General features: G+C 68.7%; 51 protein-coding genes and 2 tRNA genes (2 of these 53 running past the window's edge). 32 read left to right on the top strand and 21 right to left on the bottom strand.

Annotation, left to right across the window (positions count from 1 at the left end; all coding sequences use genetic code 11):
- Positions 1–1168 carry the 5' portion of a lysophospholipid transporter LplT gene (gene lplT / locus BM393_RS13905; protein WP_091727022.1) on the bottom strand. 71 nt of this gene lie to the left of the window's left edge, so 1168 of the gene's 1239 nt are visible here — the first part of the coding sequence; its start codon is at positions 1166–1168; its stop codon lies beyond the left edge, outside the window.
- A gap of 197 nt (positions 1169–1365) precedes the next feature.
- Here lplT and BM393_RS13910 point away from each other — a divergent pair, with 197 nt between their 5' ends.
- The 11 genes from BM393_RS13910 (at position 1366) to BM393_RS26295 (ending at position 12544) form a co-directional block, all read left to right on the top strand.
- Positions 1366–3429, top strand: a complete 2064-nt coding sequence (locus BM393_RS13910) for a ribonuclease catalytic domain-containing protein (RefSeq protein ID WP_091727025.1) — start codon at positions 1366–1368, stop codon at positions 3427–3429.
- Between the two features lie 20 nt (positions 3430–3449).
- On the top strand, positions 3450–4307 hold the full coding sequence (locus tag BM393_RS13915; protein WP_091731498.1) for a TonB family protein: 858 nt from the start codon (positions 3450–3452) through the stop codon (positions 4305–4307).
- Between the two features lie 53 nt (positions 4308–4360).
- Positions 4361–5278: a shikimate dehydrogenase gene (aroE, locus tag BM393_RS13920; protein WP_091727029.1), complete on the top strand. Its 918-nt coding sequence runs from the start codon at positions 4361–4363 to the stop codon at positions 5276–5278.
- Between the two features lie 32 nt (positions 5279–5310).
- Complete coding sequence (locus tag BM393_RS13925; RefSeq protein WP_091727034.1) at positions 5311–6057, top strand: transglycosylase domain-containing protein; 747 nt, start codon at positions 5311–5313, stop codon at positions 6055–6057.
- A gap of 50 nt (positions 6058–6107) precedes the next feature.
- On the top strand, positions 6108–6704 hold the full coding sequence (locus BM393_RS13930; RefSeq protein ID WP_091727039.1) for a hypothetical protein: 597 nt from the start codon (positions 6108–6110) through the stop codon (positions 6702–6704).
- Positions 6705–7265 (top strand): TlpA disulfide reductase family protein, encoded by a 561-nt coding sequence (locus tag BM393_RS13935; protein ID WP_091727043.1) that lies wholly within the window; start codon positions 6705–6707, stop codon positions 7263–7265.
- Positions 7266–7432: 167 nt separating this feature from the next.
- On the top strand, positions 7433–7885 hold the full coding sequence (gene aroQ / locus BM393_RS13940) for a type II 3-dehydroquinate dehydratase (RefSeq protein ID WP_091727046.1): 453 nt from the start codon (positions 7433–7435) through the stop codon (positions 7883–7885).
- A 73-nt stretch (positions 7886–7958) separates the two neighbouring features.
- A complete protein-coding gene (gene accB, locus BM393_RS13945) occupies positions 7959–8426 on the top strand; it encodes an acetyl-CoA carboxylase biotin carboxyl carrier protein (protein ID WP_091727050.1) in 468 nt (155 codons plus the stop codon).
- 11 nt (positions 8427–8437) lie between these two features.
- Complete coding sequence (accC, locus tag BM393_RS13950; RefSeq protein ID WP_091727054.1) at positions 8438–9787, top strand: acetyl-CoA carboxylase biotin carboxylase subunit; 1350 nt, start codon at positions 8438–8440, stop codon at positions 9785–9787.
- Between the two features lie 168 nt (positions 9788–9955).
- Positions 9956–10852 (top strand): 50S ribosomal protein L11 methyltransferase, encoded by an 897-nt coding sequence (gene prmA, locus BM393_RS13955; protein WP_091731503.1) that lies wholly within the window; start codon positions 9956–9958, stop codon positions 10850–10852.
- 189 nt (positions 10853–11041) lie between these two features.
- Complete coding sequence (locus tag BM393_RS26295; protein WP_175538341.1) at positions 11042–12544, top strand: zinc-ribbon and DUF3426 domain-containing protein; 1503 nt, start codon at positions 11042–11044, stop codon at positions 12542–12544.
- A gap of 169 nt (positions 12545–12713) precedes the next feature.
- Here the strand turns inward: BM393_RS26295 and BM393_RS13965 are convergent, their stop codons facing one another.
- The 7 genes from BM393_RS13965 to BM393_RS13995 all read right to left on the bottom strand — a co-directional run bounded on the left by BM393_RS13965 (position 12714) and on the right by BM393_RS13995 (position 23115).
- Positions 12714–13337, bottom strand: a complete 624-nt coding sequence (locus BM393_RS13965; RefSeq protein ID WP_091727062.1) for a histone — start codon at positions 13335–13337, stop codon at positions 12714–12716.
- 223 nt (positions 13338–13560) lie between these two features.
- Entirely contained in the window at positions 13561–14733 is a 1173-nt protein-coding gene (locus BM393_RS13970; protein WP_091727066.1) for a ribonucleotide-diphosphate reductase subunit beta, read from the bottom strand.
- A 315-nt stretch (positions 14734–15048) separates the two neighbouring features.
- Positions 15049–17976: a ribonucleoside-diphosphate reductase subunit alpha gene (locus BM393_RS13975; RefSeq protein ID WP_091727069.1), complete on the bottom strand. Its 2928-nt coding sequence runs from the start codon at positions 17974–17976 to the stop codon at positions 15049–15051.
- 559 nt (positions 17977–18535) lie between these two features.
- Positions 18536–20206, bottom strand: coding sequence for a sigma-54 dependent transcriptional regulator (locus tag BM393_RS13980; RefSeq protein ID WP_091727072.1), 1671 nt, complete (start codon positions 20204–20206; stop codon positions 18536–18538).
- Positions 20196–21932 carry a PAS domain-containing sensor histidine kinase gene (locus BM393_RS13985; RefSeq protein WP_091727076.1) on the bottom strand — a complete coding sequence of 579 codons (1737 nt, stop codon included), beginning with the start codon at positions 21930–21932 and terminating at the stop codon, positions 20196–20198. Before BM393_RS13985 ends, BM393_RS13980 begins: the two co-directional genes overlap by 11 nt.
- Before the next feature lie 12 nt (positions 21933–21944).
- The gene (locus BM393_RS13990; protein WP_091727080.1) at positions 21945–22235 is read right to left on the bottom strand and encodes a PP0621 family protein; all 291 of its coding nucleotides are present in this window, start codon (positions 22233–22235) and stop codon (positions 21945–21947) included.
- A gap of 46 nt (positions 22236–22281) precedes the next feature.
- The gene (locus BM393_RS13995) at positions 22282–23115 is read right to left on the bottom strand and encodes an inner membrane protein YpjD (protein WP_091727084.1); all 834 of its coding nucleotides are present in this window, start codon (positions 23113–23115) and stop codon (positions 22282–22284) included.
- Between the two features lie 46 nt (positions 23116–23161).
- On the opposite strand from BM393_RS13995, the gene ffh reads away from it, so the two are divergent.
- Complete coding sequence (gene ffh, locus BM393_RS14000; protein WP_091727087.1) at positions 23162–24556, top strand: signal recognition particle protein; 1395 nt, start codon at positions 23162–23164, stop codon at positions 24554–24556.
- Positions 24557–24643: 87 nt separating this feature from the next.
- On the opposite strand, the gene ftsY is transcribed toward ffh, so the two are convergent.
- Positions 24644–25936: a signal recognition particle-docking protein FtsY gene (gene ftsY / locus BM393_RS14005; RefSeq protein WP_091727092.1), complete on the bottom strand. Its 1293-nt coding sequence runs from the start codon at positions 25934–25936 to the stop codon at positions 24644–24646.
- A gap of 99 nt (positions 25937–26035) precedes the next feature.
- Between ftsY and BM393_RS14010 the strand changes: the two genes are divergently transcribed.
- Positions 26036–26112 (top strand) — tRNA-Met (locus BM393_RS14010).
- A 167-nt stretch (positions 26113–26279) separates the two neighbouring features.
- Here the strand turns inward: BM393_RS14010 and BM393_RS26165 are convergent.
- Both BM393_RS26165 and BM393_RS26170 read right to left on the bottom strand, forming a co-directional pair.
- Positions 26280–27734, bottom strand: coding sequence for a polysaccharide lyase family 1 protein (locus BM393_RS26165; protein WP_254783446.1), 1455 nt, complete (start codon positions 27732–27734; stop codon positions 26280–26282).
- 508 nt (positions 27735–28242) lie between these two features.
- A complete protein-coding gene (locus BM393_RS26170) occupies positions 28243–28527 on the bottom strand; it encodes a hypothetical protein (protein ID WP_254783447.1) in 285 nt (94 codons plus the stop codon).
- Between BM393_RS26170 and BM393_RS14020 the strand changes: the two genes are divergently transcribed.
- The 3 genes from BM393_RS14020 to miaB all read left to right on the top strand — a co-directional run bounded on the left by BM393_RS14020 (position 28526) and on the right by miaB (position 31023).
- Positions 28526–29044, top strand: a complete 519-nt coding sequence (locus tag BM393_RS14020; RefSeq protein WP_254783448.1) for a L,D-transpeptidase — start codon at positions 28526–28528, stop codon at positions 29042–29044. The genes BM393_RS26170 and BM393_RS14020 overlap by 2 nt on opposite strands.
- A gap of 67 nt (positions 29045–29111) precedes the next feature.
- Entirely contained in the window at positions 29112–29627 is a 516-nt protein-coding gene (locus BM393_RS14025; protein WP_217648445.1) for a hypothetical protein, read from the top strand.
- A gap of 55 nt (positions 29628–29682) precedes the next feature.
- Complete coding sequence (gene miaB, locus BM393_RS14030) at positions 29683–31023, top strand: tRNA (N6-isopentenyl adenosine(37)-C2)-methylthiotransferase MiaB (protein WP_091727099.1); 1341 nt, start codon at positions 29683–29685, stop codon at positions 31021–31023.
- 15 nt (positions 31024–31038) lie between these two features.
- Here the strand turns inward: miaB and BM393_RS14035 are convergent, their stop codons facing one another.
- Positions 31039–31311, bottom strand: a complete 273-nt coding sequence (locus BM393_RS14035) for a hypothetical protein (protein WP_091727104.1) — start codon at positions 31309–31311, stop codon at positions 31039–31041.
- Positions 31312–31441: 130 nt separating this feature from the next.
- Between BM393_RS14035 and hemA the strand changes: the two genes are divergently transcribed.
- The 6 genes from hemA (at position 31442) to BM393_RS14065 (ending at position 36757) form a co-directional block, all read left to right on the top strand.
- Complete coding sequence (gene hemA, locus BM393_RS14040) at positions 31442–32770, top strand: glutamyl-tRNA reductase (protein ID WP_091727109.1); 1329 nt, start codon at positions 31442–31444, stop codon at positions 32768–32770.
- A gap of 130 nt (positions 32771–32900) precedes the next feature.
- A complete protein-coding gene (gene prfA, locus BM393_RS14045; protein WP_091727112.1) occupies positions 32901–33992 on the top strand; it encodes a peptide chain release factor 1 in 1092 nt (363 codons plus the stop codon).
- Between the two features lie 59 nt (positions 33993–34051).
- Complete coding sequence (prmC, locus tag BM393_RS14050; protein WP_404932664.1) at positions 34052–34870, top strand: peptide chain release factor N(5)-glutamine methyltransferase; 819 nt, start codon at positions 34052–34054, stop codon at positions 34868–34870.
- A gap of 212 nt (positions 34871–35082) precedes the next feature.
- On the top strand, positions 35083–35700 hold the full coding sequence (locus tag BM393_RS14055) for a hypothetical protein (protein WP_091727117.1): 618 nt from the start codon (positions 35083–35085) through the stop codon (positions 35698–35700).
- Between the two features lie 149 nt (positions 35701–35849).
- Positions 35850–36164 (top strand): Grx4 family monothiol glutaredoxin, encoded by a 315-nt coding sequence (gene grxD / locus BM393_RS14060; protein ID WP_091727119.1) that lies wholly within the window; start codon positions 35850–35852, stop codon positions 36162–36164.
- The gene (locus tag BM393_RS14065; protein ID WP_175538343.1) at positions 36164–36757 is read left to right on the top strand and encodes a UbiX family flavin prenyltransferase; all 594 of its coding nucleotides are present in this window, start codon (positions 36164–36166) and stop codon (positions 36755–36757) included. Before grxD ends, BM393_RS14065 begins: the two co-directional genes overlap by 1 nt.
- Before the next feature lie 89 nt (positions 36758–36846).
- Here BM393_RS14065 and BM393_RS14070 read toward each other — a convergent pair whose 3' ends face one another.
- The 3 genes from BM393_RS14070 to BM393_RS14080 form a co-directional block, all read right to left on the bottom strand.
- Complete coding sequence (locus tag BM393_RS14070; RefSeq protein ID WP_254783449.1) at positions 36847–37488, bottom strand: lytic transglycosylase domain-containing protein; 642 nt, start codon at positions 37486–37488, stop codon at positions 36847–36849.
- A gap of 78 nt (positions 37489–37566) precedes the next feature.
- Complete coding sequence (locus BM393_RS14075) at positions 37567–38667, bottom strand: DUF418 domain-containing protein (protein WP_091727124.1); 1101 nt, start codon at positions 38665–38667, stop codon at positions 37567–37569.
- Positions 38664–40406, bottom strand: coding sequence for a proline--tRNA ligase (locus BM393_RS14080; protein WP_091727128.1), 1743 nt, complete (start codon positions 40404–40406; stop codon positions 38664–38666). Before BM393_RS14080 ends, BM393_RS14075 begins: the two co-directional genes overlap by 4 nt.
- A gap of 134 nt (positions 40407–40540) precedes the next feature.
- Between BM393_RS14080 and BM393_RS14085 the strand changes: the two genes are divergently transcribed.
- On the top strand, positions 40541–41251 hold the full coding sequence (locus BM393_RS14085) for an RNA pyrophosphohydrolase (protein ID WP_175538344.1): 711 nt from the start codon (positions 40541–40543) through the stop codon (positions 41249–41251).
- A 98-nt stretch (positions 41252–41349) separates the two neighbouring features.
- On the opposite strand, the gene proB is transcribed toward BM393_RS14085, so the two are convergent.
- The 4 genes from proB to rplU all read right to left on the bottom strand — a co-directional run bounded on the left by proB (position 41350) and on the right by rplU (position 44640).
- Positions 41350–42495 (bottom strand): glutamate 5-kinase, encoded by a 1146-nt coding sequence (gene proB / locus BM393_RS14090; protein WP_091727132.1) that lies wholly within the window; start codon positions 42493–42495, stop codon positions 41350–41352.
- Between the two features lie 63 nt (positions 42496–42558).
- Entirely contained in the window at positions 42559–43803 is a 1245-nt protein-coding gene (cgtA, locus tag BM393_RS14095; protein ID WP_175538345.1) for an Obg family GTPase CgtA, read from the bottom strand.
- Positions 43804–44033: 230 nt separating this feature from the next.
- Positions 44034–44291: a 50S ribosomal protein L27 gene (gene rpmA / locus BM393_RS14100; RefSeq protein WP_091727137.1), complete on the bottom strand. Its 258-nt coding sequence runs from the start codon at positions 44289–44291 to the stop codon at positions 44034–44036.
- A 37-nt stretch (positions 44292–44328) separates the two neighbouring features.
- Positions 44329–44640: a 50S ribosomal protein L21 gene (rplU, locus tag BM393_RS14105; protein ID WP_067065598.1), complete on the bottom strand. Its 312-nt coding sequence runs from the start codon at positions 44638–44640 to the stop codon at positions 44329–44331.
- 366 nt (positions 44641–45006) lie between these two features.
- Here rplU and BM393_RS14110 point away from each other — a divergent pair, with 366 nt between their 5' ends.
- The 9 genes from BM393_RS14110 to BM393_RS14150 all read left to right on the top strand — a co-directional run bounded on the left by BM393_RS14110 (position 45007) and on the right by BM393_RS14150 (position 55027).
- A complete protein-coding gene (locus tag BM393_RS14110; protein WP_091727143.1) occupies positions 45007–45936 on the top strand; it encodes a polyprenyl synthetase family protein in 930 nt (309 codons plus the stop codon).
- A gap of 26 nt (positions 45937–45962) precedes the next feature.
- A tRNA-Pro gene (locus BM393_RS14115) sits at positions 45963–46039 on the top strand.
- Between the two features lie 276 nt (positions 46040–46315).
- Positions 46316–49141 carry an autotransporter outer membrane beta-barrel domain-containing protein gene (locus BM393_RS14120; protein ID WP_141225335.1) on the top strand — a complete coding sequence of 942 codons (2826 nt, stop codon included), beginning with the start codon at positions 46316–46318 and terminating at the stop codon, positions 49139–49141.
- 174 nt (positions 49142–49315) lie between these two features.
- Entirely contained in the window at positions 49316–51049 is a 1734-nt protein-coding gene (gene pilB, locus BM393_RS14125; RefSeq protein WP_091727150.1) for a type IV-A pilus assembly ATPase PilB, read from the top strand.
- Positions 51050–51174: 125 nt separating this feature from the next.
- On the top strand, positions 51175–52413 hold the full coding sequence (locus BM393_RS14130; protein WP_091727152.1) for a type II secretion system F family protein: 1239 nt from the start codon (positions 51175–51177) through the stop codon (positions 52411–52413).
- A gap of 3 nt (positions 52414–52416) precedes the next feature.
- Positions 52417–53358 (top strand): A24 family peptidase, encoded by a 942-nt coding sequence (locus BM393_RS14135; protein ID WP_254783515.1) that lies wholly within the window; start codon positions 52417–52419, stop codon positions 53356–53358.
- A gap of 20 nt (positions 53359–53378) precedes the next feature.
- Positions 53379–53972, top strand: a complete 594-nt coding sequence (coaE, locus tag BM393_RS14140; RefSeq protein WP_091727154.1) for a dephospho-CoA kinase — start codon at positions 53379–53381, stop codon at positions 53970–53972.
- Positions 53973–54048: 76 nt separating this feature from the next.
- A complete protein-coding gene (gene zapD / locus BM393_RS14145) occupies positions 54049–54804 on the top strand; it encodes a cell division protein ZapD (RefSeq protein ID WP_091731524.1) in 756 nt (251 codons plus the stop codon).
- A 13-nt stretch (positions 54805–54817) separates the two neighbouring features.
- Positions 54818–55027 (top strand): DNA gyrase inhibitor YacG, encoded by a 210-nt coding sequence (locus BM393_RS14150; RefSeq protein WP_091727156.1) that lies wholly within the window; start codon positions 54818–54820, stop codon positions 55025–55027.
- A gap of 37 nt (positions 55028–55064) precedes the next feature.
- Here BM393_RS14150 and BM393_RS14155 read toward each other — a convergent pair whose 3' ends face one another.
- Positions 55065–55685, bottom strand: a complete 621-nt coding sequence (locus BM393_RS14155) for an HAD family hydrolase (protein ID WP_091727158.1) — start codon at positions 55683–55685, stop codon at positions 55065–55067.
- A 34-nt stretch (positions 55686–55719) separates the two neighbouring features.
- Positions 55720–56934 carry the 3' portion of a glucose-6-phosphate isomerase gene (gene pgi / locus BM393_RS14160; protein WP_091727160.1) on the bottom strand. It continues 414 nt past the right edge of the window, so the window shows 1215 of its 1629 coding nt (coding positions 415–1629); the start codon falls outside the window, past its right edge; the stop codon is at positions 55720–55722.

Genomic DNA, 56934 nt, shown 5'->3' on the forward strand with positions numbered 1-56934 from the left:
GCACGCAGGCGAAGACGAAAGCGCCCAGCGCGCTCATCAACCAGACCAGCGGAACTCCCATCGCCTGCAGCGCGGTGTAGCAACCCAGCATCAGCAAGATGCTCAGGTTCTCGTTGAAGCCCTGCACCGCAATCGAACGGCCAGCGCTCAGGATCTGCACGCCACGGTGCTGCAGCAAGGCATTCATCGGGACCACCATCGCACCACCCACCGCACCCACCAGCACCATCGCCGGCAGCGCCCAGCCCAGCGACGTCACCCACGGCGTGCCCAGCATCAAACCACCCAGCATCAGACCCAGCGGCATCACCCGCAACGAGTGCTGCAGCGCAATCCATCGGCCCGCCAGGCCCGCGCCCACCACAACCCCAATCGCCACCGTGGCCTGCAGGTACGCGCCCTGGTTCAAACGCAGACCCAGCACGTCCTGCGCCCATTGCAGGACCGCCAGCTGCAAGGTCGCACCCGCACCCCAGAACAGCGTCGTCATCGATAGCGACAAGCGACCACCCAGCCGGTCGCGCCACAGGGCGCGGTTGGAGATCCGGAAATCACGCACGATGTCCAGCGCGCGGCGCGGCGGCCGGGGATAGACGATGCCGCTCTCGGGCACGCGCAGCTGCAGCAGCGCCGCCAGCGCATAGACGCCCAGCAGCGCGTACAACGACGCGATCAGCGGACGCGCCACGCCCCATCCCCCCATCGCCGCCATCCACCACGGGCTGACCAGCAGGCCGCCGACCAGCGTGCCCAGCAGCACCGAGCACACCACCGACACCTCGATCCACCCGTTGGCCGCCACCAGGCGCGTCGGCGGAACGATCTCCGTGATGAGGCCGTACTTGGCCGGCGCATAGCAAGCCGCGGCCGTGCCGACGATGCCGAATGCCAGCAGCGGATCCAGGCCCAGCGCCATCGCGCCGACCCCCAGCGCCTTCAGCCCATTCATCCAGCTCATCAGCGCCACCTTGGGCCAGGCATCGGCGATCAATCCCACCACCGGCGCCAGCCCGACGTAGGAGAGCGTGAAGCACAGCTTCAGCAGCGGCGCCCACCAGGCCGGCTGTCCCATCTCGCGCAGCAGCGCGATGCCGACGATGAGGAGCGCGTTGTCGGCGAGCGCGGAAAGGAACTGCGCGGTGATGAGGGTGTGGAATCGCGGGGGCATGTGGGGCGGCCAGTGCGCGGCGAGTATGCGAAGGCGCCGTGACCGACCGTTGACACGCGATTGACATCGCCGCGACAGCCCGCGGACAGCCCCCGCGGCGCGTCCACATCACCAGGTCGCCACCGGGAACGAATTGACACGCCCGCCGCGCGGACCCGTCCGGCACCCCCTCCACGATCAGCGACAATCCCGCCGCTATGTTTGCCCTGTTCGAAGACGCCGGAAAATTCCTCGCCGGCCGCATCCTGTCCGAAGCCGAATCCTCGATGCAGATCGAGCTCGATTCGGGCAAGCGCGTCAAAGTGAAGACCGCCCATGTGCTGCTCAAGTTCGACAAGCCCGCGCCGGCCGAGCTGATCGCGGAGGGCCAGCGCCTGGCCGCCGAGATCGACCTCGACCTGGCCTGGGAGTTCGCGCCCGAGGGCGAATTCGGCTTCGCCGACCTGGCCCGCGACTACTTCGACGAGAAAGCGACGCTCGGCCAGCAGACCGGCGCGCTGTTCCGCCTGTTCGAGGCGCCGCACTATTTCCGCCGGATGGGCAAGGGCCTGTTCAAGAAGGCGCCGGCCGAGATCGTCAAGGCCGCGTTGCTGGGCATCGAACGCAAGAAGCAGGTCGCGGCGCAGATCGAGCAGTGGGCCGACGAGCTCGCCGCGGGCCAATGCCCGGCGCCGATCGGCGACCAGATCTACAAGATCCTCTTCCGCCCGGACAAGAACGGCCCGGAGTACAAGGCCGTCGTCGAGGCCGCCAAGCGCAGCCACAAGGCGCCGCTGGACCTGCTCAAGGACGCCGGCGCGATCGCCAGCCCCTACCAGTTCCACTGGAAGCGCTTCCTCTTCGAGCACTTCCCCAAAGGCACCAGCTTCCCCGCGCTGTCCGCGCCGCAGATCAAGGACGAGCTGCCGCTGGCCGGCGTGCGCGCGTTCTCGATCGACGACTCCGCCACCACCGAGATCGACGACGCGCTGTCCGTCCAGGGCCTGGGCACCGGCACGGTGGTCTTCGGCGTGCACATCGCCGCGCCGGGCCTGGCGATCCAGCCGGACTCGCCGGTGGACAAGGTCGCCCGCGAGCGCTTCTCCACCGTCTACATGCCGGGCTGGAAGCTGACCATGCTGCCCGACGACGTGGTCCAGGCCTACACGCTGATCGAAGGCCGCGACTGCCCCGCCGTCAGCATCTACCTGACGATGGACGAGGCGACGCTGGAGATCACCGCCCGCGAGACCCGGCTCGAGCGCGTGCCCATCGCCGCCAACCTGCGCCACGACAAGCTGGACCACGTCATCACCGACGCCACGCTGACCGGCGCGGCGCCGGCCGACTACGACTTCGCGCCGGAACTGGCCTTCGCCTACCGCCTGGCCAAGGACCTCAAGGCCAAGCGCGAGGTGGTGCGCGGCAAGCCCGAGACCTTCAACCGGCCCGACTACAACTTCCGCCTGGAGGGCAACGGCGAGCACGAACCGGTGGGCGCCGAGCAGGTCAGCATCTCGGTGCGCCAGCGCGGCACTGCGCTGGACCTGATCGTGGCCGAGGCCATGATCCTGGCCAACTCCAGCTGGGGCGGCATCCTCGCCGACTGCGGCGTGCCCGGCATCTACCGCAGCCAGGCCAGCCTGGCGCCGGGCATGAAGGTCCGCATGGGCACCAAGCCCGCGCCGCACGCCGGCATGGGCGTGGCGCAGTACACCTGGGCGACGTCGCCGCTGCGCCGTTATGTCGACCTCGTGAACCAGTGGCAGATCATCGCCTGCGCCCGCCACGGCAAGACCGCCGCGCTGGCGGCGCCGTTCAAGCCCAAGGACGCGGCGCTGTTCTCGATCATCTCGGGCTTCGACGCCGCCTACAGCGCCTACAACGGCTTCCAGTCCGGCATCGAGCGCTACTGGACGCTGCGCTATCTGCAGCAGCAGGGCATCACCGAGCTGACCGCCGCGGTCCTCAAGGACGGCCTGGTCCGCGCCGACGAGCTGCCGCTGGTGTTCCGCGCGCTGGGCTGCGAATCGCTGCCGCGCAACAGCCACGTCAAGGTCCGCATCACCGGCCTGGATGAGCTGACGCTGGAGGTGCACGCCAACCTGGTCGAGCGCCTGGATGCCGAGGCCGCCCCGTCCGGCGACGCGGAAGCCGAGGAGGACGAAGAGCCCAGCGGCGTGCTGACGCTGGCGATCGACGTCAACGACGAAGGCGCGGATAGCGCCGACACGACCAAGGGCACGGACGGCGCGGCGACGCCCGCCCCCGCCGCCTCCTGATCCGCTTCCGCATGTTCACGATGCCCAAGCTCAGCCTCCTGCAGTACGCGCTGATCGTCTCGGCCGGGGTGCACCTGGGCCTGGGAACGCTCAAGTTCGTCGCGCCCGACCAGTTCGACCGCCTGTTCCAGGACACGCCGCTGGAGGTGGTGCTGGTCAACGCCCGCGGCCAGGAGGCGCCGGTCAAGGCGCAGGCGCTGGCGCAGGCCAACCTGGCCGGCGGCGGCGAGATGGCGGCGGACCTGCGCGCCACGTCGCCGCTGCCGCCCTCGCCCAAGGCCGAGACCGGCGACAGCACCGAGGTCCAGCACAGCCAGATCCAGCAGCTGCAGGTGGCCCAGGAACAGCTGCTCACCCGGGTGCGACGGGAGCTTGCGCTGCTGCCGCCGCCCGACCCCCAGCGCGACAAGGGCACGCCCGAGGCGCGCGAGCAGGCCGAGCGCCGCCGCCAGCTGGTGCACCTGCTTGCCGAGATCGAGAAGCGCGTCAACGAGGAGAACGCGCGGCCGAAGAAGCGCTACGTCAGCCCGGCCACGCGCGAGGTCGTCTACGCCCAGTACTACGACCAGCTGCGCCGCCGCATCGAGAGCCGCGGCACCCGCGACTTCCCGACCTACCAGGGCCGCAAGCTCTACGGCGAGCTGACGATGAACATCCATGTGGACGCCCGTGGCCGCGTGGTGGAGACCGACATCGTGCAGAGCTCCGGCAACGCGGTGCTGGACCGGCGGGCGGTGGCCATCGTCCGGGCCAGCGCGCCGTTCGGCAACTTCACGACGCAGATGCGCCAAGGCGCGGAACTGCTGGTGATCACCTCGCGCTTCCGCTTCACCCGCGACGAGAACCTGGAAACGACCCTCAGCGGGCAGCCGTCCTGACGGCGCCCGCCGCGGCCGGATCGCGTGGCCGCGCCCCTTCTTATATAGACGTCATGAGCGCAGATCCGACTTCCGCCGCCGCGACCACCACGACTGCCACCACCGCCGGGCCGGACCGGTACGCCGTCGCCGGCAATCCGGTGGCGCACAGCCGTTCGCCGGAGATCCACGCCACCTTCGCCGCGCAGACCGGCCAATCGCTGGTCTACGAGCGCCTGCTCTGCCCGCTCGATGGGTTCGAGGCCGCGATCCGCGACTTCGTCGCCAGCGGCGCGCGCGGCTGCAACGTGACGGTGCCCTTCAAGTTCGACGCCTTCCGGCTCGCGGCCCGCCGCACGCCGCGCGCCGCGCTTGCCGGCGCGGTCAACACGCTGCGCTTCGACACGGACGGCGGCTGGCTCGGCGACAACACGGACGGCGCCGGCCTGGTGGCCGACATCGAGCGCAACGCCGCGCGCCCGCTGCGCGGCCTGCGCGTGCTGCTGATCGGCGCCGGCGGGGCTTCCGCCGGCGTGCTCGGCAGCCTGATCGGCGGCCGACCCGCGGAGATCCGCATCGTCAACCGCAGCGCCGACAAGGCGCTGGCCCTCGCGGCCAGCCACCGCGCCTGGGCCGACGACCACGGCGTGCGCCTGAACGCGGGCGGACTCGACACCCCCGCACCGGACGGTCGGCACGACGTGCTGATCAACGGCACCAGCGCCTCGCTCAGCGGCGCCGGCCTGCCCTTGCCGGATCCGGACGCGCTGGTGCTGGCCGCCGGCGGCCTGGCCGTCGACATGATGTATGGCGCGTCCGCCGCCCCCTTCCTGAACTGGGCTGCGGGCCAGGCGGGCGCCGGCGGCGCGACCCGCGACGGCCTGGGCATGCTGGTCGAGCAGGCGGCCGAGGCCTTCCTCCTCTGGCGCGGCGTGCGCCCGGACAGCGCGGCGGTGCTGGCCGACCTGCGCCGTCGACTCGCCGCCCATTGAGACCCGATCGAGGACCCATTGAGGACCGCTCCATGAAACAGTTCTGGCGATTCGCCGGCATGCTGCTCGTCAGCGTCCTGTGCCTGCAGCTGTTCTTCGCCGCCCGCATCGCGCTGATGACGGTGGTGTCGCCGCAGTCGACGACCTTCCAGCGCTCCGAAGCGCTGCGCCTGCTGCGCGAGAAGCACCAGATCCTCTGGGCCCAGCAATGGGTCGACGGCTCCTTGATCAGCAAGCACCTCAAGCGCGCCGTGATCGCCAGCGAGGACGCCGGTTTCAACGAACACGGCGGCGTGGATTGGGACGCGCTCGAAAAGGCCTGGGACAAGAACCAGCGCGCGCAGGAGCTGGCCGACCAGCGCGCCGCCCGCTTGGCCAAGACGAATCCAAACAAGCCTGCGCCGGTCCCCAAGGTCATCGGCGGCTCGACGATCTCGCAGCAGCTGGCCAAGAACCTGTTCCTGAACTCGGAGCGCAACTTGCTGCGCAAGGGCCAGGAACTGGTGCTGACGCTGATGCTGGAAGCGCTGCTGGACAAGCAGCGCATTCTGGAGATCTACCTGAACAACGTCGAGTGGGGCGAGGGCGTGTTCGGCGCCCAGGCCGCCGCCCGTCACTACTACCGCGTCGACGCCGCCCGGCTGGGCCCCAACCAGGCGGCGCGCCTGGCGGTGATGCTGCCGGCGCCGAAGCGGTTCGAGAAACGCCCAGGTTCGCCGTATGTGATCGGGCGGGCTGGCACCATCGAGGCCCGGATGGGCGCGGTCGACATCCCCTGACGCTTGGGCCAGGGATCGCCCGCCCAGGGCCGAGCCGCCGAAAGGGCGCCATGACACCCGAATTGACGACCGAGATCGCCGCCGCCGCCGCCCGCCTGGTGGTGGAGGAAGGCCTGGAATACGGCCCCGCCAAGTCGCGCGCGCTGAAGGTGCTCGGCCTGCCGCCGCGCACCGCGCTGCCCAGCAACGATGAACTGGAAGACCAGGTACGCGAGTATCTGGACATCTTCTGCGCCGACACGCAGCCGGCCGAGCTGCTGGCCCTGCGCGAACTGGCCGCCACCTGGATGGAGCGGCTGGCCGAGTTCCGCCCCCACCTGAGCGGCGCCGTCTGGCGCGGCACCGCCACCCGGCTGTCCCACATCCATCTGCAGTTGTATTGCGATGACAGCAAATCGGCGGAGATCGCGCTGCTGAACCAGGGCGTGGACTATGACGTCGGCCAATCCCGCAATGCCAAGGGCGAAACCGTCGACCAGCTCGTCCTGGATGTGCCTTGCCGCGCGCTGAACGAGCGGGTGGCGATCGCGCTGACCATCCTGGATCACGACGACCTGCGCGGCGCGCTCAAGCCCGACGCGCGCGGCCGGACCGAACGCGGCGACCTCGCCGCGCTGCGCCAACTGCTGAACGGGAAGGAAGATTGAATGCAACGACGCGCTGTTCTGGGACTGGGCGCCGCTGGCGTGGTGGCCGCCGGCGCGGGGGCCTACCTCGCGCTTCATCATGAAAGGCAGGCCGGCGGTGGGGGCGGCGCAGCGCCGTCGGGACCGCTCTCGGCGGAAGCCGCGGCGTTCTGGAACGCCAGCTTCGACACGCTCGACCAGCAGACCTACGAGCCCGGCGCCCACCTGCGCGGCAAGCCGCTGCTGCTGAACTTCTGGGCCACCTGGTGCGCGCCTTGCGTCAAGGAATTGCCGGAAATCAATCAGTTTCACGACGAGTTCTCCTCCAAGGGGTGGCACGTGCTCGGTCTGGCCGTCGACGCGCCGACGCCCGTGCGGGGCTTCCTCGAGAAACTTCCGTTGAAGTTCCAGGTCGCCCTCGCCGGGCTCACCGGCACCGATCTGTCCAAGACCCTGGGCAATGCCAAGGGAGGCCTGCCGTTTACCGTCGCCTTCAGCGCGCAAGGCGAGCCGATCTGGCGCAAGTTGGGAGCCACCCACCTGGAAGAACTGCGCGAGATGGCCCGCGCGATGAAGTCCTGAAGCCTCGACCGAAGGCTCGTCAAGGCCTGCTCGGCCATAGCGGGCGGCCTGAAGCTGGTCAAGCCTTTTATTTTTGGCTTGCTGCCGGGATCTGAACCCAAAAGGCGTAAAGTCCACCCTTTTACGCTTCTAGTGTCTTCGCTCTAATTGGCGGGACCGGTCGCTGAATGCAAGTCCTGGTACTACACGGCCCCAACCTCAACCTGCTCGGCACCCGAGAGCCTGGGGTCTACGGCGCGACCACTTTGGCGGAGATCGACGCAGATCTTCGCCGGATCGCGCAGGAAGCCGGCGTAGCTCTGGAGAGCTATCAAAGCAACCACGAAGGTGGCTTGGTAGACCGCATTCAAGCAGCCGGACGCGACGGCACGCGCTTCATCATCATCAATCCGGCGGCCTACACCCACACCAGCGTCGCGATCCGCGATGCGCTTGCGGCGGTGGCGCTGCCGGTGATTGAAGTGCATCTGTCCAACATCCACAAGCGCGAACCGTTCCGTCACCACAGCTACGTGTCGCCGGTCGCGGAAGGCGTGATCTGCGGACTGGGTCCGGCCGGCTACCGGTTGGCGCTGCAGTTCGCGATCCAGCAATTGAGCCGGCCGGCCTCGTCCCCCTGAGCGCCGCGGTCCGCCTGCCGCCGGACCGGAAGACAACCCGAAGATCACAACCGATCCCCGTTGGAGAGTTCATATGGATTTGCGCAAGCTCAAGACCCTGATCGACCTCGTCTCCGAGTCGAACATCTCTGAACTTGAAATCACCGAGGCCGATGGCAAGGTGCGCATCGTCAAGTCCGATGGCCAGCCCGTCGTGGCGGCCATGCCCATGATGCAGGCGCCGCAGATGGTCGCCGCGCCGGCAGCGCAGGCCGCCGCCCCGGTCGCCGCCGCACCTGTGGCCGCGCCGGCCCCGGCCGCGGAAACCGGCCACATCGTCAAGTCGCCGATGGTCGGCACCTTCTACCGCGCCTCCAGCCCGAACGCCAAGCCGTTCGCCGAGGTCGGCCAGCAGGTCAAGGAAGGCGACCCGATCTGCATCATCGAGGCCATGAAGATCATGAACGAGATCGAAGCCGACAAGACCGGCACGATCACGAAGATCCTGATCGAGAACGGCCAGCCGGTGGAATTCGGCCAATCGCTGATCGTCATCGAGTAAGGCGGTCCGAGATGTTCAAGAAGATCCTCATCGCGAATCGCGGCGAGATCGCCTTGCGTATCCAGCGCGCTTGCCGCGAACTGGGCGTGAAGTCGGTCGTCGTGTATTCGGAAGCGGACCGCGACGCGAAGTACGTGAAGCTGGCCGACGAGGCCGTCTGCATCGGCCCCGCCCCGTCCGCGCAGAGCTACCTGTCGATGCCGGCCATCATCGCGACGGCCGAGGTCACCGACGCCGAGGCGATCCACCCCGGCTACGGCTTCCTGTCCGAGAACGCGGACTTCGCCGAGCGCGTCGAGCGCAGCGGCTTCACCTTCATCGGCCCGACCCCGGACAACATCCGGACCATGGGCGACAAGGTCTCGGCCAAGCAGGCCATGATCAAGGCCGGCGTGCCCTGCGTGCCCGGCTCCGAGGGCGCCCTGCCCGACGATCCCAAGGAGATCGTCCGCATCGCCCGCGCGATCGGCTATCCGGTGATCATCAAGGCCGCCGGCGGCGGTGGCGGCCGCGGCATGCGGGTCGTCCACACCGAGGCCGCGCTGGTCAACGCGGTGCAGATGACCAAGGCCGAGGCGGCCGCGGCCTTCGGCAATCCGCAGGTCTACATGGAGAAGTTCCTGGAGCATCCGCGCCACGTGGAAATCCAGGTGCTGGCCGACGGCCACAAGAACGCCGTCTGGCTGGGCGAGCGCGACTGCTCCATGCAGCGCCGCCACCAGAAGATCATCGAGGAAGCGCCGGCGCCGGGCATTCCGCGCCGCCTGATCGAGCGCGTCGGCGACCGCTGCGCCGCCGCCTGCAAGAAGATGGGCTACCGCGGCGCGGGCACCTTCGAGTTTCTGTACGAGAACGGCGAGTTCTACTTCATCGAGATGAACACCCGCGTGCAGGTCGAGCACCCGGTGACCGAACTGGTGACCGGCGTCGACATCGTGCAGATGCAGATCCGCATCGCCGCCGGCGAGAAGCTGCCCTTCACCCAGCGCAACATCACGATGCGCGGTCATTCGATCGAGTGCCGCATCAACGCCGAGGATCCGGTGAAGTTCATCCCGTCCCCCGGCCGCATCACGATGTGGCACCCGCCCGGCGGTCCCGGCGTGCGCGTGGACTCGCATGCGTACACCAACTACTTCGTGCCGCCGAACTACGACTCGATGATCGGCAAGATCATCGTCCACGGCGACACCCGCGAGCAGGCCCTGGCCCGCATGCGCATCGCACTGTCGGAGACCGTCGTCGAAGGCATCCAGACCAACATCCCGCTGCACCGCGAGTTGATGGCCGATGCCAAGTTCATCGAAGGCGGTACCGACATCCACTACCTCGAGCAGTGGATGGCCGCCCACAAGCGCTGAACCGCAGGCGCTGCCCGATCAGCGCCGACCGCCGCTGAGCGACAATGCGCAGGCCCTCAAGCGTGGACGCTGGTCCGCCTTGAGGGCTTCTCCATTTCAGAAGTCCCCCGAAGTCCCGGAGCCGCCATGAGCGAAAACCACGGCGAAGACCACGCCAACGATCCCCTGCTGCACGAGCTCGTGCTGATCTGCCGCGAGGAGGATGTCGAGACCGTCAGCGACGCGCTGATGGAGATCGATTCGCTGGCCGTCTCCGTCGAGGATGCCGATGCCGACACGCCCGCGGAGCGCGCGCTGTTCGGCGAGCCCGGCATGCCGGCGCCGCGCGCGGGCTGGGAGCGCTCGGTGGTGAAGGCGCTGTTCGCCGAGGAAGCCGAGGCCACCGAAGCCGCGACGCTGATCCTGGCGCAGGACTGGGCCACCGACGTCCACGTGCAGGCGATCCAGACCGTCGCGCAGCAGGACTGGGTGCGGCTGACGCAATCGCAATTCGCGCCGGTGGAGATCACGCCGGAGTTCTGGATCGTCCCGTCCTGGCACGAGGCGCCGGCGCAGGCGCGGCAGGTCATGCGGCTCGACCCGGGCTTGGCATTCGGCACCGGCACCCATCCGACGACACGCATGTGCCTGCGCTGGATCGCGCGCCACGGCGCCGAGGCCGCCCACTGGGATCGCGTGCTCGACTACGGCTGCGGCTCCGGCATCCTGGCCATCGCGGCCGGCTTGTTCGGCGCGAAGTCCATCGACGCCGTCGACATCGACCCGGCCGCGCTGATCGCCTCGACGCACAACGCCAAGGACAACGGCGTGACGCTGAACGCCGCGATGCCCGATGCCGCGAACGGCGAGTACCCGGTGGTGCTGGCCAACATCCTGGCCACGCCGCTGAAGCTGCTGGCGCCGCTGCTGTGCAACCACCTGCGCCCGGGCGCGCACCTGGTGCTGGCCGGCATCCTCGAGCGCCAGGCCGATGAGTTAAAGGCCGCTTACGCGCCGCACGTGGCCCTCGAGGTCGCCGACAGCGAGGACGGCTGGATCCTGATGACGGCGCGTCGCCCTGCCTGATCCATCGCTCGAAGGACCACTCGCCGCACGCACGCTGACCCGCCTGACCGATCACCTGCGGGCATCCCCATTGCCTCGCCCGGGCCGATGAACAGCCACATCGCGTGGTCGCGCGCCCGTGGTGACGGTGTGTCAACCGGGGGGTGTTCGCGTCAAGGACTGACCCTGCTTCGTGGCATCATCGCGCCCATGAATCTCGCGACCCGCTGCACGACCTGCGGCACCATCTTCCGGGTGGTGCAGGACCAGCTGCGCGTCTCCGAAGGCTGGGTCCGCTGCGGCCGCTGCGCCGAGGTCTTCGATGCCCGCGAGCAGCTATTCGATCTCGAGCGCGACAGCCCGCCGCCCTGGCCGCCGCTGAGCCCCTCGGCGGAGCCCGCGCCGGTCGACCGCCGCCCGCCGCCGCCCGCGCCGACGCCGCCCCCGCCGGCCTATCGCGACGACTTCCCGCCGAGCCAGCCCGCGCCCTTGCCGCCATCGAGGCCGGTTGCGCCGCCCCCGCCGGTCTTCGCGCCGGAGCCCGTCTTCGCACCGGAGCCGCCGGCTCACCACCAACCACCGCGCGACAGCGGCTGGATCGCCGCCGACGACGAGTCGCTCAATCCCTTCGCGCCGCCGCGCCGCATGGCCGACGACGAGCCGATGGACGACATCGTCGATGCGCGCTTCAACGCGACCGGCGTCGACGAACGTCCGCACGAAGCGCGCCGGGAACCCTTCCTCGAGGCACCCGCCGCGCCCGATCCGCGATCGCACCTGCCCGAACCCAAGGGCATGCGCTTCGAGGAGGATGAGCTGCCGCCGCCGATGATCGACGACGACGAGCGCCCTGACGTGACGCTGGCGCTGAGCCCGGCCACCGCGGCGCAGCTGCGCGCGAATGAACCGGCGCCGGAGCCGGACCTGGGGCCGTCGCTCGAACCTTCGTCGTCGATGATGGCGCCCGACGAGGACGCCATCGCCGAGGCCAAGCGCGCGGCCAAGGCCGCGAGGAAGCGCCGGTTCTGGAATCCGTTCAAGCGCCGCCGTGCCGCCGCGCCCCGACCGACGGAGAGCCCCGAAACCACGATGACGGTGCTGGCGGCGGAGTCCGAACTCCTGGCCGCCCGCGCGGCCGCGTCGACCGCCAGTGCGGACGCGATGTCCGCGCAGGGCTCACCGAGCGTGATGCCCGACCAGTTGCCGAGCTTCATGCGCCAGGCCGAGTCGGCACGACGCTGGAATCGCCCCGGCGTGCGCCTGGCGCTGGGCAGCGCCGCGACGGTCCTGGCGCTCGGGCTGATGGGCCAGTTGCTCTGGCATGCCCGCGAGGCGATCGCGGCGCAGTACCCGACGGCCAAGCCGGCGCTGGTTTCGGTGGCGCAGGCGCTGGGCCAGGAGATCAAGCCCTGGCAGCACATCGAAGCCTTGAGCGTCGAAAGCAGCAGCCTCAATCCGGCCGGCGCCGCCAACCACTACCGCTTCAGCATCAGCCTGCGCAATCGCAGCAATTGGGAAGTGGCGCAGCCGTGGGTGGACCTGAGCCTGACCGACGCGAGTGGCGTGCTGGTCGTGCGCCGCATGCTCTCGCCGGCCGAGATGCAGGCCGGCCGCGTCGCGCTGCCGGCCGGCGCCGACCAGCAGCTGCAACTGGTCTTCGACAGCGGTACGCAGAAGATCAGCGGCTACTCGGTCGAGCTCTTCTACCCCTGACCGGGGACACGGGCCACCGCCCGAACGATCCTTCTCCCTCTGATGGGCGCCGCGCAGGCGCCCTTCTTCTTTGGCGACCCCAATGGGAGGCCGCAAAGAAAAAACCCGGCTTGCGCCGGGTTCGGAGGGCTCGACGAACCGGACCCGAAGGTCCGGTCATCGTTCAAGCTCAGGGCTTGTTGCCGGTCGGGAAGGGCCAGGCGGCTTGCGGGCTCAGCGCGGTCTTCGCAGCCGGGGCCGGCGCAGCGGCAGGCTTGGCAGCGGGGGCAGCGGCAGGCTTGGCAGCAGCCTTCTTCGGTGCAGCGGCCTTCTTCGGAGCAGCAGCCTTCTTGGCGGCCGGCTTCGCAGCAGGCTTGGCGGCGGCCTTGGGGGCAGCCTTCTTCGCAGCAGCGGCCTTCTTGGCAGGCGCAGCCTTCTTCGCGGCGGGCTTCGCAGCCTTGGCAGTGGCCTTGATCGGCGGCTTCTTGGCGGCAGAGGCCTTCTTGGCCGGCGCAGCCTTCTTGGCAGCGACCTTCTTGGCCGGTGCGGCCTTCTTGGCCGCAACCTTCTTCGCCGGTGCCGCCTTCTTCGCAGCAGCCGCCTTCTTGGCCGGAGCGGCCTTCTTCGCCGGCGCCGCCTTCTTCGCAGCAGCGGCCTTCTTCGCCGGCGCAGCCTTCTTGGCCGGAGCGGCCTTCTTCGCCGGCGCGGCCTTCTTGGCCGGAGCCGCCTTCTTCGCGGCCGGAGCCTTCTTCGCAGCGGCCTTCTTGGCCGGAGCCGCCTTCTTGGCCGGAGCGGCCTTCTTCGCAGTTGCCATTTCAGTTCTCCTTGATCAAGTGGAAATAGCCCTGCCCGTCATCAACCGGTTGATGCCGGTGCAGGTATTCACCGCCCACGACGCGCGGGAGTTGCGCTCCGCGGTGCGGTGAATCGGGTTGCGGTGCGCCTCCGCCGCTTCTATGTCGGTCGGTCGGCGCATCGCCAAGCTTGATCTCTTCTTCAACAAACAATGCTCGAGGGTCACTCCGCCTCGGACCTCATCAGTCCCAGGACAGCGCGCCGCCCGATTGGTATTCGATCACTCGCGTTTCGAAGAAGTTGCGTTCCTTCTTCAGGTCAATCATTTCGCTCATCCAGGGGAACGGGTTTTCCTCGTTCGGGAAGAGCGCTTCCAGGCCGATCTGCGTCGCGCGACGATTCGCGATGTAGCGCAGGTAGCCCTTGAACATGGCCGCGTTCAGGCCCAGCACGCCGCGCGGCATCGTGTCCTCGGCGTAGCGGTACTCGAGCTCCACGGCCTTCTGGAACAGCGCCTTGATCTCCGCGCGGAATTCAGGCGTCCACAGGTGCGGGTTCTCGAGCTTGATCTGGTTGATCAGGTCGATGCCGAAGTTGCAGTGCATCGACTCGTCGCGCAGGATGTACTGGTACTGCTCGGCAGCACCGGTCATCTTGTTCTGGCGGCCCAGCGCCAGGATCTGCGTGAAGCCGACGTAGAAGAACAGGCCTTCCATCAGGCAGGCGAAGACGATCAGCGACTTGAGCAGCGTCTGATCGTTCTCCGGGGTGCCGGTGACGAAGTTGGGATCCATGATCGCGTCGATGAACGGGATCAGGAATTCGTCCTTGTCGCGGATCGACTGCACCTCGTGATAGGCGTTGAAGATCTCGCTCTCGTCCAGGCCCAGCGACTCGACGATGTATTGGTAGGCGTGGGTGTGGATCGCTTCCTCGAAGGCCTGGCGCAGCAGGAACTGGCGGGCTTCGGGGGCCGTGATGTGGCGGTAGGTGCCCAGCACGATGTTGTTGGCGGCCAGCGAATCGGCGGTCACGAAGAAGCCGAGGTTGCGCTTGATGATTCTGCGTTCATCGTCGGTCAGACCGTTCGGGTCCTTCCACAGCGCGATGTCGCGGGACATGTTCACTTCCTGCGGCATCCAGTGATTCGCGCAGGTGGCGAGGTACTTCTCCCACGCCCACTTGTACTTGAACGGGACCAGCTGGTTGACGTCGGTCTGGCCGTTGATGATGCGTTTGTCGGCGACGTTCACACGGCGCTCGCTCGCGTTGGCGATCGACGAGGCAGAAGAGGACACCGAACCCGCCGCGGAGGCGGCGGCATCACGCGCGACGGCTTGCGTCGCTGCGTGGATCGATGCGCCCGACTGCGGCGCGTTGCTCGAAGGTTGACGGTCTTCTTCCCAAACCAGCATGGTGGTCTTCCTATGGTCGCGGATTATCGGAGTGTTGTGTTCAAACACAAAGGACTTCTTGACTTTGACGCCGCTTCGCTGTTGCTGGTCCGCATCGCATTCGATGCGTCGGACCACGTGCGTCGCATCTCCTGATGAGTGCGATGCCGCGCGATCTCGGCACGCGGCGGGAGCCGGAGCGGACGTCCGATCAAGCATTCATCGATCGCTCGCGAGGCCGGGCGGAAAAATCGCCGATCGCCGCGAACATCGATGAACACTCGCATCGCGAGCGTCGGAGGTATCGACGCATGACGTCGACACCTCCTGTTTCGATTACTGGCAGGCCTCGCAACCGGGGTCGTCGATGGCGCAGAACTTGACGTCCGTCGCCGGCGACACGTCGCCCAGATCCGGCGAGACCGAAGTCTCGATCGGCGCGACCGCAACCGGTGCCGCCGCGACCGGCGCGGCGCTCAGGCCACCGATGCCGCTGCTCACCGCGTTGAGCTGGCCGGCGTTCTGCACGGTGCTCTTCTCGGCATGCGTCGCGCCCATCGTGCGGAGGTAGTAGGTGGTCTTCAGGCCACGCTGCCACGCCAGCTTGTAGGTCTCGTCCAGGCGCTTGCCCGAGGCACCGGCCATGTAGATGTTCAGGCTCTGCGCCTGGTCGATCCACTTCTGGCGGCGCGCGGCGGCTTCCACCAGCCACACCGGATCCACTTCGAACGCGGTGGCGTACAGGTGCTTGAGTTCCTCGGGCACGCGGTCGATGCGGCGCAGCGAGCCGTCGAAGTGCTTGAGGTCCATGACCATCACGTCGTCCCACAGGCCCAGCTTCTTGAGGTCGCGGACCAGGTGCTCGTTCACCACGGTGAACTCGCCCGACAGGTTGGACTTCACCGACAGGTTGCCGAAGCAGGGCTCGATCGACGCGTCGACGCCGATGATGTTGGAGATCGTCGCGGTCGGCGCGATCGCCACGCAGTTGCTGTTGCGCATGCCGTCACGGGCGATCTTGGCGCGCAGCGCGTCCCAGTCCAGCGACGACGAGCGGTCCACGTCGACGTAACCGCCGCGGGCTTCGGCCAGCAGGTTGAGCGAGTCGATCGGCAGGATGCCGCGGTCCCACAGCGAGCCGCGGTAGCTGCTGTAGCGGCCACGCTCGGCGGCCAGTTCGGTCGAAGCCCAGTAGGCGTGATAGCAGACGGCTTCCATCGAGCGGTCGGCGAACTCGACCGCGGCGTCGGAGGCGTAGGGCACGCGCAGCTGGTACAGCGCATCCTGGAAGCCCATGATGCCCAGGCCCACCGGACGGTGGCGCAGGTTGGAGTCGCGCGCCTTCTTGACCGCGTAGTAGTTGATGTCGATGACGTTGTCGAGCATGCGCATCGCCGTCGACACCGTCTTCTTCAGCTTCTCCTGGTCGATCTTGCCGTCCTTCAGATGCTGCGACAGGTTGACCGAGCCCAGGTTGCAGACCGCGATCTCGTTGTCGTTGGTGTTCAGCGTGATCTCGGTGCACAGGTTGGACGAGTGCACGACGCCGACATGCTGCTGCGGCGAGCGCACGTTGCAGGCGTCCTTGAACGTGATCCAGGGATGGCCCGTCTCGAACAGCATCGTCAGCATCTTGCGCCAGAGGTCGCGGGCCGGCATGCGCTTGTGCAGCTTGAGCTCGCCGCGGTCGACCTTGGCTTCATAGGCCGTGTAGGCGACCTCGAATTCCTTGCCGAACAGGTCGTGCAGGTCCGGGCAGGTGGACGGGCTGAACAGCGTCCAGTCGCCGCCTTCGATGACGCGCTTCATGAACAGGTCGGGAATCCAGTTCGCCGTGTTCATGTCGTGGGTGCGGCGCCGGTCGTCACCGGTGTTCTTGCGCAGCTCGAGGAATTCCTCGATGTCCAGGTGCCACGTCTCCAGGTAGGCGCAGACGGCGCCCTTGCGCTTGCCGCCCTGGTTCACCGCGACGGCGGTGTCGTTGACCACCTTCAGGAAGGGGACCACGCCTTGCGACTTGCCGTTCGTGCCCTTGATGTGCGAGCCCAACGCGCGCACCGGCGTCCAGTCGTTGCCCAGTCCGCCAGCGAACTTGGACAGCAGCGCGTTTTCCTTCAGCGCTTCATAGATGCCGTCCAGGTCGTCGGCCACCGTCGTCAGGTAGCAGCTCGACAGCTGCGAGCGGCGCGTGCCCGAATTGAACAGCGTTGGCGTGGAGCTCATGAAGTCGAAGGTCGACAGGACTTCGTAGAACTCGATGGCTCGGGCTTCGCGGTCGATCTCGTTCAGCGCCAGGCCCATGGCCACGCGCATGAAGAAGGCCTGCGGCATCTCGATGCGGGTGCCGTCCACATGCAGGAAGTAGCGGTCGAACAGCGTCTGCAGGCCCAGGTAGTCGAACTGCAGGTCGCGCTCGGCCTTCAGCGCGGCGCCCAGCTTGGCCAGGTCGTACTGCTGCAGCTTCTCGTCCAGCAGCTCGGCCTGCACGCCCTTCTTGATGAAGCCGGGGAAGTAGTCGGCGTACGCGGTGGCCATCTCGGCCTGTGTGACCTCGCGGCCCAGGATCTCCTTGCGGATCGTGTGCAGCAGCAGGCGGGCGGTGGCGCGGGTGTAGCCCGGGTCCTTCTCGATCAGCGTGCGCGCGGCCAGGATGGCGGCCTTGTAGACCTCGTCCATCGGGACGCCGTCGTACAGGTTGCGCTTGGTCTCGGCCAGGATGGGCTCGGGCTTGACGTCCACGCCCAGGTTCTCGCAGCTCGACGAGATCAGCGCCGCCAGCTTGTTCAGGTCGAGCGGCACGCGCACGCCGTTCTCGATCACCGAGATGCCGGACTCCAGCACCGCGGCCTGGCGCTGCTCGCCCTGGGCGGCGCGCTCCTGGGTGCGGCGCTCGCGGTACAGCACGTAGGCGCGCGCCACTTCATGGTGGCCGCCGCGCATCAGCGCCAGCTCGACGTGGTCCTGCACGTCCTCGATGTGGAAGGTGCCGCCGGCCGGGCGCGAGCGCAGCAGCGCGCGCGTCACCGAATCGGTCAGCGCGTCGACGGTCTCGCGCACGCTGGCGGACGCCGCACCGCTGGTGCCGTGCACCGCGAGGAAGGCCTTCATCATCGCCACGGCCACCTTGCTCGGCTCGAAGTGCACCACCGCGCCGTTGCGGCGGATGATCTGGTGCTGCGGGAAGCTGGCCGAAGCGGCGGCGGACTCGCGCGGAGCCTGGGCCAGGCCCGTTTCAGCGGTCGGTGTGGCGGCGACAGTCTGCATGGGATCCTCGTCTGTTCTGGTGTCTGGAAAAACAAAAAAGCTTCGCCCGGCCCGGCTTGTCCGAAGGGCCCGGCGATCAGGGGGTCAGGTGATGTCGGCGGTGCTGCTGATGCGCCCGGACTTGGGATTCCCGGTCCTCCGACCAAGGGGTCGGCAGCGCGGGCAAGACGTCTGAGGGAGCATTCATCGCCGTGTTTGCGAAGTCAGCAGGATAGCATGCAAAACACTATATCTAGTGGTCACGGCACCTTCAAGGAACTAGCGGTAGCGTCATCGCCCTTGACGTTCACCACCCGCTGGTCTAGCGGGAAGACCTGACCCCGCACAGCCCCGATGGATTCGCGCATCGTGTCCGCAAGCCCAGGATTGGCGCGGGTTGCAGGCGGGAATCGGGCGCGAGGGCCGATGGTTGCTGAGCAGGCGTCAATGGCGTTTCGATGACACGCCGCGCCGCTGTCCCCACCCGTTAGGACAACCCCGCCCTAGGACCTTCCCGGAGGCGCCACCGGCGGTGGGGTCATGGTCGCATTGCGCGCAGTTCCGCTGGGATGCGAACCGGTCAGGACTCGTCGCCGCCGACCGAGATTTCCAGCCGCGCCATGCGGTAGCGCATCTGCCGCAGCGACAGGCCCAGGCTGGCGCCGGCCGCAGTGCGGTTGTTGCGGTGCTGCTCGAGCGCCCGCAGCAGAATCTGCTTCTCGACCTCGTCCAGATAGGTGGCGAGGTCCGCCGGCAGCGGCGCACCGCCACGCGCCTCGGCGGGCAGAGCGGCGCCCAGCGGCGGCTCCGCGGCCACCTCGGCGGTCTCCGCCGGCGCGTCATCCAGGCCCAGCACGCTGTCGGGCAAGCCGAGGTCGGCCAGGTCGATGCCGTCGCCGCTGGACAGCGCGAGCGCGCGATGCAGCAGGTTCTCAAGCTCGCGCACGTTGCCCGGGAAGCTGTAGCGCGACAGCGTCGCCAGCGCCGCCGGCGTCAGCGCGGGCACCGGCGCCACGCCGGCGTCGGCGGCGATGCGCTGCAGGATGCGCGCGCTGATCGGCGCCAGGTCCTCCATGCGCTCGCGCAGCGGCGGGACGCGGATCTGGATCACGTTGAGCCGGTAATACAAGTCCTGGCGGAAGCGGCCGCCGGCCACCTCCGCGGCCAGGTCCTTGTGGGTCGCGCTGAGCAGCCGGACATTGACCGGCATTTCCGCCACCGCGCCCACCGGCCGCACCGAGCGCTCCTGCAACGCGCGCAGCAGCTTGGACTGCATCGCCAGCGGCAGGTCACCGATCTCGTCGAGGAACAGCGTGCCGCCCTGCGCCGCCTGGAAGAAGCCCTCGCGGTCCTCGCTCGCGCCGGTGAAGGCGCCCTTGCGATAACCGAAGAACTCCGCTTCCAGCAACTGCTCCGGGATCGCGCCGCAGTTCACCGCGATGAAGGGCTGGGGACGGCGCGCGCTGACGTCATGGATCGCGCGCGCCACCAGCTCCTTGCCGGTGCCGGACTCGCCGTTGAGCAGCACCGGCGCCATGCTGCGCGCGACCTTCTCGATCAGCTCGCGCACCTGGCGCATCGGCGCCGAGTCGCCGACCAGGCGCTCCAGCGCCGTGGTCGAGCCGGTCAACGGCGGCGCGGCGCGGGCCGGCTTGCGCGCTTCGGCCGGCGCGGGCCGGGGGGCCTCGACCGAGCTCAGCACATCGAAGGCGCCGGGCGCGGTCGGCGCGAAAGCATCCGGCGCGGCGGCGACGGACATCGCGCTCGAGGCCGCGTTCGATGCCGCGTTCGATGCCGGGTTCGACGTCGCACTCCACCCCGGGCTCGACGCCGCCGCCGGCGCGGACGAGAACGGCTTGGGCACAGGCCCTTCCATCTTCGGCGTCCGGCCGAGCGCCGACGCGACCACCATCCGGAACTGGCGCAGGTCCACCGGCTTGGTCAGGTAGTCGTAGGCCCCGGCCTTGAGCGCCTCGACCGCGTTCTCGGCCGAGCCGTAGGCGGTGATGACCAGCGCGCGCTCGCTGCGCCCCTGCTGCTCCAGCCAGCGCAGGATGTCCAGGCCGCTGCCGTCGGGCAGCCGCATGTCGGTGATGACCGCGTCGTAGCGGCGCGTGCCCAGCAGCTCCAGCGCGTCCTCGACGGTGCCGGCGCTGTCCAGCGAGAAGCCCTCGCGCAGCAGCGTCATCTCGTAGAGGGTGCGCAGGTCGGGCTCGTCGTCGACGACCAGCAGGCGGGGATCAGCGCTCATGGAGTTCGGTATCGGGGAAATGGGAATCCGGTCCCGCGGACGGGACCGAGGCAAGCGCGGCGCCTGGCGAAGCCGGCCGCGACAGCAGCACGCGGAACTCGTTCGCCTCGGCGTTCGGCCCGGTGTCGCGGCGGTGATATTCGATGCGGGCGCCGTAGCGCTCGCACAGCTCGCGGCAAATGTACAGGCCCAGGCCGGAGCCCCGGCTGCGCGTGGAGAAGAAGGGCTCGAACAAGTGTCTTTCGACCTCGGCCGGGATGGGCTCGGCGCGGCTGAACACCGACAGCCGCACCCACTCGCGGTCCTCGCCCAGCTGCACGCGCAGCGCGCCCGGACCGGGGCGCGCGTGGCGCAGGCCGTTGTCCAGCAGGTTGATCAGGACGCGGCGCAGGTGCTCGGGCTCGAAGCTGACGAGCAGGCCGTCGCGCTCGATCTCGACGCGCAGCGGGCTGGCCTCGCCGCCGGGCAGCCGCTGGGTGGTGGCCCAGTCGGCGCAGTACTCGCGCACCAGCGGCGCGACGGCCAGCGTCAGCGCCACCGGCGCGATGCCGGGCGCGACCTCCATCACGTCGTCGACCAGGCGCTTGAGCCGCTCGACGTTGGACGCCACCATGCGGGTGAGCTGCTCGCCCTTGGGGTCCTGCGCGAGGTCCTCCGACAGCAGCGCGTTGGCCTGCGCGATCGCGGTCAGCGGGTTGCGGATCTCGTGCGCGATGCCGGCCGACACGCGCCCCATCGCGGCCAGCTTCTCCTGGCGATTGCGGGCTTCGAGCAGGCGGTTGTCCTCGAGGAAGAGCACGCACAGGTCGTCGCCGTCCAGCGGCCGCAGCGTGAAGCGCATGCGCACCCGCAACGAGCGCTGCGAGCCGCGGCCGAAGTCCAGCAGCAGGTCCCGGCCGGCCTCCGGCCAGAGCTCGCCGGCGAAGGCCTTCTCGACCGCCCGCAGCAGCGGCTTCCAGGCCGGCGTAGTGTCCAGCCGGAACGCCCCCGAGCGCAGCGAGGCGCCTTCCGCGAGCAGCGCCCGCGCCGCCGGATTGGCGGTGCGCACCAGGCCGCGGCGGTCGACGACGGCGACACCCTCCTCCATCTCCTCGATGACGAGGCGGTTCAGGTCGGCCTGCTGCCGCGCGTACTCGAGGCTGCCGCGCGCGGCGCGCTCCTCGCGCGCCAGGCGCGACGCGATCTCGTTGGCCAGCAGCGTGACCACGAACAGGCCGCAGCCCAGCAGCCCGGCCTGGCTGATGCGCAGCGCGCCGTCCTGCTCGTTCAGCACCGCCCAGCCGGACATCGACAGCAGCACCAGGCTGGGCAAGGCGGCGCAGCCCAGCGCGCGCAGCCGCGGCTGCAGCGCGCCGGCCATCAGCGCCGGCATGAAGAACAGCGCGCCATAAGGGCCGCTGGGATCGCGCACCTGCAGCAGCGTGAACAGCACCAGGTCGGCGCCGATGCTGACCATGAACTGCCGCGTGCTCAGGCCGGCGCGCTCCTTCGACGGCGTCTCGCCGCCGCCGAACCAGCGCGGCAGCATCCACGCCAGCACCGCCTGCGTGCCGTAGATCAGCGAGATCAGCGTCGTCCAGCCGGTGGGCTTGGCCCCCATCAGGCCGGCCAGCGACTGCGTCGCCAGCAGCGCCAGACCCAGCGCCGCGCGCGCACCCATGAAAGCGCGATACAGGCGCTGGATGGTGCTGGCGCTGATGGCGCCGACGGTCTCGGAGGTGGCCATGTGGTCCGGCGCTCAGGTGGCGGCGTCGTCGCGCCGGCCGCGCGCCGCCTCGGCGGCTTCCAGGCGATGCTCATGCGCCGCGCGGTGGGCGGCGCTGCAGAACTGGCCGCCGCGACCGGGCAGCGCATCGCTCGCCGGGAGATGCATGCCGCACTCGGCGCAGCTCACCATGTGCTCGGGCAGGCGCGGCGCAGGCGGCGGCGCGGGCCGGGCGTTGTCGCGCGGCGTCGGCCGGCCGCGCTTGAAGCCGATCACGAAGGCGATCACCGCCAGCAGGACGATCCAGAAAAGCAGCTTGATCACGATGGGCGCGGTGGAAGCTTCGGGGAGGAGGTCGACGGGGTCGGCATCAGACGGGCGGACGCTGCAGCACGACCTCGAGCACGAAGCGCGAGCCGGCATAGGACAGCAGCAACAGCGCGGCGCCGAAGTAGAGCCAGCGCGTCGCACGCCGGCCGCGCCAGCCGAACACGCGACGGCCCGTCAGCAGGCCGGTCAGCACGACCCAGCCCATCACGGCGAACAGCGTCTTGTGATCCCAGCGCCATTGCGGCGTGAAGGCCACGCCCAGCAGCAGCGCGATCGACAGCACGACCACGCCGGCGCCGACGAACTGGAAGGTCAGGCGTTCCAGGCGCAGCAGCGGCGTGCCGAGCGCCGGCGCGCCCTGCCCCTTCTGGGCGCGCATCTGGCGCTCGGCGCGGTTCAGCATGACCGCATGCATCACCGCGACGCCGCACAGGCCGTAGGACGCCAGGCCCATCGCCCAGTGCAGCGGCGCCAGCGGCGAGCCCGCCTGCGGTCGGTATTCGCCCGGGAACATCCAGGCCACCAGCATCACCAGCAGGCCCAGCACGCTGAGCAGGCGCTGGGCCGAGGGCAGCGGCAGGAAGCGGCTCTCGATCAGATAGACGCCGGTCACCAGCCAGATCGTCATCGACAGCGACGGCGCGAAACCGAAGCGCGCCGCGTGGCTGCCGTTGACCGGCGCGGCGCCGATGCCGCCGATGTCCACGACCAGCGCGGCCAGGTGCAGCAGCCACGCCAGCACCAGCACCGAGCGCCAGGTGCGGGGCCGCAGATGCGCGAAGGCGGCGGCAACGGCATAGGCCACCGCGCCGGCGGCGCTGAGGGCGGCCAGGAGCAGGCCGCTGGGCTCGGCGGAGGCGGACGATAAAATCATCCGCAAAGTGTAATGACGAGCGCCCGCTTCCGCGGGCGCCAATACGATGGCTTCCACCCTGACCGATCGACTGAGCCGGCTCGTGAAGACGATGCGCGGCCAGGCCCGCATCACCGAGTCCAATGTGCAGGACATGCTGCGCGAGGTGCGCATGGCGCTGCTGGAGGCCGACGTCGCGCTGCCCGTGGTGCGCGACTTCATCGCCCGCGTGAAGGAGAAGGCGCTCGGCCAGGAGGTGGTCGCCTCGCTGAATCCGGGGCAGGTGCTGGTCTCGGTCGTCCACAAGGAACTGGCCGCGACGATGGGCGAAGGTGTCGCCGACATCAACCTGGCCGCGCAGCCGCCCGCCATCATCCTGATGGCCGGCCTGCAGGGCGCCGGCAAGACGACGACCACCGCCAAGCTCGCCAAGCACCTGACCGAGAAGCGCAAGAAGAAGGTGCTGACGGTCTCGGCGGACGTGTACCGCCCCGCCGCGATCGAGCAGCTCAAGACGGTGACGAAGCAGGCGGGCGCCGAATGGTTCCCGTCGGCGCCGGACCAGAAGCCGCATGACATCGCCCTGGCGGCGCTGGACCATGCGAAGCGCCACTTCTTCGATGTGCTGCTGGTCGACACCGCCGGCCGCCTGGCGATCGACGAAGCGCTGATGGCCGAGATCCGCGACCTGCACGCGACGCTCAAGCCGGTGGAGACGCTGTTCGTGGTCGACGCGATGCAGGGTCAGGACGCGATCAACACGGCCAAGGCCTTCAAGGAGGCGCTGCCGCTGACCGGCATCGTGCTGACCAAGCTGGATGGCGACTCGCGCGGCGGCGCGGCGCTGTCGGTGCGGCAGATCACCGGCGCGCCGATCAAGTTCGCCGGCGTGTCCGAGAAGATCGACGGGCTCGAGGTCTTCGACGCCGACCGCCATGCGGGCCGCGTGCTCGGCATGGGCGACATCGTCGCGCTGGTCGAGGAAGTGCAGAAGGGCGTGGACGTCGAGGCCGCGCAGAAGCTGGCCGAGAAACTCAAGTCCGGCGACGGCTTCGACCTGAACGACTTCCTCGCCCAGATCTCGCAGATGAAGAAGATGGGCGGGCTGTCGGGGCTCATGGACAAGCTGCCCACCCAGATGACCGCCAAGGCCGGCCAGCCCGACATGGACAAGGCCGAGCGCGACATGAAGCGCATGGAGGGCATCCTCAACGCGATGACCGCCAAGGAGCGCCGCCAGCCGTCGCTGCTGATGGACGGCAAGTCCAAGGCCGGCCGCAAGCGCCGCATCGCCGCGGGCGCCGGCGTGCAGATCCAGGAGGTCAACCGCCTGCTCAATCAATTCGATCAGATGCAGGGGATGATGAAGAAGATGAAGGGCGGCGGCCTGATGAAGATGATGAAGAAGATGGGCGGCCTCAAGAACCTCATGGGCGGCGGGGGCGGCGGCTTCCCGATGTAAATGCAAAAGAGCTCCCTTGGGAGCTCTTTTGCATTCCGGGGGTCGCACTTCGTCCTTCGACGGACCTGCGACCGAGGGCTTCGGGTTTTATTCGAGCAGGGCCTGCGCGAACTCGCGCGCGTCGAAGGTCTGCAGGTCCTCGAGCTTCTCGCCGACGCCAATGAAGTAGACCGGGATCGGGCGCTCCCGCGCGATCGCCGCGAGCACGCCGCCCTTGGCCGTGCCGTCCAGCTTGGTGACGATCAGGCCGGTGAGGCCCAGCGCGTCGTCGAAGGCCTTCACCTGCGTGAGCGCGTTCTGGCCGGTGTTGCCGTCCACGACCAGCAAGACCTCGTGCGGCGCGGTCTCCTGCGCCTTGCCGATCACGCGCTTGATCTTCTTCAGCTCCTCCATCAGATGGAGCTGCGTCGGCAGACGGCCGGCGGTATCGGCGATGACGACGTCACAGCCGCGCGCCTTGCCCGCGACCACCGCGTCATACGTGACCGCCGACGGATCCCCCCCCTCCTGGCTGACGATCTGCACCCGGTTGCGATCCGCCCAGACCGCCAGCTGCTCGCGCGCGGCGGCACGGAAGGTGTCCGCGGCGGCCAGCAACACATTGGCCTCGGCATCGGCCAGATGGCGCGTCAGCTTGCCGATGCTGGTCGTCTTGCCGGCGCCGTTGACGCCCACCACCATCATCACCATCGGCGACTGCTCACCGATCACCAGTTGGCGCTGCAGCGGCTGCAGCAGCTCGGTCAGCGCGTCGACGAGCAGTTGACGCACGACGGCGGGCTCGGTGGCCTTGGCGTCCTTGACGCGACGCTTCAGATCCTCGAGCAGGAACTCGGTCGCCTTGACGCCTGCGTCCGCCATCAGCAGCGCGGCCTCGAGTTCTTCATAAAGCGCATCGTCGATCTGCGTGCCGGTGAAGACCTGGGCGATGCTCGAGCCGGTCTTGCGCAGGCCCTGGCGCAGCTTGTCCATCCAGGACTTTCGCGGCGCGGGCTCGGGCTCGGCCACTGGTGCCGCGGCTGCGACGGGGACGGTGGCCGGCACAGGCGTGGGCACTGCGACGACCGGCGCGGGCGCGGGCACATGCACGACGGGCGGCGGCGCAACCGGCGCGGGCGCGACGACAGTCGAAGGGGCCGCGACGGAAGCGTTCGGGCTGGGAATGGGTACCGGCGCGGGTGCGGTCGTCGAAGGCGGAGCGAGGACGGGCGCGGTCTGCGGAGCCGGGGACGGGGCTTGCGGTGCCGGAGCCGAAACGGGCTCGACGGCGACCGGCGGGGCCGGGATGGCGGGAGGGGGCGCAGGGACCGCTTCGGGAGCGGGCGCTGGCGTGGGTTCGGAGGATCCGAAGCCCAGTTTTTTCTTGAGGAAGCTGAACATGGAGGGGTCGAGAGGACTCGCGCGCCGAACGTTTGTCGCCGTGCTCGGCGGGGGCTTGCATTGTCTTCGAAAACTTTGCTATAGTCGCGTTCTTCGCAAGGCGCTTTAGCTCAGCCGGTTAGAGCGACGGAATCATAATCCGCAGGTCCGGGGTTCGAATCCCTGAAGCGCCACCAAATACAAACCCCAGCAAGACGCAAGTCCTGCTGGGGTTTTCCGTTTGAGCCTTCGCTTATCGCTCAAGGCCTGCATTCGAGCAGGTCAAGCGGTCGATCGCGCATCTATCGATGCCTGACGCTTGTCGCAGCGCCTTCACGCATCATTGCGTGGGCGCGCGCTCCGCTTAATTGCAGCTCAGCGTCGCCAGCCCCTTCCCGGCCCCCGCCACATTGAGCAGCCGCTGCTTCACGCAGGCCGGGTCCTGCACCGTGTACGCATACGGGATGCCGACCGGGAAGTTCGCGGTCGTCGTCCAGTCGGTCGCGTCGCGCGAGGGGCTGGAGCCGCTCGCCACCCACTTGATGCCGTAGGTCGCGAAGTCCGCCGGGCTCTTCACGTTGTTGTTGCGCAGCTCCCAGTAGCCGATGGAGGAGCTGTCCCGTGAGGTCACCGGGTTCTGCGCGTTCTCGAAGTAGTTGCCCTCGAGCAGCGAGTAACCGCCCATCCGGATGTTGGCCCCCGAGGTGAGCACATTCGAGTACAGGTTGTTGTAGAGGTGCGTGTAGCCCGCACGCTGCAGCGGCAGCCGCGACACCACGTTGCTGTACACGTTGTGGTGGAAGGTGATGTAGCGGTCGCTGGCATCGCTGTCGCTGGAGCCGATCAGCCCGACCTTCTGGTGGTCGTGGATGTAGTTGTACGAGTAGGTGATGTGATGCGCGCCCGCCTTGCTGTCGATCAGGCCGTCGAACTCGAGGTCACCGGCGCCGGCGCAGTCCTTCGTCGAGCTGAAGAGCGTGTTGTGGTCGATCCAGATGTTGCTCGGCACCCCGCCGCCCTGGCCCTCGATGCCGATCGCGTCGATCTTCCCCGGCAGCAGACCGATCGTCATGTTGCGGATGATGATGTTGCTGGCCGCCGCCTTGATCGCCAGCCCGAAGTTCGCGGCCGAGCCGTTGACGCCCTCGATCGTGACGTTGCTCTTGTTCTTGATCTCGACGATCGCGCCGGCCGGCTTCTGCCATTGCGCGCAGGTATCGGTGATCGTGCCGAAGTCGAAGGTCCCGGCATACCGGATCACCAGCCCGCCGCTGCCGCTGTAGGCGTTGATGGCCGCCTGCATCTCGGCCGCGGTGGTGACCGTCACCGGTGTCGCCGAGCCGCCGCCGGTCACCGTCCCGGCATAGCCACCGCTGTGGCCTGCGGGTGCGGGTGCGGGGGCCGGTGCCGGCGATGGCGCCGGGGCGGGGGAAGGCGCTGGTGAAGGCGCCGGCGCGGGCGAGGCGGCGGGGCCGACGGCGCATTTCTCGGCAATGCCCGGGTTCGGGTCAGCGCCGCCGAAGGTGGCCGAGGTGCAAGGCACCGTGCCGCTGAGCGTCTTGATGACCCACTTGTCCTTCACGCCGAAGGAGACCTGGCGCGCGGTCGTGCCGACCTTGCAGCTGCCGCCCTCGTCGGCGCACTTGGAGAAGCCGGAGGGCCAGTCCACGGCGTGCGCGGCGCCCATCGGGGCCACGGCCCCCACCACGACGGCCATGGCGGCCAGCCCCTGGCGCGGGCGCGGCGCGCGCAAAACGCCAGGCAATGGCGGCTGGGGCGCGACCAGTTCGACGGACGCGTCAGTACGGATGTTCTTCATGAATGTCTCCGAGATCGTTGGAGCGATCCGGCGCGGGCATGGCTCCGCCCTCACCGGTCACCGGTGAATCGAAAAATTGCTCGGGAAACCCAACTGCCGATTCGCCCGCCTCGCGCGCCGCGGACCAGCAGGGTCCGCTTCGGGGACGGTGACCGTGGGCAGCGGCCAGCGCCGACACGCCAGCGCGCAGGCGCGGCCATGTCGACAACGGGCGCAGACTAACGAGATCGTCCGTTTTCGGAAAGGCGTTTTACATTTACCAAGCCGGCGTTACGGATAAGCCAAAGTTCCTTTGGCGCCCTTGTCGTACGCCAATTCCTGCCGCTCTTCGCCCGTCTTACAAATTCCCGGGAAAGTCCCGGCGTTTCCGCGCAAGGATCGACAGTTGAAACCGCCGACGGCTCCTTAATATCCGCCCCCAGCGGACCCGCCCGGCCCTTCGCCGGCGCCGACCGGACGGTCCGCCAGAAGCACAACGGGGTGGTATGAAGTCGATCGGGTCGTTGGGTCACTGGGGAAGCGCCGCGCGCGAGCGGGTGGTCGCTGCCGCCTCGCTGCTGGCAATGTCCGCCGTGGCGATCACCTTGATGGTCAGCGCTTCCGCGGCGCGGGCCGAACCCACACTCGGCGGGGCCCTCACGGCGCCGACACCCGCCGTGGCGACGACCACCTCCGTGACGCTGGCACCGCTGTCCCCGGCCACGCCCGTCCCGGCGCCGACGGTCGCCCGGCCTTCCTCGGCGCTCGTCGTCGACTTCCGCGGCGAACCCGCTTCGCCCGAGGCCCGCGCCATGGCACGGGCCGCCTTCGAGCGCGCCGACGCGAAGGGGCTGCCCTTCGCGGTGGTCGACAAGAAGGCCGCCAAGCTTTTCGTCTTCCTCGCCGATGGCCGCCTGGCCGGCGCCGCGCCGGCGCTGCTGGGCCTGGCCCGCGGCGATCGCGTCGCCCCGGGTGTCGGCGACATGGTCGCCACCGGCATCCCCGCGGACCTGCGCACCACGCCCGCCGGCCGCTACGACAGCCAGCCCGGCCCCAACCTGAAGGGCGAGACCGTCATCTGGGTCGACTACGACGCCGCCTTCGCCATCCATCGCCTGCGCCCCAGCCCGGCGCGCGAACGCCGCGCCGAGCGGCTCGCCTCGCCGTCGCCGGACGACAACCGGATCTCGCTGGGCTGCGTGGTCGTCACCGGCGAGTTCTTCGACCGCGTCGTCGCGCCGGTGCTTGGCCATGGCGCCGGTGTCGTCTACGTGCTGCCCGAGCCCGCGCCGGCACCGCTGGCGCAGGGTGACGCCACCCGCCAGCTCTGACGCCCGGGCCCGAGGCCGCGCGGGCGGCGGCGCACCCCGCCGCGCTCGTCCCGTTAAACTCGCGCCCTTGCGAATTTTCCGCAGCCACTGGATCTACACCATGTACCGCTGTGCCCCGCCCGCCCTGCCCCGTCGTCGCCTGCTGACGACGTCGGCCGCCAGCACCGCCGCCGCCGCAACTGCCGCCGCCTTCGCGGTCCTCTCGACCGTCGCCGGCATCGGCGCGTTCACCGCGCCATCGACCGCCCACGCGCAGATCGTCCCCGGCCACCGCTATTTCCCGCAGCGCGCGCTGCGCGGCGAACTGGTCATCGGCGTCACGCCGGACGTGAAGCTCAACGGCAAGGCCGCCCGGCTCGCGCCCGGCGCCCGCATCCGCAACGCGGTCGACCAGGTCGCCACGCCGGGCTCGCTGTACGACCAGAAGCTGACCGTCCTCTACACCACCGACATCAATGGCCTGCTCATGGACGTCTGGGTGCTGAACGAGGTCGAGCTGGCCAACAAGTCCTGGCCGACCTCCCCGCAGCAAGCCTCCCAGCTGGTCTTCGACCAGGCCAGCCAGGTCTGGCGCAAGCCCTGATCCCCTGCGCGCCGGCCCGCCCCGCGGGTCGCGCCGATGTCTCCCGGAGCTCCCCATGAGCAAGAAAGTCTTCATCAAGACCTTCGGCTGCCAGATGAACGAGTACGACTCGGACAAGATGGCCGACGTGCTGCGCGCCGCCGAGGGCTACGAGCCCACCACCGACGTCGAGCAGGCTGACCTGGTGCTGTTCAACACCTGCTCGGTCCGCGAGAAGGCGCAGGAGAAGGTGTTCTCCGACCTGGGCCGCATCAAGCACCTGAAGGCCAAGGGCGTGATGATCGGCGTCGGCGGCTGCGTCGCCAGCCAGGAGGGCGCGGCAATCATCGAGCGCGCGCCCTATGTCGACGTCGTCTTCGGCCCGCAGACCCTGCACCGCCTGCCGCAGATGCTGGCTCAGCGCCAGGAGCAGCTCCGCCCGCAGGTGGACATCTCCTTCCCCGAGATCGAGAAGTTCGACCACCTGCCGCCGGCCCGCGTGGAGGGCGCCTCCGCCTTCGTGTCCATCATGGAAGGCTGCTCCAAGTACTGCTCCTACTGCGTGGTGCCCTACACCCGCGGCGAGGAGGTCAGCCGGCCCTTCGAGGACGTGCTGGAGGAAGTCGCCGGCCTGGCGGACCAGGGCGTCAAGGAAGTGACGCTGCTGGGGCAGAACGTGAATGCCTACCGAGGCAAGATGGGCGACTCCGACGAGATCGCCGACTTCGCGCTGCTGCTGGAGTACGTGGCCGAGATTCCCGGCATCGAGCGCATCCGCTACACGACCAGCCATCCCAACGAGTTCAGCCAGCGTCTGATCGACGCCTACGGCAAGATCCCGCAGCTGGTGAACCACGTCCACCTGCCGGTGCAGCACGGCTCGGACCGCATCCTGATGGCGATGAAGCGCGGCTACACCACGCTGCAGTTCAAGAGCATCGTGCGCAAGCTGCGCGCGGTGCGGCCGGACATCCGCGTCGCCTCGGACTTCATCGTCGGCTTCCCCGGCGAGACCGACGAGGACCACGCCAAGACCCTGCAGCTGGTGCGCGACATCGGTTTCGACGCCTCGTTCAGCTTCATCTTCAGCCCGCGCCCCGGCACGCCGGCCGCCAACCTGGCGGACGACACGCCCCACGAGGTGAAGGTGCGCCGCCTGCAGGAACTGCAGGCCGAGATCGAGGCCACCGCGATCCGCTACAACGACAGCCTGGTGGGCAAGACGGTGCCGGTGCTGGTGTCGGGCCATGCGCGCAAGGACGCCACCGAGCTGATGGGCCGCACCGAGTGCAACCGCATCGTCAACTTCAAGGGCCATGAGCGGCTGATGCACCAGATCATCCCGATGCGCATCACCGAGGCCTTCGCGCACTCGCTGCGCGGCGAGGTGCCGATCACCGCCGACCTGGCCGGCTGAGCGGCCCGCTCAGCCTCAGCGCTTGTAGCTGACGCCCCACTGGGCGGCGGTGACGCCCAGCAGCATCAGGCCGTAGCCGGCCATGGTGCCGTCGCGCCCGGTCAGCATCAGGGCGGCGGCGATGCCCATCGTCCCGCCCAGTCCGCCCCAGACGGCCAGCGTGCGCCAGCGCATGCCGGCGACGGTCTCCCGCCAGATCAGCTTGAGCGCCAGCGCCATCAGCGCGGCCACGCCCCAGGCGGGCAGGAACAGGTTGCCGAAATGCCAGACGGCGTCGAGTGGGTCCACGGGTCGGTTCGCTCCGGGCGAGGGGAAAAAGTGTGACGAAAGCGCCGTTCTTGACGCATCCCGGGGCGATGAGCGCGCCGCCAAGGCCGGTGCGATGCACGGGTCGGGGCGGAATTTTATAATCGCGGCCATGTCCGTCTTCGCCCTCGGCCTGAACCACACGTCCGCGCCCCTCGACCTGCGCGGACGTTTCGCGTTCACGCTCGAGCAACTGGCGCCGACGCTGCTGCGCTTCCAGGACCAGGTCGGCGCGCCGCAGCGCCGCCGGGCCACCGCGGCGGAAGCCGCCATCCTCTCCACCTGCAACCGCACCGAGCTCTACGTCGCCGGCGACGCCGACATGGTCCGCCCCGCGGTGGACTGGCTGGCGCAGGTGGGCGGCGTCGGCAGCGCGACGCTGATGGACCATGCCTATGTCGTCGAGGACGGCGCCGCGGCCCGGCACGCCTTCCGGGTCGCCAGCGGGCTGGACTCGATGGTGCTGGGCGAGCCGCAGATCCTGGGCCAGCTCAAGCAGGCCGTGCGCGAGGCCGACCAGGCCGGCACCCTCGGTACGACGCTGCACCAGCTCTTCCAGCGCAGCTTCTCGGTCGCCAAGGAAGTGCGCAGCTCCACCGAGATCGGCAGCCACTCGATCAGCATGGCCGCCGCGTCGGTCCGGCTGGCCGCCCAGCTGTTCGAGCACCTTGCCGACATCCGCGTGCTGCTGGTCGGCGCGGGCGAGATGATCGAGCTGGTCGGCACCCATTTCGCGGCCAAGGGCCCGAAGTCGATCTCGGTCGCCAACCGGACGCTGGAGCGCGGCGAGAAGCTCGCCAGCCATCTGGGCGCCGAGGCCTTCCGCCTCGCCGACCTGCCCGACCGCCTGCACGAATTCGACGCGGTGATCTCCTGCACCGCCTCCAGCCTGCCGCTGATCGGGCTGGGCGCCGTCGAGCGCGCGCTGAAGAAGCGCCGCCACAAGCCGATGTTCATGGTCGACCTGGCCGTGCCGCGCGACATCGAGCAGGAAGTCGCCCAGCTGGACGACGTCTATCTCTACACCGTGGACGACCTGTCCAAGCTGGTCCAAACCGCCGGCGAGAAGCGCCAGGCCGCCGTCCAGCAGGCCGAGGCCATCATCGAGACCGGCGTGCAGAGCTTCGTCCACTGGCTGGGCCAGCGCCACACGGTGCCGCTGATCCAGGCCCTGCATCAGCAGGCCGACAGCTGGCGCCAGGCCGAACTCCAGCGCGCCCGCAAGCTGCTGGCCAGAGGCGAGGACATCGACAGCGTGCTGGACGCGCTCGCGCGCGGCCTGACGCAGAAGATGCTGCACGGCGCGATGGCCGAGCTCAACGGCAGCGACGGCGAGCAGCGCCTGCAGATGGCGCAGACCGTGTCGCGGCTGTTCCTGCGCGGCAGCGCGAAGACGCCCGGCCTGCGCGCCGACGCGCTCGGCGACGAAGCGGACTCGTAGCGGCGATCGCCGCCGGCACCGGCGATGCGCCCGGTGCCCGTTCCGCCCGCGGCCACCGCCGCGCAGTGTTTCCCCCGCCGCCCGCTCCGTCCGCTCCCCCTTCGAGAGGCCGCCCCCCTCCGGATTCCCCATGAAAGACGCCCTGCGCCAGCAGTTCGACCGCCTCGGCTACCGGCTGGCGGAACTCGACACCACCCTCGCCGACGGCAGCGTCGCCGCGGACATGAAGCGCTACCGCGCGCTGACGCGCGAGCAGTCGGAGGTGTCCTCGCTCGTCGAGCGCTACCGCCGCTACGTCCAGCGCGAACAGGACCTGGCCGCGGCGCGCGAGTTGCTCGACAGCGGCGACGCGGACATGGCCGAGATGGCGCGCGAGGAGATCGACGCGGCGCAGGCGGACCTCGAGCAGCTCGACCAGGAGCTGCAGCTGGCACTGATCCCCAAGGACCCCGACGACGATCGGCCCGCCTTCCTGGAGATCCGCGCCGGTACCGGTGGCGACGAATCGGCGCTCTTCGCCGGCGACCTGACCCGCATGTACACGCGCTTCGCCGAAGCCCAGGGCTGGCGCTGCGAAGTGCTGTCGGCCAATGAATCGGACCTGGGCGGCTACAAGGAAATCGTGCTGCGGCTCGATGGCGACGGCGTCTACGGGCAGCTGAAGTTCGAATCCGGCGGCCATCGCGTGCAGCGCGTGCCGGCGACCGAGTCGCAGGGCCGCATCCACACCAGCGCCTGCACGGTCGCCGTCATGGCCGAGCCCGACGAGGCGGAGGAAATCCAGCTCAATCCCGCCGACCTGCGCATCGACACCTTCCGCGCCAGCGGCGCCGGCGGGCAGCACGTCAACAAGACCGACAGCGCGATCCGCATCACCCATCTGCCCACCGGCCTGGTCGCCGAATGCCAGGACGACCGCAGCCAGCACCGCAACAAGGCCAAGGCGATGGCGGTGCTCGCCGCGCGGCTGCGCGAGAAGGACCGCAGCGAGCGCGCCGCCAAGGAGGCGGCCCAGCGCAAGAGCCTGATCGGCAGCGGCGACCGCAGCGATCGCATCCGCACCTACAACTTCCCGCAGGGACGCCTGACCGACCACCGGATCAACCTGACGCTGTACAAGCTGGGCGCGATCATGGATGGCGACCTCCGCGACATCCTCCAGGGCCTGCAGCAGGCGCAGGCGGCCGAGCAGCTTGCCGCGCTGGAAGGCGGGGCGACATGAGCATCCGCAATGGCCACGCCGACGCCGACCCGGGCGCTCGACCGGGCGGCGGCTCCGCGCTGACCGTCGTCGACGCCGAGCGGGCCGCGATCGCCGCCGGCCTGCCGCGCGCCGAGGCGCAGTACCTGCTGCAAGCGCTGCTCGGGGTCTCTCGCGCTTGGCTGATCGGCCATGACACGGACCTGCTCGACGCCGTGACGGCGGAGCGCTTCCACCACTGGCTGGCGCGCCGCCTGGATGGCGTGCCGCTGGCCTACCTCACCGGCGAGAAGGAGTTCTTCGGCCTGACGCTACGCGTCACGCCGGACACCTTGATCCCCCGTCCCGACACCGAGCTGCTGGTCCAGTGGGCGCTGGAGCGCCTGGAGGGGCCGCGTCCCCCGCGCGTCGTGGACCTGGGCACCGGCACCGGCGCGATCGCGCTGTCGATCAAGTCGCAGCGGCCGGACGCCGATGTCCGCATGGTCGACTTCAGCCCGGGCGCGCTGGCGGTGGCGCTGGATAACGCGCAGCGACTGGGCTTGCAGGTCGACGGTCACCTGGGAAGCTGGTTCGAGCCCCTGGCGGGTCAGCCCCCCTTCGACCTGATCGTCAGCAACCCGCCCTACGTGGCGGGGGACGACCACCACCTGGACGCCCTGAAGCACGAACCCCGCACCGCGCTCACCCCCGAAGGGGATGGCCTGGCCGACCTTCGCCACCTGATCGAGGGGGCCCCCGCGTGGCTGCGGCCCGACGGTTGGCTGCTGCTGGAGCATGGTTTCGACCAGGCCGACGCCGTCGCGGCGATGCTGCGCGCGCGGGGCTTCCTCGCGGTCGAGACCCGCCGCGACCTGGGCGGCCAGCCTCGCGCCACCGGCGGTCGTTGGCCCGGCTGAGCGCGCGTCGCGTTCGGATCTCAACCATTTGCACCCAACTTCACACGCTGTTTCCACACTGCGGGAACCTGCGCCGGGAATCCGCAACAGTGCCTGGAAACCCCCGCAACTCGATCTGGCGCGGTAACTCGGTGGGGCGTAGCATGGTCTGACTTGGTGCCCGTTTTGAACCATTTCGAAACGGGTGTTGTCGTCAGTCTGGGAGACCTGTCATGCGCGCCGCCCCCTTGCTCTTGCGCCTTGCCGTGGTCCTGGCCGGCAGTGTCTGCATGGCCGGTGCCGCCTGGGCCCAACAAGGCCTGCAGTTGAAGCCCGACCGCAAAGCCTTCACCGCTTGGCAGGCCCGCCTGCAGGTGAGCCAGAGCCAGGACGACGACGCCCTCTCCTTCGACGCCCGCCGCGGCAGCCGCCTGCTGAGCGCCAACCTGCTGGCGGACTATTACCTGACCGGTTCCGGCCTGGGCGCCGGCACGCGTGGCGGCCTGCGGGCCACCGGGGGGCTGATGCTGGGCCCGATGTCGCTGCTGCAGAGCAGCTCCGGCCTGGCGCTCGGCCGCGGCGCGGCCTTGACGCCGTCGCTGTCGGCGGGCAGCCGCAGCCTCAGCCTGCTCACCGGCCCGGATCGCGAGCCCAACCTCTCGCTGTCCTATGTCGGCGTCGGCTACACCAGCTACTCGCTGCGGGGCGGTTGGGGCTTCAGCGCCGACCTGGGCGTGGTCGGTGGCGGTGCCTCGGCGCTGCGCCTGGGCAACAGCGCGCCGCAGGCCGATCTGTCGCAGGACCTGCGCTACCGGCCGGTCGTCCAGTTCGGCGTCAGCTACAGCTTCTGAGCGTCACCGCCGGCGGATCGACAGCCCTTGGGCTCCGCCGAGCGCGGGCATGTCCGCTGCCCGATAATCGCCGGATCGCGCGGCCCGCCGTGCCGTCCCGGCGCGCTCCCGCACACGTCTTCCCGCATCAGCTTTCAGAGGATTCCGCCATGAGCGACGTTCAGCAACGCATCGACGACCTGGTCAAAGGCAACCGGGTCATGCTCTTCATGAAGGGCACCGCCCAGTTCCCGATGTGCGGCTTCTCCGGCCGCGCGATCCAGATCCTGAAGGCCAGCGGCGCCAGCGAGCTGAAGACCTTCAACGTCCTGGAGGACGAGGGCGTGCGCCAGGGCATCAAGGAATACGCGAACTGGCCCACCATCCCGCAGCTCTACATCGACGGCGAGTTCGTCGGCGGCTCCGACATCATGATGGAGATGTACGAGAGCGGCGAGCTGCAGCAGCTGCTGGCCAAGGCCTGATGACGGCCGCCGCGGCGCAGCGTCCACGCCTGATCGTCGGTATCACCGGCGCGACGGGCGCGGCCTACGGGCTGCAGCTGCTGCGCCGCGCCCGCGCGATCGGGGCGGAAACCCACCTCATCCTGAGCCCCGCCGGCGTGCTGAACGCCCACCATGAACTGGGGCTCGCGCGCGATGCGCTCGAGCGCGAGGCGGACGTCGCCTACGCGCCCGGCGACATCGGCGCCTGCGTCGCCAGCGGCAGCTTCCCGACCGCCGCGATGGTGATCGCGCCCTGCTCGATGCGCACGCTCGCCGCGGTCGCGCACGGGCTGTCGGACAACCTCATGAGCCGCGCCGCCGACGTCACGCTCAAGGAGCGCCGCCGGCTGATCCTGATGGTGCGCGAGACGCCGCTGAACCTTGCCCACCTGCGCAACATGACGGCGGTGACCGAGATGGGCGGCATCGTCTTCCCGCCGCTGCCGGCGCTTTACCTGAAGCCGACCTCGATCGAAGAGATGGTCGCGGAAACGGTCGAACGCGTGCTTGAACTGGCGCAGTTGCCGGGCGCCGCGCCGCAGGCCTGGCAGGGATTGCGTTCCCACGCCTGAACCCGATGCGGCCGGGCATCGAGGGCGCCCGCCGGTGGTCCGACCTGAGCGCTCGCGATCACCCGTGAGCGCGCTCCCGCGCCGGGGCCTCAGCTCTGTCCCGGCATCAGCCAGGCCTTGCGCGCGCCCATCACCAGGTTCGGATACTCGGCCCGACCGCGGCTGCCGTTGTAGCGCCCCAGCGCGAGGAACAGATTGCCCTTCTCGATGTCGAGGTAGTGACGCAGGATCACGCAGCCGAAGCGCAGGTTGGTCTGCATGTGGAACAGCCGGGACACCTGCCCGTCACCGATCGAGCGCGTCCAGAACGGCATCACCTGCATGTAGCCGCGCGCGCCCGCCACGCTGATCGCGTACTTGCGGAAGCCGCTCTCCACCTGCACCAGGCCCAGCACCAGCGCCGGCTCCAGGCCCGCGCGCGCGCTCTCGTACCAGAGCGTCTCCAGGAACTCGATCCGCGTCTGCGTTTCGCTCTTCTTGCGCTTCATGCGCTCGCTCATCTCCCCCAGCCAGCGCAGGTAGGCCAGGCGCGGCTCGATGGCGTCGAAACGGGGCTTGGGCGGAGCGTCCGAGGCGATCGCCGCCGACAGCGCCGAGCGCACGGCGTCGGCCAGCGGCTCTTCCTGCTGGGCGCCGGCGAACGCCGGTCGCGGCAGGCAGGCGGCCGCGCCCGCAAGCAGCAGCGCGCGGCGGGAACTCGGGGAGATCGTCGGGGAGCGGAAAGCGGTCACGTCAACGGAAAGAGGATCGGCGGCGATCGACATCGGAAAGGGAGAGGCGCGGCATCGTAACGGCGCTGGCCGGCGCCGTCAGCGCGACAGCCAGCGTTCCAGCGGCAAAGGTCGCGGTCCGCGCGCCCGCGCGAGCAGCACTCCGCCCACCCAGTACGCCAGCGCCAGGCCCGCGGTGACCAAGGTGCCTGGTTGCCATGACAGCCCCGCGCCGCTGAACAGCGCAAAGCTCAGCACCGAGCTGAACAGATAGAGCGTCAGCGTGTGCCGGCCCAGCGGCGCGAGCGCTTCCAGCAGGCGAGGATCGCGCCGCATCCGCAAGACCAGGGCCGGCACCGCGGCACTGAGCAGCAGCATCGTCGGGTAGAGATAGAAGATCGCGTAGCGCCCGGTGACGAAGCTGTCGCCATCGCGCAGGCCCGGCCAGAGCAGCGAGGTGAACGCGATGTTCACCGCCACCGCCGGCCACAGCCAGCGACGCGACCAGCGCTGCAGCGCGGGTTCCCAGCGCGGGTGGGAGAACAGGCGCAAGCGCGCCGCCATCAATCCGCCCGTCATCAGGAGCAGCGGCACCGGGATGCCCAGCGTCATGAAGGCGATCGTCGTCGCGGTGAAGTGGCCGGCATTGCGCAGCGTCCACTCCGCCCAAGGCGCCGGCGCCGTGAAGGGCACCGAGGGTTCGCCGGCCAGCGGCAGATTCGCCAGCACCATCGTGAAACCGATCACCGCCAAGTTCAGGGCGATCAGCACCCGGATCCGCAGCTTCAGCTTGGCCATCGAGTGGCCGGCCCAGACCGCGAGCAGCGAGCCGGCCACGGCATACAGCGTCAGGATGTCGCCCATGTAGAGCAGGCAGCCGTGCAGCAGGCCCAGCGTCAGCATCTTGGCCAGCCGGCGGCGGCGCTTGAGCAGGGCTTCCACCCCGCGCGTCTGCGACAGCCCCTGGCTGTAGCCGAAGAGGAACGCCAGCAGCGCGATGCCCTTGCCCGCCACCAGCGCATGCAGCAGCCAGGACAGCGCCTGGGCCACCAGGCCTTCGTCGCTGGCGGGCGGGCTCAGCGGGCCGGCGTCGGGCAGCGCCGGATAACCGACCCAGTTGACCGCGACCACCGGCAGCAGCGCCAGCGCGCGGAGCGCGTCCACCGCCGCGACGCGCTGCGGCGGACGAGCCGGACTCACGCCAGGCGTTGCTTCAGGTGGGCGACCACCTCAGCCAGCGCCAGCTTGGTGGCGGCGGCATCGCGACGGCCCTGCACCTCGACCTGGCCTTCCTTCAGGCCGCGATCGGAAATCACGACCCGGTGCGGCACGCCGACGAGTTCCCAGTCGGCGAACATCGCGCCGGGGCGCTCGCCGCGATCGTCCAGCAGCACATCGATGCCCAGGTCCAGCAACTCGTCGTAGAGCTTCGTCGCGGCGGCCTTCACCTCCTCGTTGCGGTCCATGCCGATCGGGCAGATCACGACGGTGAAGGGGGCGATCGACGCCGGCCAGACGATGCCGCGCTCATCGTGGTTCTGCTCGATCGCCGCGCCCAGGATGCGGGTCACGCCGATGCCGTAGCAGCCCATCTCCATCAGCTGCGGCTTGCCGTTCTCGTCCAGGTAGGTCGCGTTCATCGCGGCCGAGTACTTCGTGCCCAGATAGAAGACGTGGCCGACCTCGATGCCGCGCTGGATCGCCAGCACGCCCTTGCCGTCCGGCGACGGGTCGCCTTCGACGACGTTGCGGATGTCGGCGACCAGGTCGGGCTCGGGCAGGTCGCGGCCCCAGTTGGCGCCGGTGAAGTGGAAGTCGGCCTCGTTGGCGCCGCAGACGAAATCCGACATGTTCGCGACCGTGCGGTCGGCGATGACCTTGACCGGCTGCTTCAGGCCGATCGGGCCCAGGTAGCCGGGCTTGCAGCCGAAGTGGGCGTCGATCTCCGCGGCGGTCGCGAAGCGGAAGCCACCCTTCAAGCCTTCCAGCTTGCCGGCCTTCACTTCGTTCAGGTCGTGGTCGCCGCGCACCAGCAGCAGCCAGACCTGCGACTCGACGATCGTGCCGTGTTCATCGAGTTCGTCGGTCGCCAGCACCAGCGACTTCACCGTCTGCGACAGCGGCAGCTTCAGCAGCTCGGCCACATCGGCGCAGGTCGCCTTGCCGGGGGTCGGCGTCTTCGTCAGCGCCTGCGTCGCGGCACCCCGCGCCGCGATCAGCGACAGCGCCTCGGCCAACTCGATGTTGGCGGCGTAGTCGCTGGTCGGGCAGTAGATGATCGCGTCCTCGCCGGTCTCGGCGATGACCTGGAATTCATGCGAGCGGTCGCCGCCGATCGCGCCGGTGTCCGCCGCCACGGCGCGGTATTGCAGGCCCAGGCGATCGAAGATCCGGCAGTAGGCCGCGTACATGTTGTCGTAGCTGCGGCCGGCCGCGTCCTTGTCGCGGTCGAACGAGTACGCGTCCTTCATCGTGAACTCGCGCCCGCGCATGATGCCGAAGCGGGGCCGGCGCTCGTCGCGGAACTTCGTCTGGATGTGATAGAAGTTCTTCGGCAGCTGCTTGTAGCTGCGCAGCTCCTGGCGGGCGATGTCGGTGATGACCTCCTCCGACGTCGGCTGGATGATGAAGTCACGGCCGTGGCGATCCTTCACCCGCAGCAGCTCGGGGCCCATCTTGTCGAAGCGGCCGGTCTCCTGCCAGAGCTCCGCCGGCTGCACGACCGGCATCAGCAGCTCGACCGCGCCGGCGCGATTCATCTCGGTGCGGATGATGTGCTCGACCTTGCGGATCACCCGCAGGCCCATCGGCATGTAGTTGTAGATGCCGGCGCCCAGGCGCTTGATCATGCCGGCCCGCATCATGAGCTTGTGGCTGACGATTTCCGCGTCGGCGGGGGCTTCCTTGAGCGTGGAGACGAAGAACTGGGAGGCTTTCATGGGCGCAGAAAATAAAAGTCCGCGGTCAGCCGTGCCGCCGCGGAAAAACCGTTCACCACCGAGGGTTAGCGATGATCGCGCCGGGGCTCGGGCCCGGTGCAATAATCAATCCAACGAATGATTTGAGGTTGATTATGCTCGACCGTGAAGGCTTCCGGCCCAACGTCGGCATCATCCTGCTCAACCACAAGAACGAGGTGTTCTGGGGCAAGCGCATACGCACCCATTCTTGGCAGTTCCCCCAAGGGGGCATCAAGCATGGCGAAACGCCCGAGCAGGCGATGTTCAGAGAGCTGCATGAGGAAGTGGGCCTCACCGCAGACCACGTGCGCATCATCGCGCGCACCCGCGACTGGCTGCGCTACGAGGTTCCCGATCACTTCATCCGGCGCGACGCGCGCGGCCACTATCGCGGGCAGAAACAGATCTGGTTCCTGCTCCAGATGACCGGTCGCGACAGCGACATGAATCTGCGCGCGACCGACCACCCCGAGTTCGATGCCTGGCGCTGGAACGAGTACTGGGTGCCACTGGAAGCGGTGATCGAGTTCAAGCGCGGCGTCTATCAGATGGCGTTGACCGAACTCGCCCGCTTCCTGCCGCGGCTCAACCATCACAATCGCTATCTGCGGGCGGGCATGCGGCCGCCACCGCGCGGTGATCGGCATGGCGGGCCCAACGAGCAGGATCATCACCGGCACGACCGCGTCGACCCTCGGCCTCACGAGCAGGAAGTCGTCGCTCACGCCGCGGATGGTCATTCCCAGGAAGCCCGCGAGCGTCGCGATGCCGCCTCGCCGGTTGCCGCCCCCCAAACCGGTTCGGTGGAGCCGGCGAAGGACTGATCGGACCGGCGCCGCCCTGGAGGCGGCGGAGCGGGCAAGACAAAGGCGCCCTCGGGCGCCTTTCTTCTGGGTCGTGGTTGGATGCTCGCGCCGATCAATCAGCGCAGCACGAGGTTGTCGCGGTGGATCAGCTCGGGCTCGGCGGCGTAACCCAGCACCCGCTCGATGTCGAAGGACGGCTTGCGCGCGATCAGCCGCGCCTCGGCGCTGCCGTAGTTGGTCAGGCCGCGCGCCAATTCCTTGCCCGCCAGGTCGATGACCGCGATGACGTCGCCGCGATGGAACTCGCCGGACACCTCCTGCACGCCGATCGGCAGCAGGCTCTTGCCTTCGTCGCGCAGCTTGATTGCCGCGCCGGCATCGACGACCACCTTCCCTCGCAACTGCAGATGGTCGACCATCCACTGCTTGCGCGCCGCCAGCTTGGCGGTCGACGCCATCAGGGCCGTGCCGATCGACTCGCCGTGCGCCAGTCGCAGCAGCACGTCGGGCTCCCGGCCCCAGGCGATCACGGTGTTGGCGCCGCTGCTCGCCGCCCGCTTGGCCGCCAGGATCTTGGTGATCATCCCGCCCCGCCCGATGCTCGATCCCGCGCCGCCGGCCATCTCTTCCAGCTCGGGTCTGCCAGCGGTCGCGCGATCGATGAAGCGCGCGTTCGGGTCCTTGCGCGGGTCGGCGGAATACAGGCCCTTCTGGTCCGTCAGGATCACCAGGGCGTCCGCCTCGACCAGGTTCGCCACCAGCGCGCCCAGCGTGTCGTTGTCACCGAACTTGATCTCGTCGTTGACGACCGTATCGTTCTCGTTGATGACCGGCAGCACACGATGCTGCAGCAGCGCCAGCAAGGTCGAGCGCGCGTTCAGGTAGCGCTCGCGATCGGCCAGGTCGGCATGCGTCAGCAGCACCTGCGCGCTGGTGAGCCCCTGTTCGCGCAGCTTGGTCTCGTACATCTGCGCCAGGCCCATCTGGCCGACGGCGGCGGCGGCCTGCAACTCGTGCAGCTCCTTCGGCCGGCTGGCCCAGCCCAGGCGCTTCATGCCTTCGGCGATCGCGCCGCTGGAGACCATCACCACCTCGCGGCCCTCGCGGGCCAGTTCCGCCAATTGGCGGCACCAGTTGCCGATGGCCTCGGCGTCCACGCCTCGCCCCTCGTTGGTCACCAGGCTGGAGCCCACCTTCACGACGATCCGTCGCGCGTCCCGCAGGACACCAGTCAATTCGCCGTTCAGGTTGCCGTTGCTCATGCGATGGGAGGATGAGGGAGTCGTGGACCGAAGCCGGAAGTCAGGGCGATGCCGGAGACGCGTTCAGGGCAGCGGGTCGAAGCGCGGATCGCGTTCGGGCGGCTTCTCCGCCTTTTCCGCCTTGTCGGCCTTCTTGCCGCGCGGCGTCTTCGCGGGCGTCGCCCCGGCGGACTCCGCCTTCGCCGCCTTGATCACCTTGGCCTTGGCGGCGCGCGTCTTGCGCGTTTCCTGGAAGGCCTTGGGAGGATCGATCGTCGGCTCGTCGAAGCGCGCATCCGGGTCCTCGACCGGCGGCGCCTGGATCGCGGCGACGTGATCGTAGATGGCGCGGATCAACGGCTCGCAGCCCTCGCGCGTCAGCGCGGAGATCTCGAACACCGGCCCCTTCCACTTGTAGCGCTTGACGAAGTCCTTCACGCGGGCGGCGCGCTCCTCGGCCGGCACCATGTCCAGCTTGTTGAGCACCAGCCACCGCGGCTTCTCGTACAACGCCTCGTCGTACTTCTTCAGTTCCTTGACGATGGCCTTGGCCTCCGCGACCGGATCCACGTCGGGATTGAACGGCGCCAGGTCGACCACATGCAGCAGCACGCGCGTGCGCTGCAGGTGGCGCAGGAACTGGTGACCCAGGCCGGCGCCTTCGGCGGCGCCCTCGATCAGGCCCGGGATGTCGGCGATGACGAAGCTCTTCTCCGGCCCGACGCGCACCACGCCCAGGTTGGGATACAGCGTGGTGAAGGGGTAATCGGCAATCTTGGGGCGGGCATTCGAGACGGCCGCGATCAGCGTCGACTTGCCGGCGTTGGGCTGGCCGAGCAGGCCGACGTCGGCCAGCACGCGCAGTTCCATCTTGATCTTCTTGACCTCGCCCGGCCAGCCGGGCGTCTTCTGACGCGGCGCGCGGTTGGTCGAGGTCTTGAAATGCAGGTTGCCGAAGCCGCCATCGCCGCCCTTGGCCAGCAGCACCGGCACATCGGGCTCGAGCAGCTCCGCGATGATCTCGTCGGTCTCGAGGTCCCGCACGATGGTGCCGACCGGCACCTTCAGCATGATGTCCTCGGCGGCGGCGCCGAACTGGTCCGAACCCCGGCCCGCTTCGCCGTTGCGCGCCTCGTGGCGCCGCGCATAGCGGTAGTCGATCAACGTATTGAGGTTGCGATCGGCCACCGCATAGACGCTGCCGCCGCGGCCGCCGTCGCCCCCGTCCGGACCGCCGAAGGGAATGAACTTCTCGCGGCGGAAACTGGCGCAGCCCGCACCGCCGTTGCCGGCGGCGATATCGATGGTGGCTTCGTCAACGAACTTCATGGATGGCCTTCAGTCCCGGAGCGGGGCTATCGTAATTCAGGCCCCCGCGCTCCCGCGCGAGGACATGCTTTGAATCGGAGCGAGTCAGGTTTCGCCGGAACTCGCGGTCGGCGCGGGAACCCTAAGTCACGGGCCCCGAAAAAACAAAGCCCCGGACGAAGCCGGGGCTCTGGGTCCGCCGGAAGCGGAAGACCAGGTCTTCCGCCCGCGGCGTCAGGACATCAACGCGCTCAGGCCGCCGTGACGACGACGGTGGAGCGGCTGTTTTCGCCCTTGACGGTGAAGGACACCGTGCCGTCGATCAGCGCGAACAGCGTGTGGTCCTTGCCCATGCCCACGTTGGTGCCGGCGTGGAACTTCGTGCCGCGCTGGCGGACGATGATCGAGCCTGCCGAGACGGTCTGGCCGCCGTACACCTTGACGCCAAGCATCTTCGGCTTCGAGTCGCGGCCGTTTCGTGTCGAGCCGCCGCCCTTTTTCTGTGCCATGGATTACTCCTTGATCAGATTGCGAGTGAGTCGAGGATCAGCCGTTGACCGCGCTGATTTCCAGCTCGGTGAACGTCTGGCGATGGCCTTGGCTCTTCTTGTAGTGCTTGCGACGACGCAGCTTGAAGATGCGCACCTTGTCGTGCTTGCCATGAGCCACCACGGTGGCCTTGACGCTGGCGCCAGCAACCAAGGGAGTCCCGATCTTGAGGTCCGCGCCGTTTCCGACGGCCAGCACCTGGTCAATCACGATCTCTTGGCCAACTTCCGCAGCAATCTGTTCTACCTTGATCTTTTCGCCAGCAGCAACCTTGTATTGCTTGCCACCGGTTTTTATGACCGCGTACATATCAGCCCTTTCACATGCGAGCGATCCACGAAGCGCCATGAGGCACCCTGCCGACCGCCCAAGAAAAAACACCGCATGGAGATGCGGAGCCCGAGAATGTAGCACAGGCACCCCTGTTGATGCAAACCCTGAGACGCGCCCAAGCCCGCAGCCATCGGGCTTCGCGGCCGGCGGAGCGTCCGGATGCGCACTCCGCCACGGGTCGTCACGGCGCTGCCCAGCCGCGCGGGTGCGCAAGAGCGCGTGGCTCGGCCAGCGCCTCGCGCGGGCCTTCCTATAATCCGCGCTTCCCCTCACCGTGAGTCCAGAGTGCAACCCATTGCCTCTACCCCTGTTGCCGAGGTCCTCGAGGCGCTGAATGCGCAGATGAACGAAGTCGATGCCGTGATCGCGCAGCGGCTTCGATCGGACGTCGCGCTGATCAACCAGATTTCCGCGTACATCATTCACGCTGGCGGCAAGCGGATGCGGCCCAAGCTGGTGCTGATGTTCGCCAACGCGCTGGGCGCCGACTCCCCCGCCAGCCGCGAGCTCGCGGCGGTCGTCGAATTCATCCACACCGCGACCCTGCTTCACGACGATGTCGTCGACGAGTCCGCGCTGCGCCGCGGCAAGCAGACGGCCAACGCGCTGTTCGGCAACGCGGCCAGCGTGCTGGTGGGCGACTTCCTGTATTCGCGCGCCTTCCAGATGATGGTGTCGGTGAATCGCATGCGCGTGCTCGAGGTGCTGGCCGATGCGACCAACGTCATCGCCGAAGGCGAAGTCCTGCAGCTCATGAACATGCATGACCCGGACGTTGCGGTCGACAGCTATCTGCGCGTCATCCGCTACAAGACGGCCAAGCTGTTCGAGGCCAGCGCGCGCCTGGGCGCGGTGCTCGCCGATGCGCCCCCCACCCTGGAGGAAGCCTGCGCCGGATACGGCCGCTCGCTGGGCACCGCCTTCCAGCTGATCGACGATGCGCTGGACTATGAGGGCACCAGCGATTCACTGGGCAAGAACGTCGGGGACGACCTGCGCGAAGGCAAGCCCACGCTGCCACTGCTGATCGCCATGGAACGCGGGACCGACGACGACCGCGCCCTGATCCGCCACGCGATCGAGCATGGCGAGGTGGAACGGCTGCAGGACATCGTCGCGATCGTGCGCCGCACCGGCGCACTGGAGGCGACCCGCGAGGCCGCCCGCGCGGAAGTCGCACAGGCGCGACAACATTTGTCGGCGCTCCCCCTTTCCAAGTGGAAAGAAAGCCTGCTAGAATTTGCGGCTCAGTCGGTAGAGAGAAGTTCTTGAACAAACTCTCGATCGAATGACCAAAACGGGGTGTAGCTTAGCCTGGTAGAGCGCTACGTTCGGGACGTAGAGGCCGGAGGTTCGAATCCTCTCACCCCGACCAGGATTCAAAAAGGCCCAAGTGGATCGACCACTTGGGCTTTTTCCTTTTCGGCGCTCCGCGTCGACGCATTCAGCACCTTGCGCCGCCACCCTCGCACCGGGTTCCGCGGCAGATCCCAGGCCCCTGCTACCGAAGACAGCACCAACATCGCACCGTTGGGAATCGGACAGGACATGCCCCCGTCCGCTCCCTACATTCACCCTGCGGCAACGGCCTGCGACGGGCGCATATCCAGGGTCAGCCGGCAGCGCCGTCCGCACTGCCAAGGATCTGATCATGCAAGGCTCCCGCCCCTCCTTCTCGTTGCCCGGCCCCGATGCCGGCACTCCCTCCCGCATGCTTGTCGCAGCGCTGATCGCCACGGCATTCACCCCCCACGAGGCCTTCGCGGCATGCACCGGCACGGCCGGCGCCTGGCTGCAAGCGAGCGACGGCACAACTTGCACCGCCAGCGGCAGCTACTCGAGCACCGGCGCCGCTTCCGGCATGGGCGCCCTGTCCTCGGTTGGCGGCGGCGTGATCAATGCCGCGACCGCCACCACCGTGACCCTGTCGAGCAACGGCCGTTCCGGCGCCTACGCGACCGGCGCCGGCTCGCAGGTCAACTTGCGGGGAGGCGCCACCATCAGCCGCGCCCCCACCGGCAGCGGCAATCAGGGTCTCGTCGCTGATGGCGGCGCGACCCTCACGGTCGACGGGCCGTTGACGATCACGCTGCCCAACGGTTCGGGCAACCACGGCGTCCTGGTCCAGGACGCCGGCAGCACGATCACGCTCAATGGCACGACCCAGATCACCATGGGTCGCGGCAGCGCCTACTCGCCGGGCCTGCGCGCCATTGGCGGGACATTGATCGTCAACGGCGATGTGACCGTCAGCACCGCGGGCGATTCGAGATCCGACGCCGTTGTCGCCGACACCGGCGGAACCGTCACGCTGAACGGCGCAGCGAACCTCAGCACCAGTGGCCTCCAGGCCTCGGGCCTGAAAGTGAAGACGGCGGGAACCATCACCTACAACGGCCCGACCACGATCACCGTCAGCAGCCTCAATGGATCCGGCATCCGGACGGTGACCGCGGGCATCGTGAATGCCGGCGCTTCCTCGACCACCACGATCGATGTCAGCGGCGTCAATGGGCAAGGCGTCTCGGCAAGAGACATCGGGTCGCAGGTGAACCTGGCCGGCGCGGTGACGATCAATGTCACCGGCGTCACGCGGGCAGATGTTCCGGCCGGCAACCCGGAGTCCTACGCGGCCGGTCTGCTGGCCGACCTGGGCGGCGCCATCAACGCGACGGGAGCGCTGCATGTCGCCACGAACGACGCCACCAGCTTCGGCGCGCTGCTCGTCGCCGACAACGCCGCGATCGCAGCCACCGGCGGTGGCACGATCAGCGCGGCGGGCACCGCCATCGGTTTCGCGCCGGGCGCTTCCCAGCAGGCCCGCTTCGACCGCTTCGTCATTACCAACGCGTCGGGCGACCTCGTTCGCGCCGAGGGCGCCGCCGGCGGCGCGCTGACCCTGAACGACAGCACGGCCACCGCCATCGCGGGAAGCAACGTGATCAGCGCCGTCAACGGCAGCACGTTCACCGCAACGGCAAGTCGCAGCACCTTGAACGGCAACCTCGCCGCCGATGCCTCCAGTGTCCTGAACGCCCGCCTGCTCGAGTCGTCGCGTCTCGCCGGCAGCATCGCGGGAGCCCATCTCGTCGTCGACGGCACCAGCCAGTGGACGATGACCGCCAACTCCACGTTGAGCGGACTCGATCTCGCCGGCCACATCGCCACCCCCGGCCCCGGGCAGGTCTTCACCCCCCGCACCCTGACCGTCGCGGGCAACTGGGCCGGCCAGGGCGGCACGGTGCAGTTGCACACCGCGCTGGGCAGCTCTGACTCGCAGACCGACCGCATCGTGGTCGATGGCGGCACGGTGAGCGGCAGCACCACGCTGCGGATCACCAACGTCGGCGGCCTGGGCGCCCCGACCACCGGAGACGGCATCCGGATCGTCGAGGCGATCAACGGGGCCACGACGACGGCCCAGACCAGCAAGGACGCCTTCACGCTGGACGGCGGTCATGTGGACGCCGGCGCGTACAGGTACAGGCTCCGGGCGGCCGATGCGACTGGCGCCGGCGAAGACTGGTATCTGCGCTCGACCTACCGGACCGATGCGGCGCTCTTTGCCGCATTGCCGGCGCAACTGCGCCAGGCGGACCTGGCCATGCTGGGCAACCTGCACCGGCGCATGGGCGACGACACCGGCGACGCCGGTCGTCGCGCCTGGGCTCGCGCCGTCTACAGCGACCTCGACATCCGCCAGGCCGGCGACATCGCCCCGCGGAGTCAGGGACACGTCTCCGGCCTGCAGGCCGGCACTGACCTGCTGGTGAACGGCGCCTGGCGCGCGGGCGTCTTCCTCGGCCTGATGGACGGTCGGACCGACGTGGACGGCCAACTCGGGGGCAGCCAGGAGCGGGCCGGCAGCACCGGCCTGCAGTCGCGCCATCTCGGTGGCTACGCGACCTGGAGCGGTCCGAATGGCTTCTATGCCGATGGCGTGCTCCAGTTCGGCCGCCATCGCTACAGCATGCGTCCGGAGGACGACACCAACTCGACCGCCCGCGCCCGTGGCGTCACGGTCTCCCTCGAAGCCGGCAAGTCGCAACCCGTCGCTGCCGGATGGAGCCTCGAGCCCCAAGCGCAGGTGATCTATCAGGCGAGCCGCTTCGACGACGCACAAATCAGCGGCGCCACCGTGCAGCAACAACCGCAGGGCCGATGGACGGGCCGGCTGGGCCTGCGCCTCAAGGGCGACGTCGCCACCGGCGCCGGCCGCCTGCAACCCTACGCGCGCCTCAACCTGTACCGCACGAGCGGCGGACACGACCTCACGCGGTTCGTCGGACCGGCATGGACGACTGACCTCGCCACCGGCACCAGCGCCAGCGCTGCAGAGCTCGCGGCCGGCTTCACGCTGACCCTTTCGCCGACGGCCAGCGCCTACGGCGAAATGGGCCACGTGGCGGCGATCGGCGGCGAGTCGCGTTTCAGCTCGTCGCTGCAGGGCAGCGTGGGGCTGAAACTCCGCTGGTAGCCTTCCCGCCTTCGCACATTTCCCGCTCAATTTCCAGTGCCCAACGCCGAAATTGCACGGAGCGTCTGACTTCAGTGAATGCCCGGGGCATCCCCGGCGTCACCCCTTCGTTCAAGGGGGTAAAGTGAGAGGTCGTTCCGGCGCCAGCGCCGGGCATCAGGCAAGACCCAACCGATGGCGATATCCGTGGACACCACATTGGCCGAACCCCCTCAGTCCGCCCTGTCCGGCGTTGCCCGCGTGCTGGTGCATGCCGGCAAGCTCAAGCCGCAGGCCGCCGAGGACCTGGTCAAGCTGGCGCGGGAGAAGAAGACCAGCTTCGTCAACGCGGTCATGGCATCGGGGACCGTGTCGCCCTCGGACCTGGCCCATACGCTCTCGCACGCGCTGGCGCTGCCGCTGCTGGACCTGAACGCGGTCGACGCGCACAAGCTCCCGCAGAACATCATCGACGCCAAGCTGGCCACCCAGTACCAGGTCGTCGTGCTGGCACGGCGGGGCAACCGGCTCTTCATCGGCGGCGCCGATCCGACGGAGCAGGAGGCGGTCGAACGCATCAAGTTCGCGACCCAGCTGACCCCCGAATGGATCATCGTCGAGCACGACAAGCTCGCGAAGCTGCTGGGCATCACGGCCGCGTCGACGGCCGAGGCGCTGGAGGCGATCTCCGGCGAGGACTTCGACTTCGACATCGCCGAGGAAGACGCCCCGCCGCCGGAAGAGTCGCAGGACATCACCGACGTGGAGGACGCGCCGGTCGTGCGCTTCCTGCAGAAGATGCTGGTCGACGCCATCAACATGCGGGCATCGGACCTCCACTTCGAGCCGTTCGAGTACCACTACCGCGTGCGCTTCCGCGTCGACGGCGAACTGCGCGAGATCACCCAGCCGCCGATCGCGATCAAGGACAAGCTGTCCTCGCGCATCAAGGTCATCTCGCGGCTGGACATCTCCGAACGCCGTGTCCCGCAGGACGGCCGGATGAAGCTGAAGTTCGGCTCCAAGGCCATCGACTTCCGGGTCTCGACGCTGCCGACGCTGTTCGGTGAAAAGATCGTGATCCGGATCCTGGACCCGTCGTCGGCGAAGCTGGGCATCGAGGCGCTGGGCTACGAGAAGATCGAGAAGGAGCGGTTGCTGCAGTGCATCCACCGCCCCTACGGGATGATCCTGGTCACCGGGCCGACCGGCTCCGGCAAGACGGTGTCGCTGTACACCTGCCTGAACATCCTGAACCAGCCCGGCACCAACATCTCGACCGTCGAGGACCCGGCGGAAATCAACCTGCCCGGCATCAACCAGGTCAACGTCAACGACAAGGCGGGACTGACCTTCTCCGCGGCGCTCAAGGCCTTCCTGCGCCAGGATCCCGACATCATCATGGTCGGTGAGATCCGCGACCTGGAAACGGCCGACATCGCCATCAAGGCGGCGCAGACCGGCCACATGGTGATGTCGACGCTGCACACGAACGACGCGCCCACCACCCTCACGCGTCTGCTGAACATGGGCGTGGCCCCGTTCAACATCGCCTCTAGCGTCCTGCTGATCACCGCCCAGCGCCTGGCCCGGCGGCTGTGCGAAAACTGCAAGGCGCCGGCCGAGTACCCCCGCGAGGCGCTGGTCCGCGCCGGGTTCGCCGAAGAGGAACTCGACGGCAGCTGGAAGCCCTATCGCGCCGTTGGCTGCTCGAATTGCAACAATGGTTATCGAGGCCGTGTCGGTCTTTACCAAGTGATGCCCATCAGCGAGGCGATTCAGCGGATCATCCTGTCCGAGGGAACGGCCATGGACATCGCCGAGCAGGCCCGCGCGGATGGCGTGCGGGACTTGCGGCAGTCCGGGCTGGTCAAGGTCCGGGCGGGCGTCACGACACTGGAAGAGGTGCTGGCGGCCACCAACGAATGACACCGGCGACCTGACGCGGCGTCCTCGGACGCCGCGTTCGCGCGTCTGGCGTCTGGCCACCGGGACCGTTCGAACGAATCAAAGATTGGGAGCGCCAGTCCCCTGGCGCGACGGCAGGAGGTGATATGGCGACGACCACCGCAAGCGGCAAGAGCGCGACCAGCAAGAACATCAAGGAATTCGTCTTCGAGTGGGAAGGCAAGGACCGCAACGGCAAGATCGTGCGCGGCGAGATGCGCGCTGGCGGCGAAGCCGTCATCAGCGCCTCGTTGCGGCGCCAGGGCATCCTGGTCACCAAGGTCAAGAAGCGGCGCAGCTCGGGCGGCAAGTCCATCAAGCAGAAGGACATCGCCGTCTTCACGCGCCAGCTGGCGACGATGATGCGCGCCGGCGTGCCGCTGCTGCAGGCCTTCGACATCGTCGCCCGGGGCAGTCCCAACCCCCGCCTGACCAAGCTGCTGACCGACATCCGCCAGGACGTCGAGACCGGCACCTCGCTGTCGGCGGCCTTCCGCAAGCATCCGCTCTACTTCGACGCGCTGTACTGCAACCTGGTCGAGGCCGGCGAGCAGGGCGGTATTCTCGAAGCGCTGCTGGACCGCCTGGCCATCTACCAGGAAAAGACCGTCGCGCTGAAGGGCAAGATCAAGTCGGCGCTGACCTATCCGATCGCGGTGCTGGTGGTGGCCTTCGTCGTGACGGCAGTCATCATGATCTTCGTGATCCCGGCCTTCAAGGACGTGTTCAAGTCCTTCGGCGCCGACCTGCCCGCGCCGACGCTGTTCGTGATGGCCATGTCCGAGATCTTCGTCGCCTACTGGTGGCTGATCTTCGGCGTCATCGGCGGCGGCCTGTACTTCTTCTTCCAGAGCTGGAAACGCTCGGAGAAGATGCAGAAGTTCATGGACCGGCTGCTGCTGAAGATTCCCGTCTTCGGCCAGCTGATCTACAAGTCGGCGGTGGCGCGCTGGACGCGCACGCTGGCGACGATGTTCGCCGCGGGCGTGCCGCTGGTGGAAGCGCTGGACTCGGTGGGCGGCGCCTCCGGCAACGCGGTGTTCGTCGAGGCGACCGAGAAGATCCAGCGTGACGTGTCCACCGGCGCGTCGCTGACGACCTCGATGCAGACGACGGGGATCTTCCCGGTGATGGTTCTGCAGATGTCCTCGATCGGCGAGGAGTCCGGCTCGCTGGACCACATGCTCGGCAAGGCCGCCGACTTCTACGAAGAAGAAGTGGACGATGCGGTGAAGGCGCTGTCCAGCCTGATGGAACCCATCATCATCGTGTTCCTGGGCACGCTGATCGGCGGCATCGTGATCTCGATGTACCTGCCGATCTTCAAGCTCGGCGCGGTGGTGTAAGTGCTGGACCAGAGCCTGCTGGAAGCGCTGCTGTCGCCCGCTTACCTCGGCCTGATCGGCCTGTGCGTCGGCAGCTTCCTGAACGTGGTCATCTACCGGATGCCGGTGATGCTGCATCGGACCTGGCTGTCCGATTGCGCGGACCAACTGGCCCAGGAAGACGACCTGCGCACCCACGCGGGGCTGGATGAGGCCAGGGCCAGGCAACTGGCCGCCTCCGTCGCCCCCTTGCGGGACGCCCTGGACCGCCAGCCCGCGTTCTCGTTGATCCGGCCGGCCTCCCGTTGCCCGCATTGCGGTCACGCCCTGCGCTGGCACGAGAACCTGCCGCTGCTGGGCTGGCTGCGTCTGGGCGGGAAGTGCGCGGCCTGCAAGGCACCGATCTCGCCGCGGTATCCCTTCGTCGAACTGCTGACCGGCCTGCTGTTCGCCGGTATCGCCTGGCGCCTGGGCCCGCAACCGAGCGCCTTGCTCTATTGCGGCTTCGCGGCGGCGCTGGTGGCGCTGGCGGGGATCGACTGGGACACGACGCTGCTGCCGGACAGCATCAACCAGCCCCTGCTGTGGGCCGGACTGGTCGCCGCGCATGCGGGCTGGATCCCGGTGTCCCTGCCGAACGCGCTGATCGGCGCGCTGGCCGGCTACCTGTCGCTCTGGTCGATCTACTGGATCTTCAAGCTGGCCACCGGCAAGGAAGGCATGGGCTACGGCGACTTCAAGCTGCTGGCCGCCCTGGGCGCGTGGCTGGGTTGGCAGATGGTGCTGCCGGTCGCGCTGTTCGCCTCGCTGATCGGTGCGGTGGTCGGCATCGCGCTCAAGCTGCGCGGCGGCTTGCGCGAGGGCCGCTATGTCCCGTTCGGCCCGTTCCTGGCGGGCGGCGCGCTCGCGGTGCTGCTGATCGGCACCGCCGAAGTCACCGCCTGGCTCGGTCTGCAGGCGATCTGATCCCGTCCGCCGGGCCTCCCATGCGCATCGGACTCACCGGCGGCATCGGCAGCGGCAAAAGCACCGTCGCGGCCGCGCTGGTGGAACTTGGCGGCGCGCTGCTCGTCGACACCGACGCCATCTCGCGCGCATTGACGGCCCCGGGCGGGGGCGCGATGGCGGCGATCGAAGCCTGGTTCGGCCGACCGTTCGTTGCCAGCGATGGCGCGCTGGACCGCGCCGCGATGCGCGACCTGGCCTTCCGCGATCCCGCTGCCAAACAGGCGCTCGAAGGCATCCTCCATCCGATGATCGGCGCCGAGACGGCGCGGCAGGCCGCGCTCGCCGTGCCCGGCCAGCGGGTCGTCTTCGACGTGCCCTTGCTGGTCGAGTCGGGCCGCTGGCGACGCCTCGTGGACCGCGTGCTGGTGGTCGACTGCGACGAGTCCACCCAGATCGCCCGGGTGATGGCCCGGTCCGGCCTGAGCGAGGGCGCCGTGCGGGCCATCCTCGCCCAGCAGGCGACGCGGGCGCAGCGTCGCGCCGCCGCCGATGCGGTGATCCACAACGACGGCCTGACCCTGTCGCAACTGCGAGAAGAAGTCGGCCAACTGCTGACCAGTCCCCTGTTCTGACCACCCCTCACCCGGCCAGGGTGATGCATCGGCGCACTGTGGAACAATGGCCCCTTGCCGCAAAGGGATGGTCGACTTGGTCCTCTACGAATATCCGTTCAACGAGAGCATCCGCACGATGCTCAGACTCGAACACCTGTTCGATCGGCTCGGTCAGCTGATGGCGCGCGACACCGCGATGGATCACCACTTCGCGTTGGCCACCATCTTCGAGGTCATGGATGTCGCCTCGCGCGCCGACCTGAAGGCCGACCTGCTCAAGGAGCTGGAACGCCACCGCACGCAGTTCAACGGCTACCGCGGCAATCCCGCGGTCTCGGAAGCGGTGCTGGACGAGGTGGTCGGCCGGATCGACGCCGCGTTCGACAAGCTCAACCAGTTGCCGGGCAAGGCGGGCCACGCGCTCACCACGAACGAATGGCTGATGAGCATCCGGAGCCGGATCTCCATCCCGGGCGGCACCTGCGAATTCGACCTGCCGGCCTACTACGCTTGGCAGCAACTGCTGCCGGTGCGCCGGCGCAATGACCTCATGCAGTGGGCCCAGACGCTGATGCCGATGGCCGAGGCGCTCAACGTCCTGCTTGGCTTGCTGCGGGACAGTGGCTCGCCGCACAAGGTGGCGGCGCACGGCGGCCAGTACCAGCAGAGCCTGCCGCCGGGTCGCAGCTTCCAGCTGCTGCGCATGCGCATTGACCCCAGCTTGGGATTGATTCCGGAAATCAGCGGCCACCGTCTGATGGTTTCGATCCGCCTGATGCGCCAGGACGAGGACGGGCGCTTGAAACCGGCACCCGTCGACGCCACCTTCGAACTCACCCTGTGTTCCTGACAGCCGTACCGTCATGACCGAGCGATTCATCCCCGCCACCCCGGCGCCACGCATCGTCCCCTGCCCGACCTGTGGCGGCGACAGCCTGTTCTCGCCGGACAACCTCTGGCGCCCGTTCTGCAGCGAGCGCTGCCGGCAGATCGACCTGGGCCACTGGTCCGACGAGTCCTTCCGGGTGGCCGCGCCCCCGACGACCGTCGACGAGGACGACGCCTCCAAATGAAAGAACCGGCCCTCGGGCCGGTTCTTCATTGCGCGTCTCAAGCGGGGAGCAACTCCCGCCGCACAAGGTCCTGGCGAGCGAGCTCAGGCGTCGTGAACAGGTGGGTGTGCCACCCGAGTTCCTTCGCCGCGGCGATGTTAGCGGGATGGTCGTCGAGGAAGAGCACCTCGTCCGCCTTCGCGCCGAACTGCGCGAGCGCCAGATCGAAGATGGCCTTCGACGGCTTGGACTCCTTCACCCGGCCCGAGAACACGCCCGACACGAACCAGTCCTTCAGCGGGAAGGTCTGCTCGAGATGGTCCGCATACGGTTCCGGCATGTTGGACAGGAAGTGCAGCGTGTGCCCCTGCGCCTTCAGGTCGCGGATCAGCGCGGCCGTGCCCTCGATCAGCTTGAGTTCCGACGGCACGGCGTCCATCACCGCCACGATCTCCTCGCGCGGCCAGCCGGTGCGGGCGTGGATGCGGTCGGCGGTCGTCGACGCGTCGATCAGCCCCTGGTCGAAGGCGCCCCAGTCGCCGCTGTAGGCCTGGAAGAAATGCTTGGCGACCTCGGCGCCCTCGATCTCATCGGGAACGCGATGGGCCCAGACGCGGGCCAGGAAACTCGGCGGATGCCAGTGGAACAGCACCGCGCCGAAGTCGAACACGATCTTCATCTGAGGGGATCTCTACTGCTGAGGGAGAAGGGGATCAGCCGCGCACCTTGGCGAGCAGCCCGGCGGTCGAGCCGTCCAGGCCCGTCGCGTCGCCGGAGCTCAGGCGCGGTAGCAGGCTGTTGCACAGCGCCTTGCCGAGTTCGACGCCCCACTGGTCGAAGCTGTTGATGTTCCAGATCGCGCCGCTGACGAACACGCGGTGCTCGTACAGCGCGATCAGCGCGCCCAGCGACGACGGCGTCAGCGCGTCCAGCAGCAGCGTCGTGCTCGGACGGTTGCCCGGGAAGCTGCGATGGCGGGCGAGCACCTCGGGATCCAGATCCTTGGATGCGGTGGGTGCCGACTCGGCGCGCGCGGCCTCGGCGGTCTTGCCCTGCATCAGCGCCTGCGACTGCGCCAGGCAGTTCGCGAGCAGCTTGACGTGCTGGTCCTTGAGCTTGTCCAGCAGTTCACCCCGCACGTGGTCACCGAAGTTGGGCGTCTTCACCGCGATGAACTCGACCGGGATCACGTCGGTGCCCTGGTGCAGCATCTGGAAGTAGGCATGCTGGCCATTGGTGCCGGCCTCGCCCCAGACCACCGGGCTGGTGCCGAAGCTCAGCGGATCGCCGGCGCGGTCGACGCCCTTGCCGTTGCTTTCCATCTCCAGCTGCTGCAGATAGGCCGGCAGCCGGCGCAGGCCCTGGTGATACGGCGCCACCGAGCGGCTGCTGAAGCCATGGAAATTGCGGTACCAGACGTCCAGCAGGCCCAGCAGCACGGGGAGATTCTTCTCGAGCGGCGCGCTGCGGAAGTGCTGGTCCATCGCATGCGCGCCGGCCAGCAGCGCGCGGAAGTTGGCCGAGCCCACCGCGATCGCGATCGGCAGGCCGATCACCGACCACAGCGAGTAGCGGCCGCCGACCCAGTCCCAGAAACCGAAAGTCGTATCGATGCCGAACTCGGCCGCGGCCTTGGCGTTGCTGGTCGTCGCGGCGAAATGCCGCGCGATGTCGGTGCCGCCGCTGTTCAGGAACCAGGCCTTGGCGGCCATCGCGTTGGCCAGCGTCTCCTGCGTCGTGAAGGTCTTGGACGCGACGATGAACTGCGTCGTCTTCGGATCGAGACCGCGCAGCACCGGGGCCAGGTCGTGCCCGTCCACGTTGGAGACGAAATGCAGCTTCAGCCCCGCCGGCACATACGACTGCAAGGCCTGCACCACCATCGCCGGACCGAGGTCCGAGCCGCCGATGCCGATATGCACGACATC

Origin of the sequence: Mitsuaria sp. PDC51, assembly GCF_900113225.1 — a bacterium.
Classification (GTDB): domain Bacteria; phylum Pseudomonadota; class Gammaproteobacteria; order Burkholderiales; family Burkholderiaceae_C; genus Roseateles.

Bases quoted from the DNA above. Each gene is read 5' to 3' on its own strand.
- BM393_RS13910 (WP_091727025.1), top strand. From the start codon at position 1,366: ATGTTTGCCCTGTTCGAAGACGCCGGAAAATTCCTCGCCGGCCGCATC.
- grxD (WP_091727119.1), top strand. From the start codon at position 35,850: ATGAGCGACGTTCAGCAACGCATCGACGACCTGGTCAAAGGCAACCGG.
- BM393_RS13935 (WP_091727043.1), top strand. From the start codon at position 6,705: ATGCAACGACGCGCTGTTCTGGGACTGGGCGCCGCTGGCGTGGTGGCC.
- pilB (WP_091727150.1), top strand. From the start codon at position 49,316: ATGGCGATATCCGTGGACACCACATTGGCCGAACCCCCTCAGTCCGCC.
- miaB (WP_091727099.1), top strand. From the start codon at position 29,683: ATGAGCAAGAAAGTCTTCATCAAGACCTTCGGCTGCCAGATGAACGAG.
- BM393_RS14080 (WP_091727128.1), bottom strand. From the start codon at position 40,406: ATGAAAGCCTCCCAGTTCTTCGTCTCCACGCTCAAGGAAGCCCCCGCC.
- BM393_RS26170 (WP_254783447.1), bottom strand. From the start codon at position 28,527: ATGGCGCGGGCCTCGGGCGAAGCGGGTTCGCCGCGGAAGTCGACGACG.
- coaE (WP_091727154.1), top strand. From the start codon at position 53,379: ATGCGCATCGGACTCACCGGCGGCATCGGCAGCGGCAAAAGCACCGTC.
- BM393_RS13980 (WP_091727072.1), bottom strand. From the start codon at position 20,206: ATGAGCGCTGATCCCCGCCTGCTGGTCGTCGACGACGAGCCCGACCTG.
- BM393_RS14065 (WP_175538343.1), top strand. From the start codon at position 36,164: ATGACGGCCGCCGCGGCGCAGCGTCCACGCCTGATCGTCGGTATCACC.
- ffh (WP_091727087.1), top strand. From the start codon at position 23,162: ATGGCTTCCACCCTGACCGATCGACTGAGCCGGCTCGTGAAGACGATG.
- BM393_RS13930 (WP_091727039.1), top strand. From the start codon at position 6,108: ATGACACCCGAATTGACGACCGAGATCGCCGCCGCCGCCGCCCGCCTG.
- BM393_RS14085 (WP_175538344.1), top strand. From the start codon at position 40,541: ATGCTCGACCGTGAAGGCTTCCGGCCCAACGTCGGCATCATCCTGCTC.
- BM393_RS26295 (WP_175538341.1), top strand. From the start codon at position 11,042: ATGAATCTCGCGACCCGCTGCACGACCTGCGGCACCATCTTCCGGGTG.
- BM393_RS13985 (WP_091727076.1), bottom strand. From the start codon at position 21,932: ATGGCCACCTCCGAGACCGTCGGCGCCATCAGCGCCAGCACCATCCAG.
- BM393_RS14055 (WP_091727117.1), top strand. From the start codon at position 35,083: ATGCGCGCCGCCCCCTTGCTCTTGCGCCTTGCCGTGGTCCTGGCCGGC.
- BM393_RS13965 (WP_091727062.1), bottom strand. From the start codon at position 13,337: ATGGCAACTGCGAAGAAGGCCGCTCCGGCCAAGAAGGCGGCTCCGGCC.
- prfA (WP_091727112.1), top strand. From the start codon at position 32,901: ATGAAAGACGCCCTGCGCCAGCAGTTCGACCGCCTCGGCTACCGGCTG.
- BM393_RS13915 (WP_091731498.1), top strand. From the start codon at position 3,450: ATGCCCAAGCTCAGCCTCCTGCAGTACGCGCTGATCGTCTCGGCCGGG.
- aroE (WP_091727029.1), top strand. From the start codon at position 4,361: ATGAGCGCAGATCCGACTTCCGCCGCCGCGACCACCACGACTGCCACC.
- rpmA (WP_091727137.1), bottom strand. From the start codon at position 44,291: ATGGCACAGAAAAAGGGCGGCGGCTCGACACGAAACGGCCGCGACTCG.
- ftsY (WP_091727092.1), bottom strand. From the start codon at position 25,936: ATGTTCAGCTTCCTCAAGAAAAAACTGGGCTTCGGATCCTCCGAACCC.
- BM393_RS14110 (WP_091727143.1), top strand. From the start codon at position 45,007: ATGAACGAAGTCGATGCCGTGATCGCGCAGCGGCTTCGATCGGACGTC.
- proB (WP_091727132.1), bottom strand. From the start codon at position 42,495: ATGAGCAACGGCAACCTGAACGGCGAATTGACTGGTGTCCTGCGGGAC.
- BM393_RS14120 (WP_141225335.1), top strand. From the start codon at position 46,316: ATGCAAGGCTCCCGCCCCTCCTTCTCGTTGCCCGGCCCCGATGCCGGC.
- hemA (WP_091727109.1), top strand. From the start codon at position 31,442: ATGTCCGTCTTCGCCCTCGGCCTGAACCACACGTCCGCGCCCCTCGAC.
- BM393_RS13925 (WP_091727034.1), top strand. From the start codon at position 5,311: ATGAAACAGTTCTGGCGATTCGCCGGCATGCTGCTCGTCAGCGTCCTG.
- BM393_RS14130 (WP_091727152.1), top strand. From the start codon at position 51,175: ATGGCGACGACCACCGCAAGCGGCAAGAGCGCGACCAGCAAGAACATC.
- aroQ (WP_091727046.1), top strand. From the start codon at position 7,433: ATGCAAGTCCTGGTACTACACGGCCCCAACCTCAACCTGCTCGGCACC.
- BM393_RS13975 (WP_091727069.1), bottom strand. From the start codon at position 17,976: ATGCAGACTGTCGCCGCCACACCGACCGCTGAAACGGGCCTGGCCCAG.
- BM393_RS13995 (WP_091727084.1), bottom strand. From the start codon at position 23,115: ATGATTTTATCGTCCGCCTCCGCCGAGCCCAGCGGCCTGCTCCTGGCC.
- rplU (WP_067065598.1), bottom strand. From the start codon at position 44,640: ATGTACGCGGTCATAAAAACCGGTGGCAAGCAATACAAGGTTGCTGCT.
- BM393_RS14020 (WP_254783448.1), top strand. From the start codon at position 28,526: ATGGCACGGGCCGCCTTCGAGCGCGCCGACGCGAAGGGGCTGCCCTTC.
- BM393_RS14155 (WP_091727158.1), bottom strand. From the start codon at position 55,685: ATGAAGATCGTGTTCGACTTCGGCGCGGTGCTGTTCCACTGGCATCCG.
- cgtA (WP_175538345.1), bottom strand. From the start codon at position 43,803: ATGAAGTTCGTTGACGAAGCCACCATCGATATCGCCGCCGGCAACGGC.
- BM393_RS26165 (WP_254783446.1), bottom strand. From the start codon at position 27,734: ATGAAGAACATCCGTACTGACGCGTCCGTCGAACTGGTCGCGCCCCAG.
- accB (WP_091727050.1), top strand. From the start codon at position 7,959: ATGGATTTGCGCAAGCTCAAGACCCTGATCGACCTCGTCTCCGAGTCG.
- accC (WP_091727054.1), top strand. From the start codon at position 8,438: ATGTTCAAGAAGATCCTCATCGCGAATCGCGGCGAGATCGCCTTGCGT.
- BM393_RS13970 (WP_091727066.1), bottom strand. From the start codon at position 14,733: ATGCTGGTTTGGGAAGAAGACCGTCAACCTTCGAGCAACGCGCCGCAG.
- BM393_RS14150 (WP_091727156.1), top strand. From the start codon at position 54,818: ATGACCGAGCGATTCATCCCCGCCACCCCGGCGCCACGCATCGTCCCC.